Source organism: Streptomyces sp. NPDC048659, assembly GCF_040650575.1.
In the GTDB taxonomy this organism is placed as follows: domain Bacteria; phylum Actinomycetota; class Actinomycetes; order Streptomycetales; family Streptomycetaceae; genus Streptomyces.
This window is the reverse complement of the sequence record NZ_JBEZHM010000002.1, coordinates 278,103-329,389: the sequence shown is the minus strand read 5'-3', so window position 1 is coordinate 329,389 and position 51,287 is coordinate 278,103. Positions and strand designations below refer to the sequence as shown.

At 73.1% G+C, this 51,287-nt stretch carries 54 protein-coding genes; 12 read left to right on the top strand and 42 right to left on the bottom strand.

The window, feature by feature from the left end; translation table 11 throughout:
• Positions 1-194 precede the first annotated feature (194 nt).
• Positions 195-689, top strand: coding sequence for a hypothetical protein (locus AB0C99_RS03260; RefSeq protein WP_362468634.1), 495 nt, complete (start codon positions 195-197; stop codon positions 687-689).
• 79 nt (positions 690-768) lie between these two features.
• On the opposite strand, the gene AB0C99_RS03255 is transcribed toward AB0C99_RS03260, so the two are convergent.
• The 4 genes from AB0C99_RS03255 to AB0C99_RS03240 all read right to left on the bottom strand — a co-directional run bounded on the left by AB0C99_RS03255 (position 769) and on the right by AB0C99_RS03240 (position 5,099).
• The gene (locus AB0C99_RS03255) at positions 769-1,893 is read right to left on the bottom strand and encodes a GuaB3 family IMP dehydrogenase-related protein (protein ID WP_362468632.1); all 1,125 of its coding nucleotides are present in this window, start codon (positions 1,891-1,893) and stop codon (positions 769-771) included.
• A gap of 106 nt (positions 1,894-1,999) precedes the next feature.
• On the bottom strand, positions 2,000-3,499 hold the full coding sequence (gene guaB / locus AB0C99_RS03250) for an IMP dehydrogenase (protein ID WP_362468630.1): 1,500 nt from the start codon (positions 3,497-3,499) through the stop codon (positions 2,000-2,002).
• A gap of 139 nt (positions 3,500-3,638) precedes the next feature.
• Entirely contained in the window at positions 3,639-4,241 is a 603-nt protein-coding gene (locus tag AB0C99_RS03245) for a sigma-70 family RNA polymerase sigma factor (protein WP_046908296.1), read from the bottom strand.
• Between the two features lie 246 nt (positions 4,242-4,487).
• On the bottom strand, positions 4,488-5,099 hold the full coding sequence (locus AB0C99_RS03240; protein ID WP_003948568.1) for a response regulator transcription factor: 612 nt from the start codon (positions 5,097-5,099) through the stop codon (positions 4,488-4,490).
• 470 nt (positions 5,100-5,569) lie between these two features.
• Here AB0C99_RS03240 and AB0C99_RS03235 point away from each other — a divergent pair, with 470 nt between their 5' ends.
• Positions 5,570-5,917 (top strand): WhiB family transcriptional regulator, encoded by a 348-nt coding sequence (locus tag AB0C99_RS03235; RefSeq protein WP_362468628.1) that lies wholly within the window; start codon positions 5,570-5,572, stop codon positions 5,915-5,917.
• A gap of 309 nt (positions 5,918-6,226) precedes the next feature.
• Here AB0C99_RS03235 and AB0C99_RS03230 read toward each other — a convergent pair whose 3' ends face one another.
• The gene (locus AB0C99_RS03230) at positions 6,227-7,150 is read right to left on the bottom strand and encodes a LysR family transcriptional regulator (protein WP_362468627.1); all 924 of its coding nucleotides are present in this window, start codon (positions 7,148-7,150) and stop codon (positions 6,227-6,229) included.
• Positions 7,151-7,238: 88 nt separating this feature from the next.
• On the opposite strand from AB0C99_RS03230, the gene AB0C99_RS03225 reads away from it, so the two are divergent.
• The 3 genes from AB0C99_RS03225 (at position 7,239) to AB0C99_RS03215 (ending at position 9,979) form a co-directional block, all read left to right on the top strand.
• Entirely contained in the window at positions 7,239-7,904 is a 666-nt protein-coding gene (locus tag AB0C99_RS03225) for an MOSC domain-containing protein (RefSeq protein WP_362468625.1), read from the top strand.
• Between the two features lie 108 nt (positions 7,905-8,012).
• Complete coding sequence (locus tag AB0C99_RS03220) at positions 8,013-8,786, top strand: SDR family oxidoreductase (RefSeq protein ID WP_362468623.1); 774 nt, start codon at positions 8,013-8,015, stop codon at positions 8,784-8,786.
• A 215-nt stretch (positions 8,787-9,001) separates the two neighbouring features.
• Positions 9,002-9,979, top strand: coding sequence for a hydroxyacid dehydrogenase (locus AB0C99_RS03215; protein WP_362468662.1), 978 nt, complete (start codon positions 9,002-9,004; stop codon positions 9,977-9,979).
• Between the two features lie 35 nt (positions 9,980-10,014).
• Here AB0C99_RS03215 and AB0C99_RS03210 read toward each other — a convergent pair whose 3' ends face one another.
• Positions 10,015-13,551: a hypothetical protein gene (locus tag AB0C99_RS03210; protein ID WP_362468621.1), complete on the bottom strand. Its 3,537-nt coding sequence runs from the start codon at positions 13,549-13,551 to the stop codon at positions 10,015-10,017.
• 117 nt (positions 13,552-13,668) lie between these two features.
• Between AB0C99_RS03210 and AB0C99_RS03205 the strand changes: the two genes are divergently transcribed.
• A complete protein-coding gene (locus AB0C99_RS03205) occupies positions 13,669-14,367 on the top strand; it encodes an ester cyclase (RefSeq protein ID WP_362468619.1) in 699 nt (232 codons plus the stop codon).
• 112 nt (positions 14,368-14,479) lie between these two features.
• On the opposite strand, the gene groL is transcribed toward AB0C99_RS03205, so the two are convergent.
• The 4 genes from groL to AB0C99_RS03185 form a co-directional block, all read right to left on the bottom strand.
• Entirely contained in the window at positions 14,480-16,111 is a 1,632-nt protein-coding gene (gene groL, locus AB0C99_RS03200; protein ID WP_362468617.1) for a chaperonin GroEL, read from the bottom strand.
• A gap of 125 nt (positions 16,112-16,236) precedes the next feature.
• On the bottom strand, positions 16,237-16,545 hold the full coding sequence (gene groES / locus AB0C99_RS03195; RefSeq protein WP_030022440.1) for a co-chaperone GroES: 309 nt from the start codon (positions 16,543-16,545) through the stop codon (positions 16,237-16,239).
• A gap of 174 nt (positions 16,546-16,719) precedes the next feature.
• Positions 16,720-17,034, bottom strand: coding sequence for a hypothetical protein (locus tag AB0C99_RS03190; protein ID WP_362468615.1), 315 nt, complete (start codon positions 17,032-17,034; stop codon positions 16,720-16,722).
• Positions 17,031-17,963 (bottom strand): polysaccharide deacetylase family protein, encoded by a 933-nt coding sequence (locus AB0C99_RS03185; protein WP_362468613.1) that lies wholly within the window; start codon positions 17,961-17,963, stop codon positions 17,031-17,033. The genes AB0C99_RS03190 and AB0C99_RS03185 overlap by 4 nt, the downstream gene beginning before the upstream one ends.
• Before the next feature lie 103 nt (positions 17,964-18,066).
• On the opposite strand from AB0C99_RS03185, the gene AB0C99_RS03180 reads away from it, so the two are divergent.
• A complete protein-coding gene (locus AB0C99_RS03180; RefSeq protein WP_362468660.1) occupies positions 18,067-19,251 on the top strand; it encodes a class I SAM-dependent methyltransferase in 1,185 nt (394 codons plus the stop codon).
• Here the strand turns inward: AB0C99_RS03180 and AB0C99_RS03175 are convergent.
• The 8 genes from AB0C99_RS03175 to tsaB all read right to left on the bottom strand — a co-directional run bounded on the left by AB0C99_RS03175 (position 19,196) and on the right by tsaB (position 25,379).
• Positions 19,196-19,870, bottom strand: coding sequence for a hypothetical protein (locus tag AB0C99_RS03175; RefSeq protein ID WP_362468611.1), 675 nt, complete (start codon positions 19,868-19,870; stop codon positions 19,196-19,198). The two genes, AB0C99_RS03180 and AB0C99_RS03175, sit on opposite strands and share 56 nt — an antisense overlap.
• A 217-nt stretch (positions 19,871-20,087) precedes the next feature.
• Positions 20,088-21,284 (bottom strand): DUF6596 domain-containing protein, encoded by a 1,197-nt coding sequence (locus tag AB0C99_RS03170; RefSeq protein ID WP_362468658.1) that lies wholly within the window; start codon positions 21,282-21,284, stop codon positions 20,088-20,090.
• Positions 21,285-21,416: 132 nt separating this feature from the next.
• Positions 21,417-21,782: a YciI family protein gene (locus AB0C99_RS03165; protein ID WP_362468609.1), complete on the bottom strand. Its 366-nt coding sequence runs from the start codon at positions 21,780-21,782 to the stop codon at positions 21,417-21,419.
• A 136-nt stretch (positions 21,783-21,918) separates the two neighbouring features.
• Positions 21,919-22,776: a polysaccharide deacetylase family protein gene (locus AB0C99_RS03160; protein ID WP_362468607.1), complete on the bottom strand. Its 858-nt coding sequence runs from the start codon at positions 22,774-22,776 to the stop codon at positions 21,919-21,921.
• Between the two features lie 36 nt (positions 22,777-22,812).
• Positions 22,813-23,064 (bottom strand): hypothetical protein, encoded by a 252-nt coding sequence (locus AB0C99_RS03155; RefSeq protein WP_362468656.1) that lies wholly within the window; start codon positions 23,062-23,064, stop codon positions 22,813-22,815.
• Positions 23,065-23,078: 14 nt separating this feature from the next.
• Positions 23,079-24,218 carry a tRNA (adenosine(37)-N6)-threonylcarbamoyltransferase complex transferase subunit TsaD gene (gene tsaD / locus AB0C99_RS03150; protein ID WP_362468606.1) on the bottom strand — a complete coding sequence of 380 codons (1,140 nt, stop codon included), beginning with the start codon at positions 24,216-24,218 and terminating at the stop codon, positions 23,079-23,081.
• Positions 24,208-24,702, bottom strand: a complete 495-nt coding sequence (gene rimI, locus AB0C99_RS03145; protein ID WP_362468654.1) for a ribosomal protein S18-alanine N-acetyltransferase — start codon at positions 24,700-24,702, stop codon at positions 24,208-24,210. The genes tsaD and rimI overlap by 11 nt, the downstream gene beginning before the upstream one ends.
• A gap of 20 nt (positions 24,703-24,722) precedes the next feature.
• Positions 24,723-25,379, bottom strand: a complete 657-nt coding sequence (gene tsaB / locus AB0C99_RS03140) for a tRNA (adenosine(37)-N6)-threonylcarbamoyltransferase complex dimerization subunit type 1 TsaB (protein WP_362468605.1) — start codon at positions 25,377-25,379, stop codon at positions 24,723-24,725.
• A gap of 146 nt (positions 25,380-25,525) precedes the next feature.
• On the opposite strand from tsaB, the gene AB0C99_RS03135 reads away from it, so the two are divergent.
• Positions 25,526-26,095 carry a hypothetical protein gene (locus tag AB0C99_RS03135; protein ID WP_362468603.1) on the top strand — a complete coding sequence of 190 codons (570 nt, stop codon included), beginning with the start codon at positions 25,526-25,528 and terminating at the stop codon, positions 26,093-26,095.
• A 48-nt stretch (positions 26,096-26,143) separates the two neighbouring features.
• Here AB0C99_RS03135 and AB0C99_RS03130 read toward each other — a convergent pair whose 3' ends face one another.
• The 9 genes from AB0C99_RS03130 to AB0C99_RS03090 form a co-directional block, all read right to left on the bottom strand.
• Positions 26,144-26,329, bottom strand: a complete 186-nt coding sequence (locus AB0C99_RS03130; RefSeq protein WP_362468601.1) for a hypothetical protein — start codon at positions 26,327-26,329, stop codon at positions 26,144-26,146.
• 110 nt (positions 26,330-26,439) lie between these two features.
• Positions 26,440-26,967, bottom strand: coding sequence for a tRNA (adenosine(37)-N6)-threonylcarbamoyltransferase complex ATPase subunit type 1 TsaE (gene tsaE, locus AB0C99_RS03125; protein WP_362468599.1), 528 nt, complete (start codon positions 26,965-26,967; stop codon positions 26,440-26,442).
• Positions 26,968-26,981: 14 nt separating this feature from the next.
• Complete coding sequence (locus AB0C99_RS03120) at positions 26,982-28,136, bottom strand: alpha/beta hydrolase (RefSeq protein WP_362468597.1); 1,155 nt, start codon at positions 28,134-28,136, stop codon at positions 26,982-26,984.
• Positions 28,137-28,153: 17 nt separating this feature from the next.
• Positions 28,154-29,302: an alanine racemase gene (alr, locus tag AB0C99_RS03115; protein WP_362468595.1), complete on the bottom strand. Its 1,149-nt coding sequence runs from the start codon at positions 29,300-29,302 to the stop codon at positions 28,154-28,156.
• 32 nt (positions 29,303-29,334) lie between these two features.
• Positions 29,335-30,228 carry a L,D-transpeptidase family protein gene (locus AB0C99_RS03110; RefSeq protein WP_362468593.1) on the bottom strand — a complete coding sequence of 298 codons (894 nt, stop codon included), beginning with the start codon at positions 30,226-30,228 and terminating at the stop codon, positions 29,335-29,337.
• A gap of 82 nt (positions 30,229-30,310) precedes the next feature.
• Positions 30,311-31,912 (bottom strand): NAD(P)H-hydrate epimerase, encoded by a 1,602-nt coding sequence (locus AB0C99_RS03105; protein WP_362468591.1) that lies wholly within the window; start codon positions 31,910-31,912, stop codon positions 30,311-30,313.
• Between the two features lie 88 nt (positions 31,913-32,000).
• The gene (locus tag AB0C99_RS03100; RefSeq protein WP_362468590.1) at positions 32,001-32,369 is read right to left on the bottom strand and encodes a holo-ACP synthase; all 369 of its coding nucleotides are present in this window, start codon (positions 32,367-32,369) and stop codon (positions 32,001-32,003) included.
• Positions 32,370-32,377: 8 nt separating this feature from the next.
• Positions 32,378-34,225 (bottom strand): glutamine--fructose-6-phosphate transaminase (isomerizing), encoded by a 1,848-nt coding sequence (gene glmS, locus AB0C99_RS03095; RefSeq protein WP_362468588.1) that lies wholly within the window; start codon positions 34,223-34,225, stop codon positions 32,378-32,380.
• Between the two features lie 40 nt (positions 34,226-34,265).
• Positions 34,266-35,015, bottom strand: coding sequence for a hypothetical protein (locus AB0C99_RS03090; protein WP_362468587.1), 750 nt, complete (start codon positions 35,013-35,015; stop codon positions 34,266-34,268).
• A gap of 104 nt (positions 35,016-35,119) precedes the next feature.
• On the opposite strand from AB0C99_RS03090, the gene coaA reads away from it, so the two are divergent.
• Together coaA and AB0C99_RS03080 are read left to right on the top strand one after the other, a co-directional pair.
• The gene (gene coaA, locus AB0C99_RS03085; protein WP_362468585.1) at positions 35,120-36,121 is read left to right on the top strand and encodes a type I pantothenate kinase; all 1,002 of its coding nucleotides are present in this window, start codon (positions 35,120-35,122) and stop codon (positions 36,119-36,121) included.
• A 38-nt stretch (positions 36,122-36,159) separates the two neighbouring features.
• A complete protein-coding gene (locus AB0C99_RS03080) occupies positions 36,160-37,131 on the top strand; it encodes a DUF389 domain-containing protein (protein ID WP_362468583.1) in 972 nt (323 codons plus the stop codon).
• Between the two features lie 68 nt (positions 37,132-37,199).
• Here the strand turns inward: AB0C99_RS03080 and glmM are convergent, their stop codons facing one another.
• From glmM to AB0C99_RS03060, 4 genes are all read right to left on the bottom strand, one after another.
• A complete protein-coding gene (gene glmM, locus AB0C99_RS03075; RefSeq protein ID WP_362468581.1) occupies positions 37,200-38,567 on the bottom strand; it encodes a phosphoglucosamine mutase in 1,368 nt (455 codons plus the stop codon).
• A 143-nt stretch (positions 38,568-38,710) separates the two neighbouring features.
• On the bottom strand, positions 38,711-39,223 hold the full coding sequence (rpsI, locus tag AB0C99_RS03070; protein WP_030750225.1) for a 30S ribosomal protein S9: 513 nt from the start codon (positions 39,221-39,223) through the stop codon (positions 38,711-38,713).
• 44 nt (positions 39,224-39,267) lie between these two features.
• The gene (gene rplM, locus AB0C99_RS03065) at positions 39,268-39,711 is read right to left on the bottom strand and encodes a 50S ribosomal protein L13 (protein WP_362468579.1); all 444 of its coding nucleotides are present in this window, start codon (positions 39,709-39,711) and stop codon (positions 39,268-39,270) included.
• Positions 39,712-39,917: 206 nt separating this feature from the next.
• Positions 39,918-40,325, bottom strand: a complete 408-nt coding sequence (locus AB0C99_RS03060) for a helix-turn-helix domain-containing protein (protein WP_362468577.1) — start codon at positions 40,323-40,325, stop codon at positions 39,918-39,920.
• A 129-nt stretch (positions 40,326-40,454) separates the two neighbouring features.
• Here AB0C99_RS03060 and AB0C99_RS03055 point away from each other — a divergent pair, with 129 nt between their 5' ends.
• Positions 40,455-41,393, top strand: a complete 939-nt coding sequence (locus AB0C99_RS03055) for a zinc-binding dehydrogenase (protein WP_362468575.1) — start codon at positions 40,455-40,457, stop codon at positions 41,391-41,393.
• A 52-nt stretch (positions 41,394-41,445) separates the two neighbouring features.
• Here AB0C99_RS03055 and AB0C99_RS03050 read toward each other — a convergent pair whose 3' ends face one another.
• Positions 41,446-43,077, bottom strand: coding sequence for an ATP-binding cassette domain-containing protein (locus tag AB0C99_RS03050; RefSeq protein WP_362468573.1), 1,632 nt, complete (start codon positions 43,075-43,077; stop codon positions 41,446-41,448).
• Between the two features lie 47 nt (positions 43,078-43,124).
• Between AB0C99_RS03050 and AB0C99_RS03045 the strand changes: the two genes are divergently transcribed.
• Positions 43,125-44,096, top strand: a complete 972-nt coding sequence (locus tag AB0C99_RS03045) for a hypothetical protein (RefSeq protein ID WP_362468571.1) — start codon at positions 43,125-43,127, stop codon at positions 44,094-44,096.
• Here AB0C99_RS03045 and truA read toward each other — a convergent pair.
• The 10 genes from truA to secY form a co-directional block, all read right to left on the bottom strand.
• Complete coding sequence (gene truA, locus AB0C99_RS03040) at positions 44,067-44,924, bottom strand: tRNA pseudouridine(38-40) synthase TruA (protein ID WP_362468569.1); 858 nt, start codon at positions 44,922-44,924, stop codon at positions 44,067-44,069. The genes AB0C99_RS03045 and truA overlap by 30 nt on opposite strands.
• Positions 44,925-45,011: 87 nt before the next feature.
• The gene (gene rplQ, locus AB0C99_RS03035; RefSeq protein ID WP_362468567.1) at positions 45,012-45,479 is read right to left on the bottom strand and encodes a 50S ribosomal protein L17; all 468 of its coding nucleotides are present in this window, start codon (positions 45,477-45,479) and stop codon (positions 45,012-45,014) included.
• A gap of 120 nt (positions 45,480-45,599) precedes the next feature.
• A complete protein-coding gene (locus tag AB0C99_RS03030) occupies positions 45,600-46,622 on the bottom strand; it encodes a DNA-directed RNA polymerase subunit alpha (protein ID WP_003966937.1) in 1,023 nt (340 codons plus the stop codon).
• 149 nt (positions 46,623-46,771) lie between these two features.
• The gene (gene rpsK / locus AB0C99_RS03025; RefSeq protein WP_003956432.1) at positions 46,772-47,176 is read right to left on the bottom strand and encodes a 30S ribosomal protein S11; all 405 of its coding nucleotides are present in this window, start codon (positions 47,174-47,176) and stop codon (positions 46,772-46,774) included.
• Between the two features lie 66 nt (positions 47,177-47,242).
• A complete protein-coding gene (rpsM, locus tag AB0C99_RS03020; protein WP_015035595.1) occupies positions 47,243-47,623 on the bottom strand; it encodes a 30S ribosomal protein S13 in 381 nt (126 codons plus the stop codon).
• 189 nt (positions 47,624-47,812) lie between these two features.
• Positions 47,813-47,926, bottom strand: coding sequence for a 50S ribosomal protein L36 (rpmJ, locus tag AB0C99_RS03015; RefSeq protein ID WP_003956441.1), 114 nt, complete (start codon positions 47,924-47,926; stop codon positions 47,813-47,815).
• A gap of 62 nt (positions 47,927-47,988) precedes the next feature.
• Positions 47,989-48,210 carry a translation initiation factor IF-1 gene (gene infA / locus AB0C99_RS03010; protein ID WP_003956442.1) on the bottom strand — a complete coding sequence of 74 codons (222 nt, stop codon included), beginning with the start codon at positions 48,208-48,210 and terminating at the stop codon, positions 47,989-47,991.
• 139 nt (positions 48,211-48,349) lie between these two features.
• A complete protein-coding gene (gene map, locus AB0C99_RS03005) occupies positions 48,350-49,201 on the bottom strand; it encodes a type I methionyl aminopeptidase (protein WP_362468566.1) in 852 nt (283 codons plus the stop codon).
• 108 nt (positions 49,202-49,309) lie between these two features.
• Positions 49,310-49,957: an adenylate kinase gene (locus AB0C99_RS03000; protein ID WP_362468564.1), complete on the bottom strand. Its 648-nt coding sequence runs from the start codon at positions 49,955-49,957 to the stop codon at positions 49,310-49,312.
• A complete protein-coding gene (gene secY, locus AB0C99_RS02995) occupies positions 49,957-51,276 on the bottom strand; it encodes a preprotein translocase subunit SecY (protein WP_362468562.1) in 1,320 nt (439 codons plus the stop codon). Before secY ends, AB0C99_RS03000 begins: the two co-directional genes overlap by 1 nt.
• Positions 51,277-51,287 lie beyond the last annotated feature (11 nt).

Below are 51,287 nucleotides of genomic sequence, written 5' to 3'. Positions count from 1 at the left end.
ACGTCCAGTACGAGGGCGTGCGCCCGGCACGCCGAGAGCACGCACCTGACGCCGCGAGGCCGCCCTCCGGGCGACGACGCGAGTGTGACGACAGGACCTAGAGAGCGTCCGAAGTAAACCCCCTGTGAAGATGTCACAGGGGGCTGCTAGCCTCCAGGCCGCTTCATTTCGCGTCCCTTGGGGGGAACTTTTTCATGTCTCAGCCCGTTCCGCCGCCCGGCAACCCGTTCGCCCAGGGCACCGAGCAGCCCTTCGAACAGCCGCCGCTCGCGCCCGCCCCGCCGGCCCGCTCCAACGTGGGCCTCGGCCTGGTCGTCGCCCTCGTCGCCGCGCTCGTCGCCGCCGGGGTCTACGGCGGGATAGCCGGCGCCATCGAGCGCGAGATCGGCTGGGCCGCCGTCGGTGTCGGCTTCCTCGTCGGCTTCGCGGCCGGCAAGGCCGGCGGCCGCAACCCGGCCCTGCCCGTGGTCAGCGCGGTGCTCTCGCTCGGCGCCGTCTACGTGGGCCAGCTGCTCACCATCGCGATCATCGGCGCCAAGGAGCTGGACGTCTCGGTCACCACGATCCTCTTCGACCACCTCGACGTCGTGCAGGCGGCGTGGAAGGAAGAGCTCGACCCGCTGACCTTCCTCTTCTTCGCCCTCGCCGCCTTCGCCGCCTTCAGCGGCTCGAAGAAGGCCGCGCAGTAAGAGGCGCCGGACACGCGCGAGGGGCCCCGCACCACCCGGTGCGGGGCCCCTCGCGTACGTACCGGGTACGGGGTACGCGTCAGCGCTTGTGCTGCGCGTCGTGGACCGTCACCTCGACGCGCTGGAACTCCTTGAGCTCGCTGTAGCCCGTGGTGGCCATCGCGCGGCGCAGGGCGCCGAAGAAGTTCATCGAGCCGTCCGGGGTGTGCGACGGGCCCGTGAGGACCTCCTCGGTGGTGCCGACGATGCCGAGGTCCACCAGCTTGCCGCGCGGCACGTCCTCGTGGACGGCCTCCATGCCCCAGTGGTGGCCCTTGCCGGGCGCGTCCGTGGCACGGGCCAGCGGGGAGCCGATCATGACCGCGTCGGCGCCGCAGGCGATCGCCTTCGGGAGGTCGCCGGACCAGCCCACGCCGCCGTCGGCGATCACGTGCACGTACCGGCCGCCGGACTCGTCCATGTAGTCGCGGCGGGCCGCGGCCACGTCGGCGACGGCGGTGGCCATCGGGACCTGGATGCCGAGCACGTTGCGCGTGGTGTGCGCGGCGCCTCCGCCGAAGCCGACCAGGACACCCGCGGCGCCGGTGCGCATCAGGTGCAGGGCCGCGGTGTACGTGGCGCAGCCGCCGACGATCACCGGGACGTCGAGCTCGTAGATGAACTGCTTGAGGTTGAGCGGCTCGGCCGCGCCGGAGACGTGCTCGGCGGAGACGGTCGTGCCGCGGATCACGAAGATGTCCACGCCGGCGTCGACCACGGCCTTGGAGAACTGCGCGGTGCGCTGCGGGGAGAGGGCGGCGGCGGTGACCACACCCGCGTCGCGCACCTCCTTGATGCGCTGCCCGATCAGCTCTTCCTTGATCGGGGCCGCGTAGATCTCCTGCAGACGGCGGGTCGCGGTCTCCTCGTCCAGCTCCGCGATCTCGTCGAGCAGCGGCTGCGGGTCCTCGTAGCGGGTCCACAGACCTTCGAGGTTCAGCACGCCGAGGCCGCCGAGCTCGCCGATCCGGATGGCGGTCGCCGGGGAGACGACGGAGTCCATGGGGGCGGCCAGGAAGGGCAGCTCGAAGCGGTAGGCGTCGATCTGCCAGGCGATCGAGACCTCCTTCGGGTCCCGGGTGCGGCGGCTCGGTACGACGGCGATGTCGTCGAACGCGTACGCCCTACGGCCGCGCTTGCCGCGCCCGATCTCGATCTCAGTCACGTTGTGTGGCCTTTCCCTCTTGGTCTGCGCCTACCAGTATCCCCGACACACGCGTAAGGGGCGGCTCCGGCCACATGCCGGAACCGCCCCCCTGTGTCGCGGAGTGTTACTTCCTGCTGTAGTTCGGCGCCTCGACGGTCATCTGGATGTCGTGCGGGTGGCTCTCCTTGAGGCCCGCCGACGTGATCCGCACGAAGCGCCCGTTCTCCTGGAGCTCCGGGACCGTGCGCCCGCCGACGTAGAACATCGACTGGCGCAGACCGCCGGTGAGCTGGTGCACGACCGAGGCGAGCGGCCCGCGGTAGGGCACCTGGCCCTCGATGCCCTCGGGGATCAGCTGCTCGTCGGAGGCGACGCCCTCCTGGAAGTAGCGGTCCTTGGAGAAGGACTTGCGGTCGCCGCGGGACTGCATGGCGCCCAGCGAGCCCATGCCGCGGTACGACTTGAACTGCTTGCCGTTGATGAAGAGCAGCTCGCCCGGGGACTCCTCGCAGCCCGCGAGCAGCGAGCCGAGCATCACCGTGTCGGCGCCCGCGACGAGTGCCTTCGCGATGTCGCCGGAGTACTGCAGGCCGCCGTCGCCGATGACCGGGATGCCGGCCGCCTTGGCGGCGAGGGACGCCTCGTAGATCGCGGTGACCTGCGGGACGCCGATGCCGGCGACCACGCGGGTGGTGCAGATGGAGCCGGGGCCGACACCGACCTTGATGCCGTCCGCGCCGGCGTCGACGAGCGCCTGGGCGCCGTCGCGGGTGGCGACGTTGCCGCCGATGACGTCCACCGAGGAGTTCGACTTGATCTTGGCGATCATGTCGCCGACCAGGCGGGAGTGACCGTGCGCGGTGTCGACGACGATGAAGTCGGCGCCCGCCTCGATGAGGGCCTGGGCGCGCTCGTACGAGTCGCCCGCGACGCCGACGGCCGCGCCGACGAGCAGCCGGCCGTCCTTGTCCTTGGCGGCGTTCGGGTACTTCTCGGCCTTGACGAAGTCCTTGACCGTGATGAGGCCCTTGAGCAGCCCGGCCTCGTCGACCAGCGGCAGCTTCTCGATCTTGTGGCGGCGCAGCAGCTCCATGGCGTCCACGCCGGAGATGCCGACCTTGCCGGTGACCAGCGGCATCGGGGTCATGACCTCGCGCACCTGGCGGCTGCGGTCCGACTCGAAGGCCATGTCACGGTTGGTGACGATGCCGAGGAGCTTGCCCGCCGGGTCGGTGACCGGGACGCCGCTGATGCGGAACTTGGCGCAGATCGCGTCGGCCTCGCCGAGCGTGGCGTCCGGGTGCACGGTGATCGGGTCGGTCACCATGCCGGACTCGGAGCGCTTGACCAGGTCCACCTGGTTGGCCTGGTCGGCGATCGAGAGGTTCCGGTGCAGCACGCCGACGCCGCCCTGGCGGGCCATCGCGATGGCCATCCGGGACTCGGTGACCTTGTCCATCGCCGCGGACAGCAGCGGGATGTTCACCCGCACGTTCCGGGAGATGTACGAGGAGGTGTCGATCTGGTCGGGCGCCATGTCGGACGAACCCGGCAGCAGCAGTACATCGTCGTAGGTCAGCCCGAGTGTCGCGAATTTCTCGGGCACTCCGTCGACGTTGGTCATGACACCTTCCCCAATGGCCTTGATCGGTGCGGATGTCCATGCTAACGGGCCGCGACCCGGTCTCATTCCACGAGCAAGATCAGCGAGCAGCTTTGGACGTTCGTACGTGTACGTGAGGGCCACCGGCCCCTTGTCACCCTTACTGCTCGGCCAGCGCCCGCAGCCGGCTCAGCGCCCGGTGCTGGGCCACCCGGACCGCGCCCGGGGACATCCCGAGCATCTGCCCGGTCTCCTCGGCGGTGAGCCCGACGGCGACCCGCAGGACGAGCAGCTCGCGCTGGTTCTCCGGGAGGTTGGCGAGCAGCTTCTTGGCCCACTCGGCGTCGTCGCTGAGCAGCGCGCGCTCCTCGGGCCCGAGCGAGTCGTCGGGCCGCTCGGGCATCTCGTCGGAGGGCACGGCCGTCGAGCCCGGGTGCCGCATGGCGGCCCGCTGGAGGTCGGCGACCTTGTGTCCGGCGATGGCGAAGACGAACGCCTCGAAGGGCCTGCCCGTGTCCTTGTAGCGCGGCAGCGCCATCAGGACCGCGACGCAGACCTCCTGGGCGAGGTCCTCCACGAAGTGGCGGGCGTCACCGGGCAGCCGGTTCAGCCGCGTCCGGCAGTAGCGCAGGGCGAGGGGGTGCACGCGCGCGAGGAGGTCGTGCGTGGCCTGCTGGTCCCCCTCCACGGCACGGTGAACGAGTGCACCGATCTCCCCCTGCCCGGCGGGCACGGGGGACCCCATGGTCTCGTCGTCGCGCATCGCTCCATGGTGCCTTGACGCCTGCTCGTTCGCGGCACCGCGTCCGTAGTTGTGCACCGAAGCGTTATGAGCAGGTGCGCCGGCACTCATCCCCTGCGCCCTCCCCTTCCGCTCGTTGTCCGCTCGCTCGTTCGTCTCGTCCCCGAGGAACTCCACACCTTCAAGGATGCGGCATTCCGCGGAGAAGTGACACAAGCCCACCCCGTCCGCCGCTCGGCGGACGGGGATGCGGCCGATGGCCGCAGGTCAGCGGACCAGGCCCCAGCGGAATCCGAGGGCGACGGCGTGCGCCCGGTCGGAGGCGCCCAGCTTCTTGAACAGCCTGCGCGCGTGGGTCTTGACGGTGTCCTCGGAGAGGAAGAGCTCGCGCCCGATCTCCGCGTTGGACCGGCCGTGGCTCATGCCCTCCAGCACCTGGATCTCGCGGGCGGTGAGGGTGGGCGCGGCGCCCATCTCGGCCGAACGCAGCCGGCGCGGGGCCAGTCGCCAGGTGGGGTCGGCGAGGGCCTGGGTGACGGTGGCCCGCAGCTCGGCGCGCGAGGCGTCCTTGTGCAGATAGCCACGGGCACCGGCGGCGACCGCGAGCGCGACGCCGTCCAGGTCCTCGGCGACGGTGAGCATGATGATGCGGGCGCCGGGGTCCGCGGAGAGCAGCCGCCGGACGGTTTCCACGCCGCCCAGGCCGGGCATCCGCACGTCCATCAGAATCAGGTCCGAGCGGTCCGCGCCCCAGCGGCGGAGGACTTCCTCGCCGTTGGCCGCGGTGGTCACGCGCTCCACGCCGGGCACGGTCGCGACCGCGCGGCGAAGCGCCTCTCGGGCAAGCGGGGAGTCGTCGCAGACGAGGACGGAAGTCATGCCTGACCTCCGCGGCTCTCGCAGCTGAAGCGCGTCACCTTGAGCCTCCAGGGCTGGTACGTATCGTCACCTGTGCGGTTGACACCCCCGGACACCTGTCCGAGCGCTTTCTTCTTCAACCGCCTCCGCACTCTCTAACGATGGTCACTCGAAAGAGTTACGGGTCGGACGGCCGCCTTCGGCACTCTATGTGAGGGACCGTACGCGGAGGAGAGCGTCGCAGGTCATCCGTCCTTCACCCGAAGCTATGCCCCATTTAGCGGGTTTTCTTCCCTTTTCGCGGTGTCTGTGGCTAGATTCGCAATGAGTCATATTTACATCTACTTCGACAGTAGTTGTACGGTCGGACCGAGCCCGCGAGAGCCGGTCCGCGGCACCCACGAGGGACGAAGGGCCCCCGTCGATCGAGCCGGCCAAGCCATCACACCGCCCACCAATCCGTTCGACACGGTTTCAAGGGGACTAGCGCAATGGCAGATTTCTCCCGCCTTCCCGGACCCAACGCCGATCTGTGGGACTGGCAACTGCTCGCGGCCTGCCGCGGGGTCGACAGCTCCCTGTTCTTCCACCCCGAGGGAGAGCGCGGCGCGGCACGGAGTGCGCGCGAGAACTCGGCGAAAGAGGTCTGTATGCGGTGCCCGGTGCGCGCGCAGTGCGCGGCACACGCACTCGCGGTACGGGAGCCCTACGGCGTCTGGGGCGGCCTCACCGAGGACGAGCGCGAGGAGCTCATGGGTCGAGCGCGCAATCGCCTGGTCACGACGTCCGCCCCCGCGCGGGCGTCCCACACGAGTTCGGCAGGCGTGGGCCACGCCTGAAGTAACGTTTCTTCACTCGGTCCGGGGCGGGCGGATTCCGCCGCCCGCGCGGGGGGCCGTCGCCCGGACGGCGGGCGCGTACCCCGGGACGGGTGAACGCGCTCGGCCGGCCGATACCGGCGGCCCCACCCGGACGGCCGAGGGGTCCTCACCCGGACGGCCCGGCGCACTCACCCCGACGGGCCCGCGCCCGCACCCGTCCGGCCGGACCCGGATCCCCCGGACGGCGCCCCCCGCCCCCGATCGGGGTCCCCCGGACGGAGGCGAAGGACCACCCGTACGGCGGCGCCCCGGGGCCACCCGGACGGACTAGCCGCGTGTCGTCGCCGCCGGGCGTCCGGAGGCGCGGGCCGACGCCCGGGTCAGTTCGTCGAGGGTCGCGGCGACGGCCGGGACCTGGGCCAGGTCCGGAAGGGTGAGCGCCACGATCTCGCGCTCCACGGCGGGCTCCACCGTCACGGTGACGGCGCCCTTGGGCCGTACGGACTCGATGGCGAGCTGCGGCAGCACGGCCACGCCCAGACCGGCGCCCACCAGGCCGACCACGGCCGGGTAGTCGTCGGTGGCGAAGTCGATGCGCGGGGTGAAGCCGGCCTCCCGGCAGACGTCCACGAGCTGGCGGCGGCAGCGCGGGCAGCCGGCGATCCACGGGTCCTCGGCCAGTTCGCCGATGGCCACCGAGTCCGCCCCGGCCAGCCGGTGCCCCTCGGGCACCAGGCCGACGAGCCGGTCGGCGAGCAGCGGGCGGACCACCAGGTCGTCCCAGCTGTCGGGCCCGGTCCCGTAGCGGAAGGCGAGGGCCACGTCGCAGTCGCCCTCGCGGAGCATCTCGACCGAGCGCGGCGGCTCGGCCTCCACCAGGGAGACCCGGGTGCCGGGGTGGGCGGCGCGCAGCGCGGCGAGGGCGGTGGGGACGAGGGTGGAGCTGCCGCTGGGGAAGGACACCAGCCGCACCCGCCCGGCCCGCAGGCCCGCGATGGCGGCGACCTCCTCCTCGGCGGCGGTGAGCCCGGCCAGGATCCCGGAGGCGTGCCGGACCAGCGCCTCGCCCGCCTGGGTGAGGCGCATCTCGCGGCCGGTGCGGATCAGCAGCGGGGTGCCGGCGGAGGACTCCAGGGCCTTCATCTGCTGGCTCACGGCGGGCTGGGTGCAGCCGAGTTCGCGCGCGGCGGCGGAGAAGGAGCCGGTGGCGGCGACGGCGCGCAGGACACGGAGGTGGCGGGCCTCGATCATGGCTCAAGCATAAGCCACCCTTGGATACGATGCCGAATTCATGCTCTGACCTTTGAGAACGCCGCCGGACAGGCCCTAGGCTGCCCCCATGGAACTGCTGAGCGTGAACGTGGGCCGCCCCAAGACCGTCGGCTACACCAACGCCCCCTCGGGCCTCACCGGCATCGACAAGCGCCCGGTCGAGGGCCCGGTCCCGATCGCCGCCCCCGTGCCCGGCGGGGCCAGCGGGGTCGCCGGGGACACCGTGTGCGACCTGCGCTTCCACGGCGGCCCCGACCGGGCCGTGCACGCCTTCGCGCGCGAGGACATGGACGCCTGGGAGCGGGAGCTCGGCCGCCCGCTGCCGGCCGGTTCCTTCGGCGAGAACCTCACCACCCGGGGCCTGGACGTGAACGGCGCCCTGGTCGGCGAGCGCTGGCGGATAGGCCCCGACCTGGTCCTGGAGGTCACCGGCGGGCGCATCCCCTGCCGTACCTTCGCCGGCTTCGTCGAGGAGGACGGCTGGGTGCGCCGCTTCAACCAGTCGGCGGCGGGCCCCGGCGCGCTGCTGCGCGTGATCACGCCGGGCGAGGTCCGCGCGGGCGACCCCATCGAGGTCGTCCACCGCCCCGACCACCCGATCACCATCACCCGCCTCCACCACGCGGCCACCACCGACCGCTCGCTGCTGCCCGAGACGCTGGTGGCGGCGGAGTGGATGGAGTCGGGGCTGCTCGGGCTGGCGCGGAAGTACGCGGAGAAGTACGGGGAGTAGGCGCCCGCGGCCCCAGAGGGGCGGGCGCGGGGCGGGAATCGGCCGCCGGGGCCGGTGACGCCCCTTCCCGCACACGGTGTTCACGCGCCGCGGGCTAACGTGCCGCGTATGACGACTGCACTGATTACGGGCGCGACCGCGGGCATCGGCGCCGCCTTCGCGCGGCGGCTGGCCGCGGACGGGCACGACGTGGTGCTCGTGGCACGCGATGTGAAGCGGCTTCGGGACCAGGCGACGGAGCTGCACGACCGGCACGGGATCGAGGCGGAGGTGCTGGCCGCCGACCTCTCCGAGGAGGAGGGGATCGAGTCCGTCGTGGCGCGCCTCTCGGACGCCGCGCGGCCGGTGGACCTGCTGGTGAACAACGCGGGCTTCGGCAACAAGGGCCGGTTCCTCGAAGTCTCCATGGCCGACGAGCTGAAGATGCTGAAGGTGCACTGCGAGGCGGTGCTGCGGCTGACCTCGGCGGCGGCGGACTCGATGCGGACCCGGGGGCGCGGCGGCGTGGTGAACGTGGCCTCGGTGGCCGCGTTCCTGCCGCGCGGCACGTACGGGGCGTCGAAGGCGTGGGTCGTGCAGTTCACCCAGGGCGCCGCGCGGGACCTCGCCGGGAGCGGGGTGCGGCTGATGGCGCTGTGCCCCGGCTTCGTACGGACGGAGTTCCACCAGCGGGCGGGGATGGGCACCGACAACATCCCCGGCTGGATGTGGCTCGACGCCGACAAGCTGGTCTCCGAGGCGCTCGCCGACCTGGCCCGCGGGCGCACGCTGTCCGTGCCGGACCCCCGGTACAAGGCGCTGATGGGCGTGGTGAAGCTGGCCCCGCGCGGGCTGCTCGGCGGGGTGTCCTCCCGCGCGGGACGCAAGTACGGGCCCAAGTAGGCGCGTAACGGGAGCGATCCCGTGACCGCCCCAGTACCAGCCCCCCGGCCCCCGGCGCCCGTGAGCGGATTCCGATCAATTGATCTTCCGCTCTTGACTTGGGCCGGGGGCGGTCACAGGATCGCGGCCGACCCCGTCCGCGCCGCCGTGTCAGGAGCCGTGCCGTGCCCCGTAGCCGGAGAAGCACCGACGACCGCCCCGCCCTCCTCCTCGCCATGGGCCCCGGCACCGCCGGCCGGCTCCTCACCGACGCCCACCGGGCGCGCCTCGCCGCCCTCGCCCGCACCGACCCGCTGCTCGTCGCCCACGACCTGACGGCCCCCGACGAGCGGACCGCAGCGGCCCTCGCCGAGGCCGAACTCCTGCTCACCTGCTGGGGCGCCACGCCGCTCACCGCCGAGGTGCTGGACCGCGCGCCGCGCCTCAAGGGCGTCGTCCACGCGGCGGGTTCGGTGAAGCACCACATCACCGATGCCTGCTGGGAACGCGGCATCCGGGTCGCCTCGGTCGCCGCCGCCAACGCGCTGCCCGTCGCCGAGTACACGCTCGCCGCGGTCCTCTTCGCCGGGAAGGGCGTGCTGCGCTCCGCGCGGGCGTACGGGGAGCTGCGCACCGGCGACGCCTGGCTCGACGAGTCCGCCCCCTGGGGCAACTACCGCCGCACGGTCGGCGTCATCGGCGCCTCCCGGATCGGCCGCCGGGTCATCGAGCTGCTGCGCCCCTTCGACGTCGAGATCCTGCTGTACGACCCGTACGTCACCGATCCCGGCCCCGGCGTGGCCCTGGTCCCGCTGGACGAGCTCTGCGCCCGCTCCGGCGTCGTCACCGTGCACGCGCCGCAGCTCCCCGCCACCCGCCACATGCTGGGCGCCGCGCAGCTCGCGGCGATGCCGGACGGCGCGACCCTGGTCAACACCGCGCGCGGCTCCCTCGTCGACGAGGACGCCCTCCTCCCCCACCTCGTCGCGGGCCGCCTGCACGCGGTCCTCGACGTCACGGACCCGGAACTCCCCGCCCCCGACTCCCCCTTGTGGACCCTCCCCAACGTCCTCCTCACCCCGCACGTGGCCGGCTCCCTCGGCAACGAGCTGCACCGGCTGGCGGACGGGGCGATCGAGGAGGTGGCGCGGTACGGGCGGGGGGAGCCGTTCGCCGAGGAGGTGCGGGCGGCGGATCTGGAGCGGTCGGCGTAGGGCGGGGCGGGCGGGCGGGGGTTCGACGACAGGACTTAGGGGGTGTCCGGCGGGCCCGGTTCCTCGCGGGGGCCGGTCAGCAGGGCGCGCAGCCGCTCCGCCTCCGCGACGACCCGGTCCGCCGTCCCCGGCTCCCGCGCCAGCACCGCCGGCGCCGCCTCGTACCAGGGGCCCAGGTGCAGGGCGAGGGCGGCGAGTTCGCGGGCGCGGGCCGGGTCGGGGTGCTCGACGGCCAGCACGGCGTACGCGGGGGTGCACGCAGGGCCGAGCGGGGCGAGCCCGGCGAGGAGCCGCTCCGCGCGGGCGTGCTCCCCCGCGCGGGCCAGCACCTTGACGAGGTCGAGGGCGTCGTCGGCGTCCCGGTCCCGGCGCACCGGGCCGTGCCGGAGGGCCAGGGCGACCGCCCGGTCGGGCAGGCCCGCGGCGACGCACGCCCGGGCCAGGGCCGCGGTCTCACGCCCGCCGGAGAGGTACCGCAGGTACTCCTCAGCCTCGTCCAGGAGCTCCGCCGCCCCGGCCGCGCCGAGCTCCCGCTGGGCCAGGGCCACCGCGGGCAGGGGCGCGAGGGTGGTGCGCAGCACCCAGCGCATGGCGCCCACGGCACGGGCCAGCTCGGCGGCGGCCTCCGCGTCACGGCCCGCCGCGTGCAGGGCGCGGGCGGCGGCCGCGGCCCCCTCGGCCTGCCGGGGCGAGGCCCCCTCCAGCGGCGCGGGCAGCGGGCGCGGCACCGCCTCCCGTATCCCCACCCGCACACAGCCCCGGCCGGGCACCGGCCGGTCGAACTCCTCGGCCAGTTCCCGGGGGTCCCGCGTGCCCCGGCACCGGGCGATCAGGTCCAGGAGGTGGTCCCGCTGATTGGGCCGGGCTCCGCGAGCCGCTTCCGCCGCCGCCTCGTACCGCCCGGCGGCGACCAGTCCCCGCACCACCCGGAGTACCCGGCGCTCCGCCACGGTCCCGGGTACCAGCCCCTCCGTGAGCCGATGGGCCGCCTCCCGCCGGCCGCCGAGCGCGAGTGCCTCCGCGACGGCGCCGAGCACCCAGGCGGCCTCGTCCGGGCGCTCCGCCCGGCTCTCCGCCTCGATCCGGCCCAGCAGGGCCGCCGCCCGGGCGCCCACCCCGGCGGCGGTGAGGGCGCGCACCAGCCCCACCTTGAGCGCGAGCACCCGCCGGTCGCCCGCCGGACCCTCCCGCCACGCCAGCGCCTCCGCCTCCTCACACCTCCCGGCCCCGGCCAGGGCCTCGACGAGCGCCCTCGCCACCCGGAGGCGATAGCCCCCGTCGGACACCTCGGCGAGCAGGGGTTCAATCCGCGCGACGGCGCCCGCCCCGGCCCAGTGCTCGGCGAGCGCCGCCAGGACCCGCTCCCGGTCGTGCGCCGCGCCCAGCTCGCGCGCCAGCTCCTCGGCGCGGTCCGGATCACCCGCCGCGACGAGGCCGAGCGCCAAGGCCGACCGCATGGCCGCGGGCAGGATGCCGTCCGCCGGGCGCCGCCGGTCCCGCGCCGCCCACCGCTCCCGCGCCTCGGCGGTCAGCCGCTCGGCGTGCCCGGCCGCACCGTTCGCCACGAGGGCGCCGACCAGCTCCTCCGCGAACCCGGCGTCCCGGTCGAGCTCCTCCCATCCGACGGCCGCCAGCCCCTCCTCGACCAGCGCGGCCGCCCACCCGGCACACGTCTGCCCGTCGGGCTGCCCCCACCTGGCGGCTGCCCGCTCCTCCGCGGCCAGGAGGTCCGCCGCCCCGCAGCCTGCCGCCGCCGCGCCGCGCGGCGCGCCCGCGATCCGGATCAGGGCGAGTGCCCGTCCCCGGGCCGGGGCCGCACGGGCCAGGTCCAGGGCCTCGGCCGGGCGGCCCGCCGCCGCGAGGGCGGCACAGAGGACGGCCAGGCCCTCGTCGTGGGTACGCCGGTCCCGTTCGCCGCGTACGGCGTCCCGCACGCGTTCGAACTCGCCCGCAGCGGCCCACAGGCCGATCAGGTCGAGCCCCGGGCGCTGCCGGGCGACGCCCTCCGGCAGGGCTCGCAGCACCTCCGCCGCCCGTTCCGGCTCGCCCGCCCGGATCCAGGCCGAGCCGACTCTCCAGAGCGCGAACGTGCGTTCCGTCTCGCGGGTCTCGCGGGCCGCCGCCTCCGCCTCCGCGAGGAGCGCGCGGGTCCGCCCGGCGGCATCGGGGCCGCCGTCCGGCACCTCCGCGACCGCGCACAGCGCGTGCACCCGGGCCTCCGGGGCGAGGCCCCGCGCGAGGGCCAGCGCCCGGTCCGGTGCGCCCAGTTCCGCCCAGGCGGCCGGGAGCTCCGGCGGGATGCGGCCGTTCCGGTTCCGCAGGGCGGCGCGCCGCAGCGCCAGGCTCAGCAGCACGTCGAGCGCCCCCGGCTCCGCCGCCCGCGCGAGGACCGCCTCCGACGCGACCCGGACCTCGTCGAGGGCCGCCCCGTCGCCGCCGGTCGCCGCCAGCAGCCGGTCGTGCCGTACGGGGTCGAGGGCGCACTCCGCCAGCCGCTCCGCGTCCCCCGCCGCCCGCAGGACCGCCACGTACCCCCGCAGCAGGTACTCCGGCGTCCCTTCCGGCCAGCCGCGCCCGCGCCACCGGTCCGCCCAGGCGTGCAGCCGGTCCCGGCAGCCGTCGAGCTCCCGGACGCCGAGCATCTCCCGGGCCTGGGCGGCCAGTTCCTCGTGGGCGAGGAGGTAGCCGGGGCCGGCGGGGGCGAAGGTGCGGCCGTGGCCGGTGCGCAGCAGGTCCCGTACCCGGTAGGGCACTTCGGCGGTGAGCTCCGCCAGGTCGTCCGCCGTGAGCCCGCCGCCCGCCGCGGTGAGCAGGGCGAGCAGGTCGTACGGCAGGCCGCCGGCCGTCAGCAGGCGCTTCAGCTCGCGCTCCGCCTCGACCCGGACCGCGCGGGCGGACGGGGAGGGGGCGAGGAGCCGCACGGCGGCCGGGTCGCGCAGCGGGTGGTCCTCGGGGACATCGGCGGGGAGCGGCGGGTTGAGCCGGCCGCTGGCGATGACCGGCAGGTCGTACGGGAGGAGGGCGGCGATCGAGTGGGCGTCGGGTCCGGTGGTGACGCCCCGGTCCTCGTCGAGCCCGTCGACGAGGAGGACGAGCCGCTCGCCGCGCGCGGCGCAGGCGCGGGCGGCCGTCCCGTACAGGCGCAGCAGGTGGGCCTGGCGGGTGGCGGCGGTGAGGAGGGCGGGCAGCGGTTCGGCGGCGAGTTCGGCGAGCTGTTCCAGGACGACGTCGAGGAAGGCCGCCGCGTCGTTCTGGGCGGCCCAGCGGGCGGTGACGAAGAAGGCGACGATCCGTACGCCGGGCGGGGGCGCGAGGGCGAAGTGGGCCATCAGCGCGGTCTTCCCGGCCCAGGCGTCGGCCCGCCACCACAGGCAACCCGGGCCGTCCGCCCGGCAGAAGGCGGCGAGCTCCGCCAACTCCTCCTCGCGGCCGACCAGTTCGGCGGGGGCCAGGCGGCGGACCTGCTCCCGGTAGGCGGACCGGACGGGCGGCGCCGTACCGACGGCGATCCGGTTGCCGTCGCCGACGACCACGATCCCCGCGGTGTTGTCGATGCGCGTCCCCCGCTCCATGCCCCCCGTCCCCTCCATGCACCCGCCCCCTCCGCGCCCCCAGGCCCTCCATGCTGCCAGGGCACCCCGGTCCCGCGGACCTAGACTGGAAGGGTCCGTCCCGGCCCGGGAGGCGTCATGAGTTTCGTACAGATAATCGACTGCAAGACCAGTCGGATCGAGGACCTGAACCGGCTCATGGACGAGTGGGTCGCGCAGACCAAGGGCAGGCGCACGGCCACCCACAGCATCGTCGGCACGGACCGCTCCGACGCCTCGCACGTCGTGGAGATCGTCGAGTTCCCCTCGTACGACGTGGCCATGCGCAATTCACAGCTTCCGGAGACCGACCGGATCTTCCGCGAGATGGTCGCGCTCTGCGACGAGATGCCGACCTTCACGGATCTGGACGTGGTCCGCGACGAGGCCCTCTGCAAGGGCAATTCGCGCCGCTTCCTCGCGCTGCTCGGCGGCGGGGAGGACGTGGCGCTGCTCGACGAGGTGCTCGCCGAGGGGTACCACGACCACGATCCGTCCAGCCCGGTGGACGCCGTCGGCATGGACGCGGTGCGCCGCGAGGTGGACGCGTGGCGGGGCGGCTTCGACTTCGCGTTCACCGTCGAGGACCAGATCGCCGAGGGTGACCGGGTGTGCACCCGCTGGACCTGGAACGGCACCCACACCGGCGACTTCATGGGGCTCCAGCCGAGCGGCATCGCGGTGGAGATGACCGGCACGCTCATCCAGCGCTTCCGGGAGGACGGCAAGGCCGTGGCCGGGTGGTGGCAGTACGACATGCTCGGGCTGATGGAGCGGCTCGGGGCGGTCGAGGCGTAGCGGGAGGTCCGGGGAACACCCGAGGCCCGGTGCCCCCGCGACGGGGGCACCGGGCCTCGGACTACGAGCTACGAGCTACGAGCTACGAGCTACGAGCTACGAGCTACGGTGCTCAGTGCGAGTGGCCGTGGCCACCGTGCGAGTGGCCCGCGTCCGCCGGCTCCTCTTCCTTCTTCTCGACGACCAGGGTCTCGGTCGTGAGCAGCAGGGAGGCGATGGAGGCGGCGTTCTCCAGGGCGGAGCGGGTGACCTTGACCGGGTCGATGACGCCGGCCTTCACCAGGTCGCCGTACTCGCCGGTCGCGGCGTTGAAGCCCTGGCCCTTGTCGAGCTCGGCGACCTTCGAGGTGATGACGTAGCCCTCAAGGCCGGCGTTCTCGGCGATCCAGCGCAGCGGCTCGACGGCGGCGCGGCGGACGACCGCGACACCGGTGGCCTCGTCGCCGGCCAGGCCGAGGTTGCCCTCCAGGACCTTGACGGCGTGGACGAGCGCGGAGCCACCGCCGGAGACGATGCCCTCCTCGACCGCGGCGCGGGTCGCCGAGATGGCGTCCTCAAGGCGGTGCTTCTTCTCCTTGAGCTCCACCTCGGTGGCGGCGCCGACCTTGATCACGCACACGCCGCCGGCGAGCTTCGCGAGGCGCTCCTGGAGCTTCTCGCGGTCCCAGTCGGAGTCCGTGGACTCGATCTCGGCCTTGATCTGGTTGACGCGGCCGAGGACGTCCTCGGAGGAGCCGGCGCCGTCCACGATCGTGGTGTCGTCCTTGGAGATGGTCACGCGGCGGGCGGTGCCCAGCACGTCCAGACCGGCCTGGTCGAGCTTGAGGCCGACCTCCTCGGAGATGACGGTGGCACCGGTGAGGGTGGCCATGTCCTGGAGCATCGCCTTGCGGCGGTCACCGAAGCCGGGCGCCTTGACGGCGACGGCGTTGAAGGTGCCGCGGATCTTGTTGACGACGAGGGTGGAGAGCGCCTCGCCCTCGACGTCCTCGGCGATGATCAGCAGCGGCTTGGAGCCACCGGCCTGGATGACCTTCTCCAGCAGCGGCAGGAGGTCCTGGATGGAGGAGATCTTGCCCTGGTTGATCAGGATGTACGGGTCGTCGAGGACGGCCTCCATGCGCTCCTGGTCGGAGACCATGTACGGCGAGAGGTAGCCCTTGTCGAAGGCCATGCCCTCGGTGAACTCCAGCTCCAGGCCGAAGGTGTTGGACTCCTCGACGGTGATGACACCGTCCTTGCCGACCTTGTCCATGGCCTCGGCGATGAGCTCGCCGACCTGCTGGTCCTGCGCGGAGAGCGCGGCGACGGCGGCGATGTCCGACTTGTCGTCGATCGGGCGGGCGGTCGCGAGGAGCTCCTCGGACACGGCCTTGACCGCGGCGTCGATGCCCTTCTTCAGGGCGGCCGGGGAGGCGCCGGCGGCGACGTTGCGCAGGCCCTCGCGGACGAGCGCCTGGGCGAGCACGGTGGCGGTGGTGGTGCCGTCACCCGCGATGTCGTTGGTCTTGGTCGCCACCTCCTTCACGAGCTGGGCGCCGAGGTTCTCGTACGGGTCCTCGATCTCGACCTCGCGGGCGATCGTGACACCGTCGTTGGTGATGGTGGGGGCGCCGAACTTCTTGTCGATGACGACGTTGCGGCCCTTGGGGCCGATCGTCACCTTCACCGTGTCGGCAAGCTTGTTGACGCCGCGCTCAAGGGCGCGACGGGCGTCCTCGTCGAACTTCAGGATCTTCGCCATGGAAGCGGTTCAGCCCTCTCGAAATCGTTGAAAGAAAACTGCGCCCCTGGACGCCCGCGGAAAAGCACAGGGGTCAGGGGCGCAGCTCAAAGCATCTTCAGGTGCCTGTGAAGGTCCTGGGTGACTTACTTCTCGATGATCGCGAGCACGTCGCGAGCCGAGAGGACGAGGTACTCGTCACCGTTGTACTTCACCTCGGTGCCGCCGTACTTGCTGTAGAGCACGACGTCGCCGACCTGGACGTCGAGCGGCAGGCGCTCGCCGTTCTCGAAACGGCCCGGGCCCACGGCGAGGACGGCGCCCTCCTGGGGCTTCTCCTTCGCGGTGTCCGGGATGACCAGGCCGGAGGCCGTGGTCTGCTCGGCGTCGAGCGGCTGGACCACGATGCGGTCCTCAAGCGGCTTGATGGCAACCTTGGAGCTGGCGGTCGTCACGATCCGACCTCCCCCTTCGGAGATCTCGCGGGGTTAACTGTCTGAGGTGGCGACCAGGTGGATCCGTCGTCGCGGGTGCCGGACCTGCCCGTCGCTGTGTTGGCACTCTCCGGTGGGGAGTGCCAGAAGCGAGACTATGACCGCGATTAGCACTCGGTCAAGCGGAGTGCCAATTCACGACCCTGTGGCGTGACGCGGGGACGCTCCCGGAAGAACGTGCGGCCGGTGCCCGTGGTTCCGTACGAGGGGCCTGACCGGGGCCGTGGACGCCGACAGGGTCGGGGACGGGGACGGGGACGCCGACCCGGAGGGGACGGGGGCGGGGGCGGGCCGGCCGGCGCGCGGCGGGTGCGGGGTGACCCGCTCCGCCGCCTTGCGGCCGAGCCGTTCGATCGGGTCGATCGGGTCGGCCGCGCTCGCGCAGGAGGTGAGGGCGAGCAGCGCGCCGGTCAGGGCCAGTGCGGCTGCCAGCCGGCGCGCCCGGCTCATACGTAGTCCTCCAGCCTGGCCACCGCGTAGCCCTTCGCCGTGATGGTCTTCATCACCCGGCGGATCATGTCCGGCATGGTGCCCTTCCAGTCCTCCTTGCCCCGGAAGTGGGTGAGGACGATGTCGCCGGGGTGCAGGTCCCGGTCCCACTCGCGCCACTCCATGTGGTCGGGGAACGCCTCGGAGGCCCACAGCGGAACGGCCTTGACCCCGCAGCTCCTGGCCGCGCGCAGGGTGTCCTCGTTGTAGTTGCCGTACGGCGGGCGGAAGAGCTCGGGCCGCTTGCCGAAGCGCTTCTCGATGACGTCCTGCATCCCGCAGATCTCGCGCTTCTGGTCGGCGTAGTCGAGGCCCGGCAGGTAGCGGTGGTTGAGGGTGTGGTTGTGCAGGGCGACCCCGCCGGGCTGGGAGGTCTGCATCTTCCGGAAGTAGCCGTAGTCCTCCTTGACCAGGTAGTCGCTGAGGAAGGCGCTGTACGGGAGCTTGAGCTCGCTCATCATCCGCAGCAGCTCGGGGTCCTTCTCGGCGCCGTCGTCGATGGTCAGGAAGACGATCTTCTGCTTGGTCGGGACGGTGGTGAAGACGGGCGGCAGGCCCTCCCCGTCGGTCTCGAAGCCCTTGCGGGTGGTGATCCTCGGCTTGACCTTGGGCGGCGCAGGGGCCTCCAGCGGCGGCTGGGCCAGGCCCCACTTCCTGGCGGCGGCCACCCGGGCGGCGCGCTCGGCGCGGACCCGGTCGGCGTACGAGCCGAGCGCGCCGGCCGCGTTCTGCGCGTGCGGCTGGCCCGCGGCGGGCTTGGGGGGCGCCGACTGCTCCGCGCCGCCGGGGCCCGCGCAGGCGGAGCCGAGCGCGGCGACCGCGAGGGCGGCGCCGACCATCCGAGTAGTCCGGAATGATCGCTTTTGTTCTTTTTGTCGTACTAGCTGCATGGCGCCGCATCCTTTCAGCGCCGACCCCCTCCCGGGCCCCGACACCACCGGCGCGGCCCGCACGGTCCCCCGGGCGGCCCACACGCCCCGCGCGCCCCTCAGAATGGGACGGGTGACCGACCTCGCCGCCTTCGCCGCCCTGCTCGCCCCCGAGGGGCAGGCCTTCCTCGCCGCCCTGCGCGACTACGACCCCGCCCAGGAGCTGGCGGTCGCCTCCCGGCTGCGCCGCGAGCACCCCACCGAGCTGGTCTCGGCGGCGCTCGGCCAGGCCCGGCTGCGGCAGCGGGCGGTGGCGAAGTTCGGCGCCGAGGACGCCCACCGGATGTACTTCACCCCCAACGGCGTCGAGCAGTCCACCCGCGCCACCGTCGGCGCCTACCGGGCGGCCCGGCTCAAGGCGCTCGGCGTGCGCGGCGTGGCCGACCTCTGCTCGGGCATCGGCGGCGACGCCCTCGCGCTCGCCCGCGCCGGGATCGCGGTCCTCGCCGTCGACCGCGACCCGCTCACCGCCGAGGCGGCCCGCGCCAACGCGGCGGCGCTCGGCCTCGACGGGCTGATCGAGGTGCGCTGCGCGGACGTGACCGAGATCGACACCTCCTCGTACGACGCCGTCTTCGTCGATCCCGCCCGGCGCGGCGGACGCGGCCGGATCTTCGACCCCGAGGCGTACTCGCCGCCGCTGTCCTGGGCGGTCGAGGCGGCCCGCACGGCCCCGCACGCGGCCCTGAAGATCGCCCCGGGCATCCCGCACGAGGCGGTGCCCGAGGAGGCCGAGGCGGAGTGGATCTCGGACGGCGGGGACGTGAAGGAGGCCGTGCTCTGGTTCGGCACCGAGCCCGGCGCCCGCCGCGCCACCCTGCTGCCCGGCGGCGCGAGCCTCACCGGCGGGACCCTGCCCGACCCGGCCGTGCGGCCCGTCGGCCGCTATCTCTACGAGCCCGACGGCGCCGTCATCCGCGCCCACCTGGTCGCCGAGGTCGCCCGGGAGCTCGACGGCGGGCTGATCGACCCGACCATCGCGTACGTCACCGCCGACGCGCTCGTCCCCACCCCGTACGCCGCCGCCTACGAGATCACCGACGAACTCCCCTTCAACCTGAAGAAGTTGAAGGCCCTGCTGCGCGAGCGCGAGGTCGGCACGCTGACCGTGAAGAAGCGCGGCTCCGCCGTCGAACCGGAGGAGATCCGCCGCCGGGTGAAGCCCAAGGGCCCCAACTCCGCGACGGTGCTGCTCACTCGGGTCGCGGGAGCCCCGACGATGCTGATCGGTCACCCGGCCGGGCGGTGAGCCGGACCGCCATCCGGTAGTGCCCGAACGCCTTCGCGAGGCCGGTCAGCCCCGTCACCCACAGCAGGAGCGCGGCGCCCATGCCGTACGCGACGACGCCGTAGCCGCCGTCCGCCGGGTCGGTGCGGAGCGGCACCGCGAAGGCCGTCCACAGCCCGACTGCGCACAGCGCGAACGACAGCACCAGCCAGCTCGCGCTCAGCACCGGCAGCCGCAGCCGCGCGTCCGAGGCCGCGTCCCGGTCGAGGGCCGCCCAGGCCAGCAGCCGCTCGCGCGCCACCCGGTCCCGGCGCACGCCGCGCACGGTCAGCCAGACGGCGGGGGCGAAGACGCCGAGCCCCAGCAGGCCGACGAAGACCGCGACCAGCAGGCCCAGGTACTCGGGCTGCTCGTTGCCCGCGGTCTCGGCGGCGCCCACCAGCGTCACGCCGATCAGCGCCCAGCCGAGCTGGAGCAGCCCGCAGCAGACCAGGAACATCGTGAGCCGCCGGGGCCCTAGCAGCCACCGCCCCAGGGTGCCCATGGCGAACTCCCGGTCGGCCAGCAGCGCCCGCCGGTCGGGCCAGCTCCGGAGCTCTACGGGCGGCGGGGGCGGCGGCAGCGGTATGCGGGGCGACATGGCGGGGAGCCTATCCGGCGGCCGGCGACGCCTTGGCGGCTCAGCCCGCGCCCACCGCGCGCCCGCGCCCTCCGGGCCCCGCGCGCCCCGACGGCTCACCCCGCGGCCCTACGGCCCCGCACCCCGCACGCCTCCCGCATCCCGCCGGCGGCCCGGCGCCGCCCGCGCCCCCGCGCGCCCCAGCCCCTCACCCCGCGCCCCCGCACGCCCCGCCCGCTCACCCCGCCGCCCGCCGGAGCAGCAGCGCCCGCTCCCGCTCGTTGCGCGTGAGCTCGGCGGCGCGCGCGAACTCGGCCCGCGCCTCCGCGTCCCGGCCGAGCCGCGCCAGCAGCTCGCCCCGGACGCTGGGCAGGAGGTGGTAGCGGTCCAGGGCCGGGGCGGCGGCGAGGGCGTCGACGAGCGCGAGGCCCGCCTCGGGGCCCTCGGCCATCGACACGGCGACCGCCCGGTTCAGCTCGACGACCGGGGAGGGGGCGACGGCGGCGAGCCGCCGGTAGAGCGCGGCGATCGTCGCCCAGTCCGTCTCCTCGTACCGCGCGGCCCGCGCGTGGCAGGCGGCGATCGCGGCCTGGAGGGCGTACGGGCCGGTGGCGCCGCCCGCCTCGACGGCCCGTTCCAGGGCCGCGTACCCCCGCCGGATCAGCAGCCGGTCCCAGCGCCGCCGGTCCTGGTCGGCGAGGAGCACCGGCTGCCCGTCCGGGCCGGTCCTGGCCGCCGTCCGGGACGCCTGGATCTCCAGCAGGGCGGCCAGCCCGTGCGCCTCGCCCTCCCGGGGCATCAGCGCGGCGAGGACGCGGGCCAGCCGCAGGGCGTCCTCGCACAGGGCGGGGCGGAGCAGGTCGTCGCCGGCGGTCGCCGCGTACCCCTCGTTGAAGATCAGGTAGATGACCTCCAGGACCGAGCCGAGCCGGGCCGCCCGGTCCGCCCCGTAGGGCACCTCGAAGGCGACCCCGGAGCGGGCGAGGGTCCGCTTGGCGCGGGTGATCCGCGCGGCGACCGTCGCCTCCGGTACCAGGAAGGCGCGGGCGATCTCGTCCGTGCGCAGCCCGCCGAGCAGGCGCAGGGTGAGCGCGGTGCGGGCCTCGGCGGAGAGCACCGGGTGGCAGGTGGTGAAGACGAGCCGGAGCACGTCGTCGTCGATGTCCCCGGGGCCCGAGGGCTCCGGGTCGTACGCCGACTCGGTCAGCTCGCGGCCGGCCTCGGCGAGCTTGCGGGCGTACGTCTCGCGGCGCCGCACGAGGTCGACGGCGCGGTGCTTGGCGGTGGCCGTGAGCCAGGCGCCCGGCCGGGCCGGGACGCCCTCGCGCGGCCACTGTTCGAGGGCGGCGACGAGGGCGTCCTGGGCGATCTCCTCGGCGATGCCGACGTCCCGGACGATCCGCGCCACGGTGGCGATGATCCGGGCGGACTCCATCCGGAACACCGTGTCCAGGGTCTGTTCGACCGACTGTGCCGTCACGTCTCACATGACAGCACAGCCCACTGACAAGCGCCGCCAAGCGCCGCCAAGCGCTGCCAAGCGCCGAGCGCGGCCCGGCGGCGGGGTTCAGGACCCCGGCATCTCCTCGACCTCGCGGATCTCCAGGCCCACGGTCCAGTGCTTCGGGTGGACCTCCAGGAAGCGCCGGCCCCACTCGACGGCCTCGGCCATGTCCTTGCACTGCATCATGGCGTAGCCGCCGACGACCTCCTTGGTCTCCGTGAAGGGGCCGTCGGTGTAGGCGAGCTCGCCGTCGCGCCAGGAGATCCGGGTGCTGTCGGAGGTGGGCTTGAGCCCGGCCGTGTCGAGCATGACGCCGGCCTTGGTGATCTCCTCGAACAGGGCGCCCATGCGCTCCTCGAAGCCGGGGTCGGCGGACGCCATGTCGATGGTGTTCTCCTCGATGCGGACGAGGGAGAGGTAGCGCGGCATGGTGACTCCTCGGTGCGGTGGCGGGGCCGTTCCCCGCCTTCACACTCATACGTCGATCGGGGACGGCCCGCATCGACACCACCCCGGAAAAACTTTCCGGAGATGTTCCGCCGGAGATGTTTCCGCCGCGGACGCTCTAGAGGTAGTCCTCCAGGCGCGCGATCGTGAAGCCCTGCTCCTGGATGTGGCGCAGCAGGTTGGCCGTCATCTCGGTCATCGTCCGGCCCTTGAGCTCGGACGGGCCCCGGAAGTGGGCCAGGATGATGTCGCCGGGGTGCAGCTTCTTGTCGCCGCGCTGGTACTGCATGTTGGTGATCTGCATGGACTCGCGCCACAGGACGATCGCGTCGATGCCGCACTCGGCCGCCGCCGCGCGCGTGGACTCGTTCCAGTTGCCGTAGGGCGGGCGGAAGAGGCGCGGCTTCGTGCCGTACTCGGCGGTGAGCTTCTCCTGCTGCCCGCAGATCTCCCGGCGCTGGGCGGCGGCGGACAGGGTCCGCATGTTCGGGTGGCTGAGGGTGTGGTTGGCGACGCCGTGGCCCTGGGCGACGAGCGGCTGGAAGTAGCGGTAGTCGGTGCGGATGGCCGCGTCGGTGAGGAACATCGTCAGCGGGATCCCCAGCTCCCGCGTCATCGCGACGAACTCGGGGTCCTTCTCGGCGCCGTCGTCGATGGTGAGGAAGACGATCTTCTCTTTGGTCGGGATGTCGCTGACCACGGGCACCGGCCCGCCGGGCGCCCGGCTGACCGGCTTCCTCGCGGGCGGGGCGGGCGGCTCCGCGAGGGGCTTGAGGCCCCACTTGCGGTACGCGGCGGCGCGCGCGGAGGCCGCGTCGGGGGTGCGCGGGGAGCCGGTGGACGCGGCGGCCGAGGGGCTCGCGGCGCCGGTGCCGGCGGAGGCGGCGCCCGCCGGGCCGTTCTCCGTCGTGCAGCCGGTCGCGGCGAACAGGGCCACGGCGGTGAGCGCCGCCCACAGCGCGATCGTCTTCTTCACACGCTGTGGGATGCGCGATCCGTTCGAAGGGTTGCCCTACGTGAGCGATTCCACCGACTCGAAGCGCCAGCGGTGCACCGGGCGGCCCACCAGCGCCGCGTCCGGCTCCGGCAGCTCGGGCAGCTCGGCGTCCGGCCCGCCGTCCGTCGCCCACCAGGTCAGCACGAGGACCCGCTCCCCCGGCGCCCGGAAGGTCTCGCGGCGCAGCGGCGCGCCCGGCAGCTGCTGGGCGCGCGCCCAGGCCAGCAGCTCGGCGCCGCGTCCTTCGGCGGCGCGGGCCTCCCACATCAGGGTCACCGTGGTCACGGGTAGAGGTTCTCCTTGCTGACCTCGTGCACGTGGTCGTGGTCGTGCACATGCCCGTGGTCGTGCACATGCCCGTGGTCGTGCGCGTGGGCGCCCGGCACGTGCGGGTCCGTCACCGGCAGCGAGGAGTCGGCGGACAGCTCCAGGTCGGAGGCGGGCCGGTTGCGGGCGACCATCTCGGCGCCGAGGGCCGCGACCATCGCGCCGTTGTCGGTGCACAGGCCCGGCCGGGGCACCCGCAGCCGGATCCCGGCCCGCTCGCAGCGCTCCTGGGCCAGCGCCCGCAGCCGCGAGTTGGCGGCCACGCCGCCGCCGATCATCAGGTGGTCGACGCCCTCGTCCTTGCAGGCCCGGACGGCCTTGCGGGTGAGCACGTCGACGACCGCCTCCTGGAAGGACGCGGCGACGTCCCGGACGGGGACCTCCTCGCCCGCGTTCCGCTTGGCCTCGATCCAGCGGGCCACGGCGGTCTTCAGGCCGGAGAAGGAGAAGTCGTACGCGGGGTCCTTGGCGCCGGACAGGCCGCGCGGGAACGCGATCGACTTCGGGTCGCCCTCGCGGGCCAGCCGGTCGATGACCGGGCCGCCGGGGAAGCCGAGGTCGAGCACGCGCGCGATCTTGTCGAACGCCTCGCCCGCCGCGTCGTCGATGGTCGCGCCGAGCGGGCGCACGTCGGAGGTGATGTCCGAGGACAGCAGCAGCGAGGAGTGGCCGCCGGAGACCAGCAGGGCCATCGTCGGCTCGGGCAGCCGGCCGTGCTCCAGCTGGTCGACGCAGATGTGCGAGGCGAGGTGGTTGACGCCGTAGAGCGGCTTGCCGAGGGCGTACGCGTACGCCTTGGCGGCCGAGACGCCGACGAGCAGCGCGCCCGCGAGGCCGGGGCCCGCGGTGACGGCGATGCCGTCGAGGTCCTTCGGGGAGACCCCGGCGGTCTTCAGGGCGCGCTCGATCGTCGGGACCATCGCCTCCAGGTGGGCGCGGGAGGCGATCTCGGGCACCACGCCGCCGAAGCGGGCGTGGGTGTCGACGCTGGAGGCGACGGCGTCCGCGAGGAGGGTGGTCCCGTGGACGATGCCGACGCCGGTCTCGTCGCAGGAGGTCTCGATGCCGAGTACGAGCGGTTCGTCAGCAGCCATCAGAATCAGTCTCAGTTCCTTGAACGGTCAGTCGCATCACGAGCGCGTCCACGTTTCCGGGCTGGTAGTAGCCGCGCCGGAAACCGATGGGCTCGAAGCCGAAGCGCTCGTAGAGCTTCTGGGCCCGGGTGTTGTCCACGCGCACTTCGAGCAGGACCTCGTCGCACTCGAAGGCGGTGGCGTGCTGGAGCAGGTCGGTCAGGAGGCGCCCGCCGAGGCCGGTGCCCTGCTGGTCGCGGGCGACGGCGATGGTCTGCACGTCGCCGAGCCCGCCGGCCGCGGCGAGTCCCGCGTAGCCGACGATCCGGCCCGCGCCGCTGGTGTCCGCCGGGCCGCCGGGCTCCTCCGCGACCACGTAACGGCGGGTCGCGCGGGGGCCGCGGGAGTGGGCGAGCTCGGACCAGAACATCCCCTCGGACCAGGCGTCCTCGGGGAAGAGCTCGGCCTCCAGGGCGAGCACGGGGCCGATGTCCCACCAGCGCATCTCGCGCAGGGCCGCGCCGCTCACTTCGGCGTGACCACCTTGTAGTTCTTCGGCACCTGCGCGTCGGGGCGGCGCAGGTACATCGGGAGCGGCTCCAGGAAGCCCTCCCCGCCCGCGGCGAGCCGCTCGGCCGCGAGGGCGGCGAGCGCGGCGGCGGACTGGTGCTCGGGGTCGCGGGCGTCCGGGAACGCCTCCGGGTACAGCCGCGCCCCGGCGCCGACCACGGGCAGTCCGGCGAGCCGCTCGGCGATGTCGGCGGGGCGGTCGACGGCCGCGTCGGTCTCGCGGGTGCGGGCGTCGGCGTAGCGCGCCCAGTAGACCTCCTTGCGGCGGGCGTCGGTCGCCACGGCGAAGGGGCCCTCGATCCCGGAGGCGTAGGCGAGGCCGTCGAGGGTGCACAGGCCGTGCACGGGGACGCCGAGCGCGGAGGAGAAGGCGGCGGCGGTCGCGAGGCCGACGCGCAGACCGGTGTACGGGCCGGGGCCGACGCCGACCACGAGCCCGGTCACCGCGTCGAGCGCGAGGCCGGCCTCCTTCAGGACCCGGTCGACGGCGGGCAGCAGCAGCTCCCCGTGCCTGCGGGCGTCGACCTGGCTCGACGCGGCGACGACGGAGTCGCCGTCGTGCAGGGCGACGGTGACGGCGGGTGTGGCGGTATCCATGGCGAGCAAGAGCACGCGAACAGCCTACGGCGCCGGAGCGCGGGGCGTGTCCGGCAGCCGCCGCCCCGCCCGGACGGGGCGGCGGCTGCTACGGTCAGGCGACCGTATACGTAGGACCGATACGCAGATACGACAGTGGTACGAGGGAAGGTGGGCGCACGGTGGCAAGGAGCAGCTCGGGAATCGTGGCCGGGCTCACCGCGGCGGCCGTCGCGGTGATCGGCTTCCTCGCCTACCAGGCTTCGGCCGTGGCTCCCTCGGCCGCCGAGCTGGCCGTGAAGCCGCAGGCGCCGAGCTCGGCCCCCTCGGCTCCGGCCACCGGCAAGCCGAAGCCGTCGGCGAAGGACCCGCTGGCGCTGCCCGCGGCCTCCGGCACCGGCGAGCGGGTGGTGTACGCGCTGGCCAACCGCCGGGTGTGGCTGGTGGACGCGAAGAACCAGGTCACCCACACCTTCTCGGTGATGCCCAGCACCATCTCGCCGCCGCCCGGGGCGTACGCGGTGACCTCGCGCTCGGGCGCGGTGCGCGGCTCGGACGGGGTGCAGATCGAGCACGTGGTGCGGTTCGCGACCGTGCAGGACGTGTCGGTGGGCTTCAGCGCGGCCGTGGACAACTCGACACCGACGCCGGACCCCTCGCGGAAGACCGGCGGCGTCCGCATGAAGCGCGCGGACGGCGACGCGCTGTGGACCTTCGCGGTGATCGGCGCGAAGGTCGTCGTCGTCGCCTAGTCGTCGCCTAGTCGTCGTCCAGCCGCCGTTCGCCCGGCCGGGCGACGCTCAGGCGGCTTCCTCGTGGACCTCGTGGACCTCGTGAACCGGCGGCTCCGGCTCGTCCGCCGCCGGCACGGGCTCGCGCGGCGGGGTCGAGACGGCGCTGGCCGCGGCGCAGGAGGCCAGCAGGTCTCTCATCGAGACGCGGTCCGCGGTGCGGTCCCTCCGAACGGCGTGCTCCGGCGTCGCCATGAATGCCTCCCGTAGGTTAGGTGCACCTAACCAGCTCGTGATCCCATGTCACCACGGGGTGGAGCACTCACGCAACATTTTCCCGACACGTTGTCGGAACCTACGTACGTTCAGCCCAGCAGCAGGTCCTCGTCCGCCCACCGGCCGCCGATCCCGTGCAGCACCACGGTCCGCCGGTCGTCCGTGCCCTCCGGGTCCTCCGTGCCGTCCGCCCCCTCCGCCGGGCCGCCGACCACCCGGTGGATCAGCACGTGCAGCCGGTCGTCCGTCAGCTCCTCGACCTTGCCGTCACCCCACTCGACGACCACCACCGAGTCCGGCAGCGAGACGTCCAGGTCCAGGTCCTCCATCTCATCGAGCCCGCCGCCCAGGCGGTACGCGTCGACGTGGACCAGCGCCGGGCCGCCGACCAGCGAGGGGTGGACGCGGGCGATGACGAAGGTCGGCGAGGTCACGGCGCCGCGGACACCGAGGCCCTCGCCGAGCCCCCGGGTGAGCGTGGTCTTCCCGGCGCCGAGCTCGCCGGTGAGCATCACGAGGTCGCCGGGGCGCAGCAGCTTCGCGAGCCTGCGGCCGAGCTCCGTCATCCGCTCGGGCGAGTCGATGACGAGGGTGGCCTGGTTGTGCGGAGTGTCCATGCCCGCCAACCTACCTAGCCGCCGGCCGGTCCCTCGCCCAAGGGGACCGCGCCCACCCGTCCGAGGAGGTCGGCGAGCCGGTCGGTGACCGCCTCCGGGTGCTCCAGCATCACCAGGTGCCCGGCGTCCGGCACGATGACCAGCTCGGCGTCCGGCAGCAGGTCGGCGAGGGCCTCGGTGTGCGAGCTCGGCGTGACCAGGTCCCGGTCCCCGGCGAGCGCCAGCACCGGCAGCTCCCGGAAGGCGGCCAGCGACGCCGTCTCGTCGTGCTCGACGAACGCCGGATAGAACTCGGCGACCACGTCGATCGGGGTCGACTCGATCATCCGCTCCGCGAACCGGACCACCGACGGGTCCACGTCCTTCGAGGAGAACGAGTACTTCTTGATCAGGCCCGCGAACAGGTCGGCGGTCGCCCGCCGCCCCCGCTCCACCAGCTCCGCCCGCGAGCCGAGCGCCCGCAGCACCCCGGGCAGCACCCGGCGCACCGCGTTGACCCCGGCCATCGGCAGCCCGTAGCTGATCTCGTCGAGCCGCCCGGCCGAGGTCCCCACGAAGGCGGCGCCGACCACCCGCTCGCGCACCAGCTCCGGGTGCCGGCCGGCCAGCGCCATCATCGTCATCCCGCCCATCGAGTGCCCCACCAGCACCAGCGGGCCCTCGGGGGCGGCCGTGTCGATGACGGCCTTCAGGTCGTCGCCCAGGCGCCCGATGGAGACGGGCGCCCCGTCCGGCCCCGCCTGCTCGACGCCCCGGCCGGACCGCCCGTGGCTGCGCTGGTCCCAGTAGACCGCGCGGACCAGGCCCCGCAGCGCGGCCCGCTGGAAGTGCCAGGAGTCCTGGCCGAGGCAGTAGCCGTGGCTGAAGACGACGGTCACCGGCGCGGGCGCCTTCCGCCCGAACAGGCGCCGCCTGCGCGGGGCGGGCGCGTCCCCCTCGACCTCGTCCACCTCGTAGTACAGCCGCGTGGAGTCCTCGGCGACCGCCCAGCCCGGGGCCCCGCGCAGCGCCCCGAACGGGCCCTCGGCGTCCAGCGCGAGCCGCGCCTTCTCGCGCACCGAGCGCCCGACGGTCAGCCGCTCGACCGCGACCCCGGCGGCGGCCCCGGCCGCGAGCACGCCTATCGCGGCACCGGCCCAGCCGGCCCGCCGCCAGGTCTCCTCGCCCACGGCCGCCCCGCCCCCCGTTACGCGCCCAGGTGGACGCGCGGGACCCGCGCGCCGATCCGGGTGACGATCTCGTACGCGATGGTGCCGGCCGCGTCGGCCCAGTCCTGCGCCGTCGGCTCGCCCCCGTCGCCGGGCCCGAACAGCACCGCCTCGGTGCCCGGCGCGGGCCGGTCGCCGCCGAGGTCCACCACGAACTGGTCCATGGCCACCCGCCCGGCCACCGTCCGCACCGTGCCGTCGACGAGCACCGGGCCGCGCCCGGAGGCGTGCCGGGGGATGCCGTCCGCGTAGCCGATCGGGACCAGGCCGAGCGTGGTGTCGCCCGGGGTCGTGTAGTGGTGCCCGTACGACACCCCGTGCCCGCCGGGCACGTCCTTGACCAGGGCGACGCTCGCCTTGAGGGTCATCACCGGCCGCAGCCCCAGCTCGGCGGAGGTGCCGATCTCGGGCGCCGGGGAGACGCCGTACATGGCGATGCCGGGCCGCACCAGGTCGAAGTGGGTCTCGGGCAGGGTCAGGGTGGCCGGCGAGTTGGCGATGTGCCGCACCTCCGGCTGGACCCCGGCCTTCTCCGCGTACTCCAGCATGGTCCGGAAGAGGTCGAGCTGAGCGGCGATCGAGGGGTGCCCCGGCTCGTCCGCGCAGGCGAAGTGCGACCAGAGCCCGGTCACCTTCACCAGCCCCTGCGCCTCGGCCTTCAGCGCCTCGGTGACGAGCTCCGGCCAGTCGGCGGGCTGGCAGCCGTTGCGCCCGAGCCCGGTGTCGGCCTTGAGCTGGATCCTGGCCCTCCGCCCGGTCTCCCGGGCCGCCTCGGCGACCTCGGCCAGCGCCCACAGGCCGCTCACCGACATGTCGAGCCCGGCCTCGATGCCCTCCGCCCACGGGTCGCCCGGCGTCCACAGCCAGCACATGATCCGCACGTCCCGCAGCCCGGCCGCCCGCAGCGCCAGCGCCTCCTCGGGTGTCGCCGTGCCGACCCAGGTCGCACCCGCCTCGACGGCGGCGCGGGCGCAGGGCAGGGCCCCGTGCCCGTACGCGTCGGCCTTGACCACGGCCATGATCTGGACGTGCGGTTCGACCCGGGCGCGCAGCGCGCGGACGTTCGCGCGCAGCGCTCCCAGGTCGATCTCGGCACGGGCACGGCGGGGCAGTGGTGTCTCAGTCATCGCCGCCCAGTCTCTCAGGTCGCCGGGCCGCCTCACCCTTCCGGCCGCTTGCCCCACACGTAGACCCGGTCCCCCTTGCGCAGCACGCCCCACAGCCGCTCGGCGTTGCGGTAGCTCAGATTCACGCAGCCACGGCTGCCGACGGGGGTCGCGATCTGCCCGTAGACGGCGTGGAACGCCTGGCCGCCGCTGAAGAACTGGGAGAACGGCATGGGCGTGTCGTAGATCGTCGACCAGTGGTCCTTGTGCCGCCAGTAGACCTTGTGCCAGCCGGTCCTGGTCCGGTACCCGGCCCGCCCGCTGCGCACGTTGACCACGGCGTAGGTGAGCTTCTTCCCCTTCTGCACCCACATCAGCTCCCGGTCGAGGTCGACGCAGGCGACGGGGTAGGAGCGGGCGGGGCACTTCCCGGCAGCGTTGGGGTTCTTGCGGGCGGCGAGCAGTTCGGCGCGGCCCCAGGTGACGGGTCCGGCGTAGCCGTTGGCGGGCTTGATCTTCTCCCGCTGCTGGAAGGCGCGGATGGCCTTGCAGTCCGCCGCGGACTGCTTCCCGTCCGCCTTCAGCTTCAGCAGCCGCTCCACCCGGCGCTGATGGGGGCCGGTCCTCGCGGTGCAGGCCGCCTTGGCGGCGTCCCGGGGCAGGAACTCGACGAGCTCGTCCACCTCCTTCGCCGGTACGGGTACGGGCACGGGCTCGCCGCCCTCCGCCTGCCGCGGCGGCAGCACCTGGTCGGGGGTGTCCATCGGGTACTCGCCCCGCCCGGCGGCGACCCCGCCGGGCAGCAGCACCTCCGCGGCCTCGGGCTCGGGCGCGTCGGCGCGGGCGGGCGAGGGGAGCAGGGCCGGGGTCAGGGCCAGCGGCAGGGCCAGGGCCAGGGCGGGCAACAGCGCGGTGACGCCGCGGCGGCGTCCTCTCCATCTGATCACCCGCCCATCCCATGCCGCCCGGGGCCGGGGCGCCTGCGCTGCGCCCCCTGCGGAGCAACGCGTTCCGCCGAGTGGCGGGCGCTCAGCCGCCGGTGACGTCCCGCCAGGCGCCCGGCAGCGCCGCCGCCACGTCCCCGGCGGCCACCGGGGCGCCCCGGGCGGCGCGGCGGGCCGCGAGCCCGTGCAGGTAGGCGGCGGCGGAGGCGGCGTCCACGGGCGCGAGCCCGGCGGCGAGCAGCGAGCCCGCGAGGCCGGACAGCACGTCCCCGCTGCCCGCCGTGGCGAGCCAGGAGGTGCCGGTCGGGTTCACCCGCACCGGACCGGTCCCGCCCGGCCCGCACACCAGCGTCGTCGAGCCCTTCAGCAGCACGGTCGCCCCGAACCGCTCGGCCAGCGCCCGCACGGCCGCCAGCCGCCCCGCCTCGACCACCCCCCGCTCGACCCCGAGCAGCGCCGCCGCCTCCCCCGCGTGCGGCGTGAGCACCGTCGCCGCACCCCGCGCCCGCACGGCGTCGGGACACAGCCCGCGCAGCCCGTCCGCGTCGACGAGCACGGGCACGTCGGCGGCGAGCACCTCGGCGACGAGGGGGTGCGGGGAGACCGCCGCCGGGCGGCCGGGCGCGACGGGATACGGGGCCGAGCCGGGCGCCGTGCCACCCGCGCCGCCGGAGCCGTCCGGGTACGCGCCCGAGCCGGGCGCCCCGGCCCCGGCCGGTCCCTCGGCCGCGTACGCATCCGGCCCGTCCCCCGCCCCCTCCCCGATCCCCGGCCCCACCACCCACGCCTGGACGCGCCCCGCCCTCGACGGCGGGCCCGCGTGGACCAGGGTCTCGGGGCGGGCGGCGATGACGGCGGGGCCCGCCGGGCCGACGTAGCGGACCGCGCCCGCGCCGCCGCGCAGCGCGCCCTCGACGGCCAGCACGGCGGCGCCGGGGTAGCGGGCGGAGCCGGCGACGACGCCGACGACCCCGCGCCGGTACTTGTCGCTCTCCGCCCCCGGCACCGGCAGCAGCCGCGCCAGGTCCTCATGCTGGAGCGCCTCCAGGTCCGGGACCGAGGGGAGGGTGGCGTCGAGCCCGATGTCGACGAGCCGCAGCGCGCCCGCGTACTCCCGGGCCGGGTCGATCAGCAGCCCCGGCTTGTACGCGCCGAAGGCGACGGTCGCGTCGGCCCGCAGCGCCTCCCCCGGCACCTCGCCGGTGTCCGCGTCGACGCCGCTCGGCAGGTCCACGGCGACCACGACCGCGTCGGAGCCGCGCGCCGCCCGCGCGACGGGCACCGCGTCGGGCCGCAGCCCGCCGCGCCCGCCGATGCCGGTGATCCCGTCGAGCACGAGGTCGGCGGCGGCCAGCGCCTCGTACGGGTCCTCGTGCGGGCCGACCACCCGCCCGCCCGCCGCGCGCAGCGCCGCGAGGCCGCCCTCGTGGGCGCGCGCGGCGAGCGGCACGGCCGTCACACCAGCGCCGCGCCGGGCCAGCAGCGCCCCGGCGTACAGGGCGTCGCCCCCGTTGTCGCCGCTGCCGACGAGGAGCACGACCCGGGCCCCGTACACCCGCGGCAGCAGCCCTCGGCAGGCGGCGGCGAGTCCGGCCGCGGCCCGCCGCATGAGCGTGCCCTCCGGCAGCCGGGCCATCAGTTCGGCCTCGGCGGCCCGTACGGTCTCCACGCGGTAAGCGGTACGCATGGCACCCAGCCTGTCCGCTCGGCGCCCCGCCCGCCACCCTCGGCCCGAGCGCGTACGAGGGCGAGGGCGAGGGCGAGGGCGAGGCCGCCTACCCCTCCGCGATCACCACCGCCGACGCCACTCCGGCGTCGTGGCTCAGCGACACGTGCCAGTGCCGCACCCCCAGCTCGGCCGCCCGCGCCGCCACCGTGCCGCGCACCCGCAGCCTCGGCTGCCCGGTGTCCTCGACGTACACCTCGGCGTCCGTCCAGTGCAGCCCCGCCGGGGCGCCCAGCGCCTTCGCCAGGGCCTCCTTCGCGGCGAACCGCACCGCCAGCGAGGCGCTGCCCCGCCGCTCGCCGCTGGGCAGCAGCAGCTCGCGCTCGACGAAGAGCCGGGAGAGCAGCCCCGGCGTCCGTTCGAGCGACGCGGCGAAGCGGTCGATCTCCGCCACGTCGATCCCCACCCCGATGATCATCTGTCCACTCACTCCACCGTCACGGATTTGGCCAGGTTGCGCGGCTGGTCGACCTCGTTGCCCCGCGCCGTCGCCAGTTCGCAGGCGAAGACCTGGAGCGGCACCGTGGAGACCAGCGGCTGGAGAAGCGTAGGGGTCGCGGGGATCCGGATGAGGTGGTCGGCGTAGGGGACGACGGCCTCGTCGCCCTCCTCGGCGATCACGATCGTCCGGGCGCCCCGGGCCCGGATCTCCTGGATGTTGGAGACGATCTTGTCGTGCAGCACGGACCGGCCGCGCGGCGAGGGCACGACGACGACCACCGGCAGCCCGTCCTCGACGAGCGCGATCGGGCCGTGCTTGAGCTCCCCGGCGGCGAAGCCCTCCGCGTGCATGTAGGCGAGCTCCTTGAGCTTCAGCGCGCCTTCGAGGGCCACCGGATAGCCGACGTGCCGGCCGAGGAACAGCACCGTGTCCGCGCCGGCCAGCGAGCGCGCCAGCTCCCGCACCGGCTCCATGGTCTCCAGGACCCGCTCCACCTCGTCGGCGATCCGGGACAGCTCGCGCACCACGGCGTCGATCTCGTCGCCCCACTGCGTGCCGCGCACCTGGCCCAGGTAGAGCGCGAGCAGGTAGCAGGCGACGAGCTGGGTCAGGAACGCCTTGGTGGAGGCGACGGCGACCTCGGGCCCGGCGTGCGTGTAGAGCACGGCGTCCGACTCGCGCGGGATCGTCGAGCCGTTGGTGTTGCAGACGGCGAGCACCTTGGCGCCCTGCTCGCGGGCGTGCCGCAGCGCCATGAGGGTGTCCATGGTCTCGCCGGACTGGGAGATGGCGACGACCAGGGTCCGCTGCCCGAGGATCGGGTCCCGGTAGCGGAACTCGCTGGCCAGCTCGACCTCGCAGGGGATGCGGGTCCAGTGCTCGATGGCGTACTTGGCGATGAGCCCGGCGTGGAAGGCGGTCCCGCAGGCGATGATGACGATCTTGTCGGCCTCGCGGAGCACCGCGTCGGGGATCCGCACCTCGTCCAGCCGCAGCCGCCCCTCCGCGTCGATCCGGCCGAGCAGGGTGTCGGCGACGGCCTTGGGCTGCTCCGCGATCTCCTTGAGCATGAAGGAGGCGTAGCCGCCCTTCTCGGCGGCCGAGGCGTCCCAGTCGATGTGGAACGCGCGCACGTCGGCGGGGGCGCCGTCGAAGTCGGTGACGGTGACCCCCTCGCGGGTGAGCTCCACGACCTGGTCCTGGCCGAGCTCGATGGCCGAGCGGGTGTGGGCGATGAAGGCGGAGACGTCGGAGGCGAGGAAGTTCTCGCCCTCGCCGACCCCGACGACGAGCGGGGAGTTGCGCCGGGCGCCGACCACCACGTCCGGCTGGTCGGCGTGCACGGCGACCAGGGTGAAGGCCCCGTCGAGCCGCCGGCAGACCAGCCGCATGGCCTCGGCGAGGTCGCCGACCGAGGAGAACTCCTCGGCCAGCAGGTGGGCCACCACCTCGGTGTCCGTGTCGGAGCCGAGCCGGTGGCCGCGCTCGGCCAGCTCCGCGCGGAGCACGGCGAAGTTCTCGATGATCCCGTTGTGGACGACGGCGACGCGCCCCGCGTTGTCGAGGTGCGGGTGCGCGTTCGCGTCGGTGGGGCCGCCGTGGGTGGCCCAGCGGGTGTGTCCGATGCCGGTGGAGCCGCTCGACAGCGGGCGCTCCACCAGCTCCTTCTCCAGATTGACCAGCTTGCCGGCCTTCTTCGCCGCGGCGAGCCCCCCGTCGGAGAGCACCGCGACGCCGGCCGAGTCGTAGCCCCGGTATTCGAGCCGCTTGAGGCCGGCGATCACGACGTCGAGTGCCGACTGTCCGCCTACGTAGCCAACGATTCCGCACATAGCGCGCAGCCTACGGCCCGGCGGCCCCGGAGGGCCGGAGTCAGCGCAGCTTCGCCGCCTGCGCGTCGACGAGGTCCTGCGGGAGGCCCTTGACCTTGCCGCTGACGCTGATGGTCGAGAAGGTGGCGAGGTTGTTGCCCTTGCGGAAGACGGCCAGGGTGCTCGTGAAGGGGGTGCCCTCCATGTCGCTGACGACGGTGAAGGCCACGGCCTCCTCGCCCGCGGTCAGCGGCAGCGGGGTGACCTTCGTGACCTTGGTCTTCTCGCCGCTGGAGCTGACGGTGAAGCCCTCGCCGCAGGCGGTGGAGGCGGCCTTCAGCGAGCCGATGGCCTGCTGGGCGCCCTGGCCGCCGTACGAGCCGAGGGTGACGGCCGTGACGGGCGCGGCGAGCGCGTTCAGGACGTCGTCGGGGGAGCCGGCCGTGCCCTTCTTCGCCTGGACGGCCTTGCGCATCGCGCTCGCCCCGGGGGTGCCGGTGGAGACGCCGGACATGGCCTCGGCGAGCGGCTCGCAGGCCGCCTTGTCGGCGCCGACGTCACCGGCGTTGACGATGTCGGCCGCGCCCGCCTTCTTCACCAGGTAGCCGGGGGCGTCGGGCTGCCCGAGGACCAGCTTCTCCAGCTCGGCCGCGGTCAGCGCCTTCACGTCGGGCTTGGCGGCGGCGGAGGCGGACGCGGCGGCGTCGTTGTCGCCCTTCGGCTTGGCGTCGGGGGTGTCGCTCCCGCAGGCGGTGAGCAGCAGGGCCAGGGAGGCGGCGGAGACGGCGGAGACGGCGGTACGTACAGACATGCGCATGACCGAATGATCATGGCAGGGGCCGCCGGGCCACAAGCGGATTACCGCGTGACCCACCCCACGGCACACGATCGCCCCGGAGCCACGACAATGGCGGGGTGATCACTTCGCCGCCACGAAGCCCGAACGGTCCCGCCGGCAACGGAGCCAGGCGGGCGGCCGAGCCGACGCCGTACGTCGATCTCACTCGGGCCGAGTGGAGCGCGCTGCGGGACAAGACCCCGCTGCCGCTGACCGCCGAGGAGGTCGAGCGGCTGCGCGGCCTCGGCGACGTCATCGACCTCGACGAGGTCCGGGACGTCTACCTGCCGCTGTCGCGCCTGCTCAACCTGTACGTGCAGGCCACCAGCGGGCTGCGCGGGGCCCTCAACACCTTCCTCGGCGAGAAGGCCGAACAGCGCGGCACCCCCTTCGTCATAGGGGTGGCCGGCTCGGTCGCGGTCGGCAAGTCGACCGTCGCCCGCCTCCTCCAGGCCCTCCTCGCCCGTTGGCCCGAGCACCCGCGGGTGGAGCTGGTCACCACCGACGGCTTCCTCTACCCGATGGACGACCTGCGGGCGCGCGGCCTGATGTCCCGCAAGGGCTTCCCCGAGTCGTACGACCGGCGGGCGCTGACCCGGTTCGTCGCGGACATCAAGGCGGGCAAGGAGGAGGTCACCGCGCCCGTCTACTCGCACCTGATCTACGACCGGGTGCCCGGCGAGCGGCTGGTGGTGCGCCGCCCCGACATCCTCATCGTCGAGGGGCTGAACGTCCTCCAGCCCGCCCTGCCCGGCAAGGACGGGCGCACCCGGGTCGGGCTCGCGGACTACTTCGACTTCTCGGTGTACGTGGACGCGCGCCCCGAGGACATCGAGCGCTGGTACCTGAACCGCTTCCGCAAGCTGCGCGACACCGCCTTCCAGGACCCCTCCTCGTACTTCCGGCGCTGGACGACGGTCTCCGAGGAGGAGGCGCTGGACTACGCCCGCACGATGTGGCGGACCATCAACAAGGTGAACCTGCTGGAGAACGTGGCCCCCACCCGCGGCCGGGCGACGCTCGTCGTGCGCAAGGGCCCCGACCACAAGGTGCAGAAGCTGAGCCTCCGTAAGCTCTGAGGCCCGGAGGCGGCCCTGAGCCTCCGTAAGCTCTGAGGATGCTGCACCTACGGATGATCGTCCCGCCCGACCGGACGGAGGCGGCCGTCGCCCTCATCGACCGCACCGTGGGCACCACCCACGTGGTGGTCCTGCCCGGCGCCGCCCGCGAGCCCGCCGGGGACGTGGTGATGTGCGACGTGGCCCGCGAGGCCGGCGACGAACTCATCAACGGGCTACGGGACCTGAGGATCGACCAGGACGGCTCGATCGCCGTCGACGACGTCGGCCTCTCGCTGTCGAAGCGGGCCGAGGCGGCCGAGGAGGAGGCCCCCGGGGAGGGCGCCGACGCGGTCGTCTGGGAGCAGCTGAGCGACGCCACCCACGAGGAGTCGACGCTCACCATCACGTACAGCGCGTTCATGATCCTGGCGACCATGATCGCGGCCTGTGGCGTGGTCCTGGACAACGCGATCCTGATCGTGGGCGCGATGGCCGTCGGCCCGGAGTTCGGGCCGCTGGCGGGCATCTGCACGGGGATCGTGCGGCGCTCCCCGAAGCTGGTGCTGCGCTCCTCGTACGCCCTGGTCGTCGGCTTCGCGGCGGCGATCGTGGCGACGACGGTGTTCAGCCTGGCGATGGACGCGCTGGGCCTGTTCAGCCTGGCCAAGCTGGACGCGCCGCGGGTGAACACCGGCTTCATCTGGCAGCCGGACCCGTTCTCCTTCGTGGTCGCCCTGCTCGCGGGCGCGGCGGGCACGCTGTCGCTGACCTCGACGAAGTCGGGCGCGCTGATCGGCGTGGCGATCTCGGTGACGACCGTCCCGGCGGCGGCGAACGCGGCGGTGGCGCTCAGCTACGGGCAGTACGGCCAGATGTGGGGCTCGATCGAGCAGCTCGCGCTCAACCTCACCGGCATCGTCCTGGCGGGCACGGTGACCCTGCTCGGCCAGATCCTGCTGTGGCGCACCCAGCGGGGCCGCTGGACCCGCAAGGGCCGGGCCGCGAACGGCGGCGGCACCGCCCGCTGAGACGGCCCCGGCCCCCTTCCCGCGTACGGGGAAGGGGGCCGGGGCGCGTCGGAGGGACCGTCAGCCCGTCAGCCCGTCTGGCCGAGGGCCGACTTCACGACGTCGGCGAGGCGGCCGGCCACCGCGCGGGCCTGCTCGATGTCGGCGGCCTCGACCATGACCCGGACCAGCGGCTCGGTGCCCGAGGGGCGCAGCAGGACGCGGCCGGTGGAGCCCAGCTCGCGCTCGGCGTCGGCGACGGCGTTGGCCAGCTCGGCGGAGGTGTTGACCCGGCCCTTGTCGACGTCCGGGACGTTGACCAGGACCTGCGGCAGGCGCTCCATGACGGCGGCGAGCTCGGCGAGGGACTTGCCGGTGGCGGTGACCCGGGCGGCCAGCATCAGGCCGGTGAGGGTGCCGTCGCCGGTGGTGGCGTGGTCGAGGACGATGACGTGCCCGGACTGCTCGCCGCCGAGCGCGTAGCCGTGCTCCTTCATGGACTCCAGGACGTAGCGGTCGCCGACCGCGGTCTGGACGAGGTCGAGGCCCTCGCGCTCCATGGCCAGCTTGAAGCCCAGGTTCGACATGACGGTGCCGACGACGGTGTCGCCGCGCAGCGTGCCCGCCTCGCGCATGGCGAGGGCCAGCACGGCGAGGATCTGGTCGCCGTCGACCTCCTCGCCCGCGCCGTCCACGGCCAGGCAGCGGTCGGCGTCGCCGTCGTGCGCGATGCCCAGGTCGGCGCCGTGCTCGACGACGGCGGCCTTCAGCAGCCCGAGGTGGGTGGAGCCGCAGCCGTCGTTGATGTTGAGGCCGTCCGGCTCGGCGCCGATGGTGACGACGGTGGCCCCGGCCCGGGAGAACGCCTCGGGCGAGACGCGCGCGGCGGCGCCGTGCGCCTCGTCGAGGACGATCTTCAGCCCGTCGAGCCGGTTGGGCAGGACGCCGATGAGGTGGGCGACGTACTTGTCGAAGCCCTCGTCGTAGTCGCGTACCCGGCCCACACCCGCGCCGGTCGGCCGGTCCCAGGGGGCGCCGGTGCGGTGCTCCTCGTACACGGACTCGATCCGGTCCTCCAGCTCGTCGGCCAGCTTGTGCCCGCCGCGCGCGAAGAACTTGATGCCGTTGTCGGGCATGGCGTTGTGCGAGGCCGAGAGCATCACGCCGAGGTCGGCGCCGAGCGCGCCGGTGAGGTAGGCGACGGCGGGCGTCGGCAGCACGCCGACCCGCAGCACGTCCACCCCGGCGCTGGCGAGGCCCGCGACGACGGCCGCCTCCAGGAACTCCCCCGAGGCCCGCGGGTCGCGGCCGACCACGGCCGTCGCCCGGTGGCCCTCGAAGCTGCCCGCCTCGGCGAGCACGTGCGCCGCCGCCACCGAGAGGCCGAGCGCCAGCTCAGCCGTCAGATCGGCGTTGGCCACACCGCGGACCCCGTCCGTGCCGAAGAGTCGTCCCACAGCTGTCCTCCGAATGTACGTGCCATGCCCAGGGTGTCCGGGGTCCTGCCCAAGATTATGAAACCAAGGTGTGAAAAAGCCGTACGCCCCGGCGGCACGGACAGTGCCGCCGGGGCGTACGTACAAGCAGACCGAGCAGGCGATTAACGCTTGCTGTACTGCGGAGCCTTACGGGCCTTCTTGAGACCGGCCTTCTTGCGCTCGACCGCACGGTCGTCGCGGGAGAGGAAGCCGGCCTTCTTGAGCGCCGGGCGGTTGTTCTCGACGTCCGCCTCGTTCAGCGCACGGGCCACGCCGAGGCGCAGGGCGCCGGCCTGGCCGGAGACACCGCCACCCGCGATGCGGGCGATGACGTCGTAGCGGTTGTCGAGCTCGAGCACCTTGAAGGGCTCGTTGACTTCCTGCTGGTGGACCTTGTTCGGGAAGTAGTCCTCGAGCGTACGCCCGTTGATCTTCCACTTGCCGGTGCCCGGGACGATCCGGACGCGGGCGATGGCGTTCTTGCGACGGCCCAGGCCGGCGGCCGGCTGCGGGTCGCCGAAGCGGGACGCGAGGGACTCGGAGGTGTAGTCACCCTCGACGATCTCGGTCTCGGTGGTGTACTCCTCGACGCCCTCGAACTCGTCGACGGGGGTCTCGGGGGTGGTCTCGGCCACGATGCTCCTCAGATTTCTTTCGTTCTTAGGGGGTGTGGCCGGAACTACTGCGCGACCTGGGTGATCTCGAACGGAACCGGCTGCTGGGCAGCGTGGGGGTGGTTCTCGCCCGCGTAGACCTTCAGCTTCGAGATCATCTGACGGCCGAGGGTGTTCTTCGGGATCATGCCCTTGATGGCCTTCTCGACGGCCTTCTCGGGGTTCTTGGCCAGCAGCTCGTCGTAACGGACGGAGCGCAGACCACCCGGGTAGCCGGAGTGGCGGTACGCCAGCTTCTGGGTCTTCTTGTTGCCGGACAGGTGGACCTTGTCGGCGTTGATGATGATGACGAAGTCGCCCATGTCCATGTGGGGGGCGTAGACCGGCTTGTGCTTGCCTCGCAGGAGGTTCGCGGCCGTGGTCGCCAGACGGCCCAGGACGATGTCCTGCGCGTCGATGATGTGCCACTGGCGAGTGACATCGCCGGGCTTGGGGCTGTACGTACGCACTTCGTAGCCTTCGCTTCTTCAGTGGATGGAGTCACAAGACACACCTGAAGCGATCATGCAGCTGGGGCCTGCACTGCCGGGACCATCGCCCGTATGCGAGCCACTGGTAACTGCTCCAGGGAACCTGCGCAGCGGTCCGTCGCGTGAGAACGGCGGAGCCAATACGCATAACAAACCAGAAGCCTACCCGCGCTCCCCCAGGCGGGTCAAAACGCGTCGGCGCCCCGGTCATAGACCTCGCGGGCCGCCGCGACCTCCTCGATGTGCCCGTCCGCCCAGTCTTTCACGGCCCGCACCACGGGCAGCAGGCTCACCCCGAGCGGGGTCAGGGCGTACTCCACCCGCACCGGCACGGCGGGGGTCACCGTCCGCGTCACCAGCCCGTCCCGCTCCAGCCCGCGCAGGGTCTGCGTGAGCATCTTCTCGCTCACCCCGGCGACCTTGCGGCCCAGCTCCGCGTAGCGGCGGGGACCGTCCGCCAGGGCGTTCAGGAGCAGCGTGACCCACTTGTCGGCGATCCGGTCCAGCAGCTGCCGGGCCGGGCACGCGGCCAGGTAGGCGTCGTAGGCGCGGCGCTCCTCGGCCCGGCGCTCGGCGGCGGTACGGGTGCCCATGGGGCGCTCCTTCCGGTGCGGTACGCACTCGGAGGTACGTACTTCCCGACGGAGAGTAGCTCTCCCTAGGTTCGGAGGGTCACCGTTCACCGCTCCCGCGCCCCGGGAGCCCTCCGGGAAGGCCCCGCCGTGCGCGCACTCGTCATCGACTCCTTCGGCGGCCCCGAGGTCCTGCGGATCGCCGAGGTCCCGACGCCCCCGACGGGCCCCGGGCGGGTCCGGATCCGGGTCGCGGGCGCCACCGTCCACCCCGTCGACCTCGCCACCCGCTCCGGCGCCCTCGCCGCGGCGGGCCTGATGGCCGGGCGGGGCCGCACCGGCCTCGGCTGGGACGTCGCCGGCGTCGTCGAGGAGACCGGCCCCGGTGTGACCGGACTCACCCCCGGCGACCGGGTCATCGGCCTGAACGACCGCCTGGACGTGCCGCTGGGCACCCAGGCGGAGTACGTGGTCCTGGACGCCCACGCGGTCGCCCCGGCCCCCGCCCGGCTCGCCCCCGAGGCCGCCGCGACCCTGCCGCTGGCCGGGCTCACCGCGCTCCAGGCGCTGGACGCCCTCGCCCTGCCGCCCGGCGAGACGGTGCTGGTCACGGGCGCGGCGGGCGCGGTCGGGGGGTACGCCCTGGCGCTGGCCGCCGCGCGCGGGCTGCGGGTGGTGGCGACGGCCCGCCCGGCCGACGAGGCGGCGGTACGCGAGCGGGGCGCCGGGCTCTTCGTCCCCGCGACCGCCCCGCGGCTCGGCGAGGCGGTCCGCGCCCTGGTCCCCGGCGGCGTGGCCGGGGCCCTGGACGGCGCCGTCCTCGGGGCCGCCGCCCTGGACGCCGTCCGCACCGGCGGCGCCTTCGCGGCCCTGGTCGCGGGCGGCGCCCCGTACCCGCTGCGGGGCATCCGGGTCGCCCCCGTCTGGGTGCGGGCCGACGCGGCCGGGCTTGCACGCCTCGCGGCCCTGGCCGACGACGGCGTCCTCGTCCCGCGACTGGCCGGAACGCTCCCCCTCGCCGGGGCGGCCGAGGCGCACCGCCGCCTCGCGGAGGGCGGCCTGCGCGGCCGGCTGGTGCTGGTCCCGTGAGCGGGACCGGGGGGCGGGACCGGCGGCGGCCCGGGAAGCCGTCCGAGGGGCCCTACCGGGCCCGCTCCACCCGCCGCTCGTCCCACACCGGCTCGGCGGTCTCCCGGACGACCCCGTCCGAACCGAAGACCAGGAAGCGGTCGAAGGAGCGGGCGAACCAGCGGTCGTGCGTGACCGCCAGGACCGTCCCGTCGTACGACTCCAGACCGTCCTGGAGCGCCTCCGCCGACTCCAGGTCCAGGTTGTCCGTCGGCTCGTCCAGGAGCAGCGCCGTGGTGCCGGCCAGCTCCAGGAGCAGGATCTGGAAACGGGCCTGCTGGCCGCCGGAGAGCTTGTCGAAGGGCTGGTCGCCCTGCCGCTCCAGCTCGTAGCGGCGCAGCATCGACATCGCCGCCCCGCGGTCCTTCGCGTGGTCGGTCCACAGGATGTCGACGAGCGGGCGCCCGAAGAGCTCCGGGTGCGCGTGGGTCTGCGCGAAGTGGCCGGGAACCACCCGCGCGCCCAGCTTCCAGCTGCCCGTGTGGGCCACCGAGGGGTCGCCGGCCAGCAGCCGCAGGAAGTGCGACTTGCCGGAGCCGTTCGAGCCCAGGACGGCGACCCGCTCCCCGTAGAAGATCTCCAGGGAGAACGGCTTCATCAGGCCGGTCAGCTCCAGGTTCTCGGCCGTGAAGGCCCGCACCCCGGTGCGCCCGCCGCGCAGCCGCATCCGGATGTCCTGCTCGCGCGGCGGCTCCGGCGGCGGGCCCGCCTCCTCGAACTTCTTGAACCGGGTCTGCATCGCCCGGTACCGCGAGGCCATGTCGGGACTGATCGCCGCCTGCTGTCGCAGCTTGAAGACGAGCGCCTTCAGCCGCGCGTGCTCCTCGTCCCAGCGGCGCTTCAGCTCCTCGAAGCGCGCGAAGCGCTCCCGCCGGGCCTCGTGGAAGGTGGCGAAGCCGCCGCCGTGCACCCACACGTCCGAGCCGGCCGGGCCGGGCTCGACCGCGACGATCTTCTGCGCGCTCCGGGACAGCAGCTCCCGGTCGTGGGAGATGAAGAGCACGGTCTTACGGGTCTCCCGCAGCCGCTCCTCCAGCCAGCGCTTGCCGGGGACGTCCAGGTAGTTGTCCGGCTCGTCGAGCAGCAGCACCTCGTCGTGGCCGCGCAGCAGGTACTCCAGGACCAGCCGCTTCTGCTCGCCGCCGCTGAGCGTGCGCACCTCGCGGAACTGCGCCTTGTCGTACGGCACGCCCATCGCGGCCATGGTGCAGATGTCCCAGAGGGTCTCGAACTCGTACCCCTGGACCTCGGCCCAGTCGCTGAGGGCCTGCGCGTACGCCATCTGCGCGGCCTCGTCGTCGACCGTCATGATCTTGTGCTCGGCCTCGTCGACCGCCTTCGCGGCGGCCTTGATGCGCGCGGGCGCCACCGAGACCAGCAGGTCGCGCACGCTCGACCCGTCCCGCACGGAGCCCACGAACTGCGGCATCACGCCGAGCCCGCCGCTGACGGTGACGGTGCCGCCGTGCGGCTGGAGCTCGCCGGCGATCATCCGGAGCAGGGTCGTCTTCCCGGCGCCGTTGGCCCCGACCAGGGCGACGACGGCGCCCTCTCCGACCCGGAAGGAGACGTCCCCGAGCAGGACCCTCCCGTCCGGAAGGTAGTACTCCAGATGTGCGGCCTCGACATGTCCCATGGAAGGCATTGTCACCGCCGGACCCGCCCGATCCCAAGCGGATTAGGATGCGCGGCATGAGCTTTGGGGGACCACAGTGGCCGCAGCAGGGCCCGGAACAGCCGCAGCCGTACGGACAGCCGCCGCAGCAGCCACCACAGCCGTGGCAGCCACAGCAGCCACTGCCGCCACACCAGCAGCCCTACCAGCAGCCGCAGCAGCCGAATCCCTTCCCCGGCGCCCAGCAGGGCCACACCCCGGACTGGGGCGCCCTCGCCGACGCCTCCGCCGCCCGTAACAAGCGCAGGCGCGGCCTGCTGATAGGCGGCGGCGTCGTCGCCGCGCTCGCCGTCGGCGCGGTCGTCGCCACCTCCGTGGTCCTGACCAACAAGAAGAACGACGACGCCACGAACCGGCCGGTCACCCCGACCGGCTCCGCCGCCCCCGGCGACTCCGCCGGCCCGGCGCCGACCTTCTCCTCGGTCGCCCCGCTGCCCCCGCCGAACCCGATGGACTTCCTCTCCGACGCGAAGAAGGACAAGGCGCCGCTGAGCGCCGAGGGCCTCTTCCCCGGCAAGAAGCTGACCATGAGCGGACGCCCGTACCAGAAGGGCGCCACCTCCGCCACGACGGACTGCGCCGCCGTCACCCAGGGCGGGCTCGGCCCGGTCCTCAAGAGCAACGGCTGCACCCGCGTGCTCCGCGCCACGTACGTGAAGGACGGCGTCGCCGTCACCGTCGGCGTCGCCGTCTTCCCCACCGACGACCAGGCCCTCAAGGCGAAGAAGCAGGCGGCCGGCGGCATCGCCCCGCTGGCCGGCGCCGGCGTCGGCGACTTCTGCCACGCGACGGTCTGCCTGCGCCGCACCAACTCCATCGGCCGGTACGTCTACCTCACCCAGACCGGCTTCGCCGACGGCAGGAAGGTCACCACCGGCGACAAGGCCGTCTTCCAGACCGCCGACGACCTGGGCACCTTCGCCTTCAACCAGATCTACGCCCGCGGCCGGGCCCAGGCGTCAGCAGCAGCCGGCGCTCCCGGGGAGTGAGCGCTTGTTGCGCGCCTCCCGGCTCCGCGCGGCGAGCTGGTCGTCTGCCGGGTAGCCGACCTCTTCCAGGGTGAGGCCGTGCGGCCGTACGACGTGCACGGCCGAGTCCCGGACACCGGCGGCGAGCACCTTGCCGGGCCACTCGACCGGCCGGTGCCCGTCGCCGACGAAGAGCAGCGCGCCGACCAGCGAGCGGACCATGTTGTGGCAGAAGGCGTCGGCCTTGACGGTGGCCTCCATGACCCCGTCGGGCCGCCGCTCCCAGCGCAGCTCCTGGAGGGTGCGGATGGTCGTCGCGCCCTCGCGCCGCTTGCAGTACGCGGCGAAGTCGTGCTCGCCGACCAGCGCGGCGGCGGCCTCGTTCATGGCGTCCATGTCGAGCGCCCAGTCGTGCCACAGCACGTGCCCGCGCAGCAGCGGGTCGACGCCGCCGGGGTTGTCGGTGACGCGGTAGGCGTAGCGGCGCCAGACCGCCGAGAAGCGCGCGTTGAAGCCCTCGGGGGCCTCCGCCACCCGCCACACCCGCACGTCGTGCGCGAGCCGCCCGGCGAGCCGCCGCAGCAGCTTGTCCCGGTGCTCGGCCCACAGCTCGACGGGCAGGTCGACATGGGCGACCTGGCCGCGCGCGTGCACCCCGGAGTCGGTCCGCCCGGCGACGGTCAGCTCGAAGGTCTCCTTGGAGCGGGTGACCGTCTTCAGGGCGTCCTCGATGTCGCCCTGCACGGTGCGCTGCCCCTCGGCCTGCTTGGCCCAGCCGGAGAAGTCCCTGCCGTCGTACGAAAGGTCCAGCCGTACCCGTACGAAACCGGGCTGCACGTCGTCGCTCACGCGACCCATCCTCTCAAAGCCTGAACATACGGAACGGGCCCGCACCCCGAGGGGTGCGGGCCCGCGCACGAAGACCGTTCAGAACGCTCAGGCGTCCTGCTCGTCCTTCTTGGTGTCGACCGCGGCGGCCTCGTCGGCCTCCTTGACGGCGCGCACGGTGGCGGCCTCGGCCTCGGCGACGGTCGCCTTCTTGGCGATCTCGCCCTCGACCAGCTCGATCACGGCCATCGGCGCGTTGTCACCACGGCGGTTGCCGATCTTGGTGATACGGGTGTAACCACCCGGACGCTCCGAGTAGCGCGGCGCGATCTCGGTGAAGAGGGTGTGGACGATGCCCTTGTCGGTGATCGTCTGCAGCACCAGGCGACGGTTGTGGATGTCGCCCTTCTTCGCCTTGGTGATGAGGCGCTCGGCGACGGGACGCAGACGACGGGCCTTGGCCTCGGTCGTCGTGATGCGGCCGTGCTCGAACAGCGACTTCGCCAGGTTGGCGAGGAGCAGCTTCTCGTGAGCGGCGGAACCGCCGAGGCGGGCACCCTTCGCGGGACGCGGCATGGTGTTTCTCCTAGGTGTCTGCCCCGGCCGTGTGAGGTACCGGGGTCAGTATCCGAGCAGGCGGTCGCCTGTCGGAGATCCGGGCGGCGCCCCGGTCGGGGGCGCCTCCGGAAAGTGTGCTCAGTACTGCTCGGTCTCGACGAAACCGGCGTCCGCGTCGTCGTCGGCGCCGAAGGCGTCGGCGGCGGCGGTCGGGTCGAACCCGGGCGGGCTGTCCTTGAGGGCCAGGCCCATGCCGGCCAGCTTCGCCTTGACCTCGTCGATCGACTTCGCACCGAAGTTGCGGATGTCGAGCAGGTCGGCCTCGGAACGCGCCACGAGCTCACCCACGGAGTGGATGCCCTCGCGCTTGAGGCAGTTGTACGACCGAACGGTGAGCTCCAGCTCCTCGATCGGCAGCGCCAGGTCGGCGGCCAGGGCGGCGTCCGTGGGGGACGGGCCCATGTCGATGCCCTCGGCGTCGATGTTGAGCTCGCGGGCCAGACCGAACAGCTCGACCAGGGTCTTGCCGGCGGACGCCATGGCGTCGCGCGGGCGCATGGCCTGCTTGGTCTCGACGTCGACGATGAGCTTGTCGAAGTCGGTGCGCTGCTCGACTCGGGTCGCCTCGACCTTGTAGGTGACCTTCAGCACGGGGCTGTAGATGGAGTCGACCGGGATGCGGCCGATCTCCTGGCCGACCTGCTTGTTCTGCACGGCGGAGACGTAGCCGCGACCGCGCTCGACGGTCAGCTCCATCTCCAGCTTGCCCTTGCCGTTGAGCGTGGCGAGGACGAGGTCGGGGTTGTGCACCTCGACACCGGCCGGGGGCGCGATGTCGGCGGCGGTGACCAGGCCCGGACCCTGCTTGCGCAGGTACATCACGACCGGCTCGTCGTGCTCCGAGGAGACGACCAGCTGCTTGATGTTCAGGATGAGGTCGGTGACATCCTCCTTGACACCCGGCACGGTGGTGAACTCGTGCAGGACCCCGTCGATCCGGATGCTGGTGACAGCGGCGCCGGGGATCGAGGAGAGGAGGGTGCGGCGGAGGGAGTTGCCGAGGGTGTAGCCGAAGCCCGGCTCCAGCGGCTCGATGACGAACCGGGAGCGGAACTCGTCGACGACCTCTTCGGTCAGCGAAGGACGCTGAGCGATAAGCATGTCTTCGTTTCCTTCGTTTGTGGACGCCCACTATTTGACGCCCGACAGATACAGCGAGGTACAGCCAAGGGTACGGGCGGCACGTCCCCATACGGGGTCGTACCGCCCGGACACTCAAAGACGCACAGGCGTCGCTACGTCAGACGGGGTCAGACGCGGCGGCGCTTGGGCGGGCGGCAGCCGTTGTGCGGGGTGGGGGTGACGTCCTGGATCGAGCCGACCTCGAGGCCGGTGGCCTGGAGGGAGCGGATCGCGGTCTCACGGCCGGAGCCGGGACCCTTGACGAAGACGTCGACCTTGCGCATGCCGTGCTCCTGCGCGCGGCGGGCGGCCGACTCGGCGGCCATCTGCGCGGCGAAGGGGGTGGACTTGCGCGAGCCCTTGAAGCCGACGTGGCCGGCGGAGGCCCAGGAGATCACGTTGCCCGAGGGGTCCGTGATCGAGACGATCGTGTTGTTGAACGTGCTCTTGATGTGCGCGTGGCCGTGAGCGACGTTCTTCTTTTCCTTGCGGCGCACCTTCTTGGCAGCGCCCTGACGACCCTTGGGGGGCATCTCTTACTCCTACGGGAGGTGGTCGGTCCTACAGCGAAGACCGCTTGGTCAAGCGTCCGCTGAGGACTACTTCTTGCCCGGCTTCTTCTTGCCGGCGATGGCGCGACGCGGGCCCTTGCGGGTACGAGCGTTCGTGCTGGTGCGCTGGCCGCGGACGGGCAGGCCACGACGGTGGCGGAGGCCCTGGTAGCAGCCGATCTCGACCTTGCGGCGGATGTCGGCGGCGATCTCGCGACGGAGGTCACCCTCGGTCTGGAGGTTGGCGTCCACGTACTCGCGGATCTTGACGAGGTCTTCCTCGGCAAGGTCGCGGACACGGGTGGACGGGTTCACGCCGGTCGCGGCGAGAATCTCCTCGGACCGGGTACGCCCGATGCCGAAGACGTAGGTGAGTGCGACCACCACACGCTTTTCGCGCGGGATGTCAACACCGGAAACGCGTGCCATTCAATGGCTCCTGTGTTCTCGGGGGTCTGCTGCAGAACCGTTCCCGGCTGCCGTATGAGGTACAGGTCGGGTCCCCGGCCCCCGCCGGAGGTGCCGTCAACCGTGGGACACGGTCGGACGGGCTCTGCGTATGTACGTATTGCTATGCGTCGCGCGAAGAACTGCGAAATGCAGGTCGGTCGGCGTGCGTCAGCCCTGGCGCTGCTTGTGGCGCAGGTTGTCGCAGATGACCATGACCCGGCCGTGACGGCGGATCACCTTGCACTTGTCGCAGATCTTCTTGACGCTCGGCTTGACCTTCATGGGATGTGAGGTTCTCCGGGTCAGTGCCTTCACCCACGCCGAGGGCGGGGTGCGGGCAAGATCTACTTGTACCGGTAGACGATCCGGCCACGCGTCAGGTCGTACGGAGACAGCTCCACGACGACCCGGTCGTCCGGAAGGATTCGGATGTAGTGCATCCGCATCTTGCCGGAGATGTGCGCGAGGACCTTGTGACCGTTCTGGAGCTCCACCTTGAACATGGCGTTCGGCAGGGACTCGATCACGGTGCCCTCGATTTCGATGGCACCTTGCTTCTTGGCCACGCTTCGCCCTTCGAATCGGCTACCTTGATCGACTCTCGCACCGGGTGCGGACACACGGGTACACGAGAGCCGACGCATCAGTCTACGTCAGGGCCTTCCAAAAGACGAATCCGGGAAGTCTGCCCCAAGCAGAAGATCATTACGCCAACGGATCCGGCGCCGCCACCACACCCAGCTCCGCCAGCTTCGCCTTGCCCCCGTCGACCGCCGTCAGGACCAGCGGGCCCGCCTCGGTGAGGGCGACCGAGTGCTCCCAGTGGGAGGACCAGGTGCCGTCGGTCGTGATGACCGTCCAGTCGTCCGAGAGGACCTCGGTCGCCGGGGTGCCCAGGGAGACCATCGGCTCGATCGCCAGGCACAGGCCGGGCACCAGCTTCGGGCCCTTGCCGCGCTTGCGGGAGACGTAGTTCAGCAGATGCGGGTCCATGTGCATCTCGGTGCCGATGCCGTGGCCGCCGTAGTCCTCGATGATCCCGTAGCGGCCCAGGCTGTGGTCGCCCACACCCGGACGCGGCTGGCGCTTGATGTACGTCTCGATCGCCTTCGAGATGTCCACCAGCCGGTTGCCGAGCTTCATGGCCGCGATGCCGGCCCACATCGACTCCTCGGTCACCCGGGAGAGCTCGACCAGCTCGGGCGCGTGCCCGGTGCCCACGAAGGCGGTGTACGCCGCGTCCCCGTGCCAGCCGTCGACGATCGCGCCGGCGTCGATCGAGATGATGTCGCCGTCCTTCAGGACCGTCTTCTCGTCCGGGATGCCGTGGACGACGACCTCGTTCACCGAGGTGCAGATCGTCGCGGGGAAGCCCCCGTACCCCAGGAAGTTCGACTTCGCGCCGTGGTCGGCGATCACCTTGCGGGCGACCTCGTCCAGGTCCCGCGTCGTCGCGCCCGGCACCCCCGCCTCGCGGGTGGCCGCGTGGATGGCCGCGACGACCAGCCCCGCCTCGCGCATCTTCGCGATCTGCTCGGGGGTCTTGATCTGCACCATCGTGACGGGGGCCTTCCTTGCGGGTACTGCGCGGTTACGGGGGGACAGAACAACGATACGGCCGCGGCGCCCCTGCGGGCATCGCGGCCGTATCGGACCGTGCGTGGGTTACTTCTTCAGCGCGTCCATCGCGCGGGCGGTGACGTCGTCCACCTTGCCCAGCGCCGAGATCGTCACGACCAGGTTCTGCGCCCGGTAGTAGTCGATGATCGGCTCGGTCTCCGTGTGGTAGACCGACAGGCGCTTGCGGACCGTCTCCTCCGTGTCGTCCTCACGCTGGTAGAGCTCGCCGCCGCAGGTGTCGCAGACACCCTCGGCCTTCGGCGCGTGGTACGTCACGTGGAACACGTGCGAGGAGTCGTTGCGGCAGATGCGGCGACCCGCGATCCGCTTCACGACCTCGTCCTCGGGGACCTCCAGGTCCAGGACCGCGTCGAGCTGGACGTGATCCGCCTTGAGGATCTCGTCCAGGGCCTCGGCCTGGGCCACGTTGCGCGGGAAACCGTCGAGCAGGAAACCGTTGGCGGCGTCCGCCTGCTCCATGCGGTCCTTGGCCATCCCGATCGTCACGGAGTCCGGCACGAGCTGCCCGGCCTTCATGTACGACTGCGCCTCGACCCCCAGCGGCGTGCCCTGCGAGATGTTCGCACGGAACAGGTCACCCGTGGAGATGTGCGGGATGTCCAGGTTCTTGGCAAGGAACGCGGCCTGCGTTCCCTTGCCGGCCCCGGGCGGTCCGACGAGGACGATTCGCATCAGCGGAGGAACCCTTCGTAATTGCGCTGCTGGAGCTGGCTCTCGATCTGCTTCACGGTCTCAAGACCCACACCCACGATGATGAGGATGCTCGTCCCGCCGAACGGGAAGTTGGCATTCGCGCCGCCGAAGCCTGCCAACGCCATCGTCGGCACAAGAGCGATCAGACCCAGGTACAGCGAGCCCGGCCAAGTGATCCGGTTGAGCACGTAGCTCAGGTACTCGGCAGTAGGGCGACCAGCCCGGATACCCGGGATGAAGCCACCATACTTCTTCATGTTGTCGGCAACTTCCTCGGGGTTGAACGAGATCGCCACGTAGAAGAAGGCGAAGAACACGATCAGGAGGAAGTACGCGGCGATGTAGTAGGGGTGGTCACCCTTGACGAAGTGGGCTTCGATCCAGGTCTTCCACCCGGCGGTCGAGTTCGAGAACTGCGCGACCAGCGCCGGGATGTAGAGCAGCGACGAGGCGAAGATGACGGGAATCACACCCGCCTGGTTCACCTTGAGCGGGATGTACGTGGACGTACCGCCGTAGGACCTGCGGCCGATCATGCGCTTCGCGTACTGCACCGGGATGCGGCGCTGGGCCTGCTCGACGAAGACGACGAGGGCCACCATCACGAAGCCGATCAGGATGACGGTGCCGAACTCGATCCAGCCCCCCGCCAGGTTGCCGCTCTCCTTGATGGCCCACAGGGCACCCGGGAAACCGGCGGCGATCGAGATGAACATCAGGATGGACATGCCGTTGCCGATGCCGCGGTCGGTGATGAGCTCACCGAGCCACATGACCACACAGGTGCCGGCGGTCATCGTGATGACCATGGTGGCGGTGGTGAAGATCGACTGGTCCGGGACGACCTGGTTGGCGACGGTGCAGCCGCTGAAGAGCGCACCGGTCCGGGCCGTGGCGACGAGGCCGGTGCCCTGGAGGACGGCGAGGGCGACCGTCAGGTAACGCGTGTACTGCGTGATCTTGGCGGTGCCCGACTGCCCCTCCTTCTTCAGGGCTTCCAGGCGCGGGATGACGACGGTCAGCAGCTGCAGGATGATGCTCGCCGTGATGTACGGCATGATGCCGAGCGCGAAGATGGTGATCTGCAGCAGCGCCCCGCCACTGAACATGTTGACCAAGCCGAACAGGCTGTTGTTGCCCTGGCTCGCCTGGTCCACACACTGCTGCACGGCCTCGTAGCTGACACCCGGCACGGGGATGTGGGCCCCGAGGCGGTACAGCACGATGATGCCCAGCGTGAAGAGCAGCTTCTTGCGCAGGTCGGGCGTCTTGAACGCCCGGGCGAACGCGGTGAGCACGGTGCCTCCTG

What these genes read in the sequence shown, in the direction of transcription:
- AB0C99_RS03100 (WP_362468590.1), bottom strand. Translation starts at nt 32,369, where the DNA reads ATGATCATCGGGGTGGGGATCGACGTGGCGGAGATCGACCGCTTCGCC.
- AB0C99_RS03210 (WP_362468621.1), bottom strand. Translation starts at nt 13,551, where the DNA reads ATGGAGCGGGGGACGCGCATCGACAACACCGCGGGGATCGTGGTCGTC.
- map (WP_362468566.1), bottom strand. Translation starts at nt 49,201, where the DNA reads ATGGTGCAGATCAAGACCCCCGAGCAGATCGCGAAGATGCGCGAGGCG.
- alr (WP_362468595.1), bottom strand. Translation starts at nt 29,302, where the DNA reads ATGACTGAGACACCACTGCCCCGCCGTGCCCGTGCCGAGATCGACCTG.
- tsaD (WP_362468606.1), bottom strand. Translation starts at nt 24,218, where the DNA reads ATGGCTGCTGACGAACCGCTCGTACTCGGCATCGAGACCTCCTGCGAC.
- rpmJ (WP_003956441.1), bottom strand. Translation starts at nt 47,926, where the DNA reads ATGAAGGTCAAGCCGAGCGTCAAGAAGATCTGCGACAAGTGCAAGGTG.
- AB0C99_RS03220 (WP_362468623.1), top strand. Translation starts at nt 8,013, where the DNA reads ATGACGACTGCACTGATTACGGGCGCGACCGCGGGCATCGGCGCCGCC.
- AB0C99_RS03045 (WP_362468571.1), top strand. Translation starts at nt 43,125, where the DNA reads ATGAGCTTTGGGGGACCACAGTGGCCGCAGCAGGGCCCGGAACAGCCG.
- AB0C99_RS03090 (WP_362468587.1), bottom strand. Translation starts at nt 35,015, where the DNA reads ATGTCTGTACGTACCGCCGTCTCCGCCGTCTCCGCCGCCTCCCTGGCC.
- rpsK (WP_003956432.1), bottom strand. Translation starts at nt 47,176, where the DNA reads ATGCCCCCCAAGGGTCGTCAGGGCGCTGCCAAGAAGGTGCGCCGCAAG.
- AB0C99_RS03175 (WP_362468611.1), bottom strand. Translation starts at nt 19,870, where the DNA reads ATGTCGCCCCGCATACCGCTGCCGCCGCCCCCGCCGCCCGTAGAGCTC.
- AB0C99_RS03230 (WP_362468627.1), bottom strand. Translation starts at nt 7,150, where the DNA reads ATGATCGAGGCCCGCCACCTCCGTGTCCTGCGCGCCGTCGCCGCCACC.
- AB0C99_RS03190 (WP_362468615.1), bottom strand. Translation starts at nt 17,034, where the DNA reads ATGAGCCGGGCGCGCCGGCTGGCAGCCGCACTGGCCCTGACCGGCGCG.
- AB0C99_RS03170 (WP_362468658.1), bottom strand. Translation starts at nt 21,284, where the DNA reads ATGGAGTCCGCCCGGATCATCGCCACCGTGGCGCGGATCGTCCGGGAC.
- AB0C99_RS03205 (WP_362468619.1), top strand. Translation starts at nt 13,669, where the DNA reads ATGAGTTTCGTACAGATAATCGACTGCAAGACCAGTCGGATCGAGGAC.
- glmS (WP_362468588.1), bottom strand. Translation starts at nt 34,225, where the DNA reads ATGTGCGGAATCGTTGGCTACGTAGGCGGACAGTCGGCACTCGACGTC.
- AB0C99_RS03155 (WP_362468656.1), bottom strand. Translation starts at nt 23,064, where the DNA reads ATGTGGGAGGCCCGCGCCGCCGAAGGACGCGGCGCCGAGCTGCTGGCC.
- tsaE (WP_362468599.1), bottom strand. Translation starts at nt 26,967, where the DNA reads ATGGACACTCCGCACAACCAGGCCACCCTCGTCATCGACTCGCCCGAG.
- AB0C99_RS03165 (WP_362468609.1), bottom strand. Translation starts at nt 21,782, where the DNA reads ATGCCGCGCTACCTCTCCCTCGTCCGCATCGAGGAGAACACCATCGAC.
- groL (WP_362468617.1), bottom strand. Translation starts at nt 16,111, where the DNA reads ATGGCGAAGATCCTGAAGTTCGACGAGGACGCCCGTCGCGCCCTTGAG.
- AB0C99_RS03245 (WP_046908296.1), bottom strand. Translation starts at nt 4,241, where the DNA reads ATGCGCGACGACGAGACCATGGGGTCCCCCGTGCCCGCCGGGCAGGGG.
- AB0C99_RS03030 (WP_003966937.1), bottom strand. Translation starts at nt 46,622, where the DNA reads ATGCTTATCGCTCAGCGTCCTTCGCTGACCGAAGAGGTCGTCGACGAG.
- AB0C99_RS03105 (WP_362468591.1), bottom strand. Translation starts at nt 31,912, where the DNA reads ATGCGTACCGCTTACCGCGTGGAGACCGTACGGGCCGCCGAGGCCGAA.
- AB0C99_RS03225 (WP_362468625.1), top strand. Translation starts at nt 7,239, where the DNA reads ATGGAACTGCTGAGCGTGAACGTGGGCCGCCCCAAGACCGTCGGCTAC.
- AB0C99_RS03000 (WP_362468564.1), bottom strand. Translation starts at nt 49,957, where the DNA reads ATGCGAATCGTCCTCGTCGGACCGCCCGGGGCCGGCAAGGGAACGCAG.
- AB0C99_RS03060 (WP_362468577.1), bottom strand. Translation starts at nt 40,325, where the DNA reads ATGGGCACCCGTACCGCCGCCGAGCGCCGGGCCGAGGAGCGCCGCGCC.
- AB0C99_RS03215 (WP_362468662.1), top strand. Translation starts at nt 9,002, where the DNA reads ATGGGCCCCGGCACCGCCGGCCGGCTCCTCACCGACGCCCACCGGGCG.
- AB0C99_RS03240 (WP_003948568.1), bottom strand. Translation starts at nt 5,099, where the DNA reads ATGACTTCCGTCCTCGTCTGCGACGACTCCCCGCTTGCCCGAGAGGCG.
- AB0C99_RS03080 (WP_362468583.1), top strand. Translation starts at nt 36,160, where the DNA reads ATGCTGCACCTACGGATGATCGTCCCGCCCGACCGGACGGAGGCGGCC.
- AB0C99_RS03235 (WP_362468628.1), top strand. Translation starts at nt 5,570, where the DNA reads ATGGCAGATTTCTCCCGCCTTCCCGGACCCAACGCCGATCTGTGGGAC.
- AB0C99_RS03050 (WP_362468573.1), bottom strand. Translation starts at nt 43,077, where the DNA reads ATGCCTTCCATGGGACATGTCGAGGCCGCACATCTGGAGTACTACCTT.
- AB0C99_RS03185 (WP_362468613.1), bottom strand. Translation starts at nt 17,963, where the DNA reads ATGCAGCTAGTACGACAAAAAGAACAAAAGCGATCATTCCGGACTACT.
- AB0C99_RS03180 (WP_362468660.1), top strand. Translation starts at nt 18,067, where the DNA reads ATGGGACGGGTGACCGACCTCGCCGCCTTCGCCGCCCTGCTCGCCCCC.
- rplQ (WP_362468567.1), bottom strand. Translation starts at nt 45,479, where the DNA reads ATGCCGCGTCCCGCGAAGGGTGCCCGCCTCGGCGGTTCCGCCGCTCAC.
- guaB (WP_362468630.1), bottom strand. Translation starts at nt 3,499, where the DNA reads ATGACCAACGTCGACGGAGTGCCCGAGAAATTCGCGACACTCGGGCTG.
- AB0C99_RS03260 (WP_362468634.1), top strand. Translation starts at nt 195, where the DNA reads ATGTCTCAGCCCGTTCCGCCGCCCGGCAACCCGTTCGCCCAGGGCACC.
- AB0C99_RS03130 (WP_362468601.1), bottom strand. Translation starts at nt 26,329, where the DNA reads ATGGCGACGCCGGAGCACGCCGTTCGGAGGGACCGCACCGCGGACCGC.
- rimI (WP_362468654.1), bottom strand. Translation starts at nt 24,702, where the DNA reads ATGCGCTGGTGGGACATCGGCCCCGTGCTCGCCCTGGAGGCCGAGCTC.
- rpsM (WP_015035595.1), bottom strand. Translation starts at nt 47,623, where the DNA reads ATGGCACGCGTTTCCGGTGTTGACATCCCGCGCGAAAAGCGTGTGGTG.